This window comes from Mesorhizobium sp. WSM4313 (assembly GCF_002294725.1).
In the GTDB taxonomy this organism is placed as follows: Bacteria; Pseudomonadota; Alphaproteobacteria; order Rhizobiales; family Rhizobiaceae; genus Mesorhizobium.
On record NZ_NSFT01000023.1, the window covers coordinates 1 to 55380 of the forward strand.

Sequence of the window (55380 nt, forward strand, 5' to 3'; positions counted from 1 at the left end):
AGCAGACGCGGCGCGGCGGTTAACCACCTTCGCATATTCGATCGAACTCAATAGGATTGCTGGCCGTTTTGAGGCCATGGAAGATCGCCAACCTAGATTTTGCTGTCATCCCGAGCCGTCTGGCACATGGACCGTCTGGGACGACGTTACCGATGAGCCCGCGACCTTGGGAGGATACAAACTCGTCGGCCGCACATGGGAGCGCGCCAAGACTGCCCGCGACTTGCTAAGGCGGATTTACAGCAATCGACTCGACGCTCGATCAGTTCGACGATACGCACCGATCACTTCAGCGGGTCGCGTCGATGATCTCATTTCGTCAATACGGAAGCGACAAGATTTAGAATAGCGCCGGCGCTTGCGTCAGGCTGCGGAAGGTGGGCAGGAATGGTGGCGGCTACGAGCCCGCCAGCCGCATAAACCGCTATGCAATTGCCAACTGCCGCCGTCGGGATCATGCTGGAGCTTCTGGGACGGGTGCTCCCCGTCCTAGGTGTCCCCCTAGGCCCGGCGGCTTACCACTCCCCCGAAGATACGTTGGCTGCCGGGCCGCCCTTCTACCAGCCACTAGCGCGCATTCCGCGTCGCCGCACCCTACAGCGCCGAAGCGCCGATCGGCCGGTCTGACGGGTGAGAAGCGCCATACCGCCGCCGTCGACCTCGATCTAAACGCGCGGATATTTGCATAAGTCGAGACTTATCAGCAAGGCCGCCCCCGCATCCTTGGTTCTGTGTCGCTCCGGGCAGGCCCGGCTCCGTGCTGGCCTCCGCCAGACCAAGCCGAGCCCCCGGGGACAAGGGCTTCTTACTTCTTCTTCGGAGCATCCGCCGGGTTGGCGAACGTGATGCCGCCAGGGGCACTGACCTGAACGTCAATGATCGCCCCTTCGTCTCCGGTCCACACGTAGTGCATGCCGCCAGGCTGTAGCGCGAAAAAGGCTCCCGGCTTGAGCCACGGGCCGGTCTTGTCGAGCTTATCCCCGAAGCCGAACCCGACCTGACCGCTGATCAGCCACACGGCCTCCGCATTAGGATGGCTGTGCGGCGGGACGACGTAATGGGGCGGGAACTTCACGCGTGCCACACTCCAGTTACCGGATTGCGCCAGGATAGCGACCTTGGCGCCAGGCGGCAGGTCGTCAATGTCCTGCCACTTCAGGTCCGTGCTATCGGTCGTTAGAACGGGGGTGGTCTTTACGCCCTCCTGACCCTCGACAGCGAAGGCCACGCCTCCAGATATAAGGGCTGCCGCAATAGTGAGCCCGAGCACAATGAGCATTGATCGGCCGTTTGATCGCGATGAAATCTCCATGATTGCATCCTCCCAGGTTTGTCACACGAGTGAACGTGCGAGAAGCCTCATATTAGCATAACTGCATCTATCTGGCGCCGGACGTTTTGCTGGCCTCCCCCCGCCATCCGCCGCCTCCATCAGCGGCGCCGCTTGTCCGGCGTCACCGCATGATTGGTGAACTGCAGATTGCGATCATCCCGGCCGGCGCCGCGGCATTCGGTGCAATAGACCACCTTAATCAATCCCCAGTGCATGGAGGGGTGATCCGGGCCGAGGCGCTTCACCATCTCGGCCATGTCGAGCACGGCCATGCGTTTGCACGTTAGGCAGCTCACCGACAGGCCTGTGCCGGCCTTCAGGCTTCTTGCCCAGCGTATCTTCAACCAAGGGGTATTCTTTGCCCACGGCGATCTCCAGAGAGGTCGCCCCATCCGAGTGAGATATGGCGATCGGAGATCATCGGTGGCAAGAGGCCGGAGCAAAGATCATTCCTCCCTTTGAAGGGTGATGTCGGCCGCGCTTCACGCTAGGCGACGGGCTGTTGAGGGAATGGCCAGCCTTGAGGGGCTACGCGCACGTATTAACAGCCTCTAAAATGCAAAGCCCGCTGCCGGGGGTCCAACAGCGGGCTCCAGCAATTGGCTACACCCCTGAAGGATCGACCATTTACCGTATATTAATCATCACTTATTGAAGCCGCCGCCGTCAAGCCTCCCAAGCTTCCGCGATCACACCATGTCGATCGCAGATGCTTTAGCTACTTTGCATATGCGGCGGACCACGGTTCGCCAGGCCGGCGCACGCTTAGGCAATCTCAAAAAAGAGGCGCCGGCCACCCTTAGTCCGCCGCCAGGTGTGGGGGCACACCAGCGGCGGGCTATCGGGTTAGTGGCCAGGGAGTGGTTTCAGCTGCCTGCGAGGAATGGCAAGGCCTTCGACAGCGCCTGCAATGAGGACGGGGGTCCGAGCGCTTCCCGGCCCGAAATACCCGATTTGATGCTAACGTTTGCAACCGAGCGCCCGAATCCGTCGCGGATCGTGCAGGTTAGATCGCGATCACCGGCCGGGAACCTTCGTAGGAGGTCGAGTGCCGTTGCCTTGGCTTGCGCAAAGCCTTTGAAGGTGTCTCCACGTGCATCGTGGTAGACATCACCGCCATGAGATAGGTCGAAGAAGAAGCGAGCCATGGGCCGATTTTAGCAAGGCCCGGTAAAAGGTTCATTATCCGTTTGAGGGACAAGAGTTCATCCGCTGGTTTGGGGGGTGGGACCATCCATAAGGAAGCCCGGCCTGTCGGGGGCGGGGATATGGGCTAACAGGCCGGGACCATATTTCTGGGTGGGCAGGGAGCCGAATGCTACGCTGCTTTGCGTTGACGCGCTTTAACATGTGTTCGTTGCCGGAATAGAAAGCCCGTCGCGGCTAATGAGCGTAAGCGACGGGCTTTGTTCCTGGGGCGGCTGCATCCCTGACGGAGAATCGACCACTCGCATATCCAACGTGTCACGGGACCACGGTTCCGGACGATTTTTACGTATATTAGAAGAAGCTTGACTAAGCAGCCGTCCGCGCCAGAATTATGAAATGGCGAAGGGCAGCATCAAAGTTGGCGACGAGGTCGCCATCACTGCAACCGTGCGCAGGCGGGTAACTGAGGATCTGGTGAGCGTGTCGATCCCCTCCTACGGGCAGCCACATTCGATCGTGGACCGGACGTCAAAGGTGAAACACGGCCAGCCGATCGAATTGATAGGCGATGTCACCCGTGTCGATGAAGGTAAGGTGACGGTCAGTCTCGGTGTTCCGGTGACGGTGGATGCGAATACGGTCAGGCTGGTGACCACTCATGTGCCGCCGAAAAGAAAGACGCCGCTGGTCGACAAAGTTACCTGAAAGAAAGCCCGCCACCGTGAGGCAGCGGGCAACCATGCTCGGCCCGTCAAAGAAGTGGACGAAAGCTACCGGAGCAGCATCGATCGCTTCAAGATCGGCAATGCGGAGGCGAGCGGCCATGGCGGGCACTTCGTCGTCCCGGTTGGCAGGGCTGTTCAACCAGCCGCACTTGCGATGCCTTGGTTCTTCCGTCTGGCCAGCAAAGTCGTGAGCCAGTCCGGATCCATCTCCGGCACGGACGAAAGAAGCAGTTCGGTGTAGGCTGCGTGGGGCGGCGTCAGTATCTCGGTTTTTAAGCCCTGCTCCACTACCTTCCCCTGATGCATGACCACAACCTCGTCAGCGATCGCTCTTACCGTTGCGATATCGTGGGTGATGAAGATGTAGCTGACGCCGAGTTCGCGCTGCAGGCGCATCAGCAGCGTCAACATCTCTTCCTGTACAATCTGATCCAGTGCCGAGGTGACCTCGTCACAGATGATGAGCTCCGGATTTGCAGCCAGCGCGCGGGCTAGGCAGATTCGCTGCTTCTGCCCCCCGGACAATTCTCCGGGCAGCCTGTCGAGGAAACTTTCGTCCATCTCGATCATGTGCATGAGTTCAGCGATCCGCCGGTCGCGCTGCTGGCCTTTTAAACCTAAATAGAATTCGAGCGGACGCGCGATTATCTCCTCGACAGTCTGGCGAGGGTTAAGCGCGCTGTCCGGCGACTGATAGATCATTTGGATGCGCCGCAGCAGGTCTTTCGAGCGTTCCTTCAGGGACAATGGAAGCGGCTTGGCATCAAATGAGATCGACCCGGACATGGCAGGCAGCAAGCCCGTAACAACACGGGCTAGCGTCGATTTCCCGGACCCCGATTCGCCCACCACTGCCACGGTTCGGCCACGCGGAACCTTGATGGACACGTCAACCAGCACCTTAACCCTTCCGGCATAGGCGGCGGTGACATTGTCGATCGACAGAATGTGATCGTGGGTCTGAACCTCCGGCTTGGCGAGCTTGCGCACGGCCCAGAGCGTGCGAGTGTATTCCTGGGCAGGGGCCGTGAGCATCTGCCGCGTGTCGGCTTCTTCGACGGTTTGTCCATGGCGCAGAACCATGATCCGGTCCGCCATCTGCGCCACCACTGCCAGATCGTGCGTCACGTAGATCGCTGCCGTGTTGAAATCTTCAACAATCCTGCGGATCGAGGCCAGGACTTCGACTTGCGTCGTCACATCGAGCGCAGTGGTAGGTTCATCGAACACGATCAGGTCGGGTCGGCAAGCCATAGCCATGGCAGTCATGGCTCGCTGCAACTGGCCACCGGATACCTGATGCGGATACCGGAAGCCTATGCTCTCGGGTTCTGGAAGCTGGAGGCGTCGATAAAGGTCAATAGCATCGGAATTGGCCTTGTCTCGGCTGGCGATCCCGTGCGCAACTGCCGTTTCCACGGTCTGATCGAGGAGCCGGTGAGCCGGGTTGAACCAGGCGGCCGCGCTTTGCGCCACGTAAGCAATGCGGGAGCCCCGCAGCCGCCGCCGGCGGGCTTCGGTCATTGACAAAAGATCGACGCCGTCGAACAGCACCGAGCCTTGGGTAATACGGCATCCCGGCTTGGTATACCCCATTGCCGCAAGGCCGATAGTCGACTTCCCGGCGCCGGATTCACCGATCAGTCCGAGCACTTCTCCGCGTTTAAGCGAGAGATCCACGCCGCGCACGATCGGATGCCAGCGCTCATCGGAAAAGCCTTCAACATGGAGGTCCCTGACCTGGAGAAGATCTGTCCCTTTTTCGCGCGCGATGCCACTGTTATTTTTCATCACGCAGTCCGCTGGTCGAATGCAAAAACCAATCGACGACGAAATTCACCGCTACCGTGAGGAGGGCAATGGCCCCCGCCGGTAGAAGCGGCGTGACATCGCCATAGGTGATTAGCGTTGCGTTTTCCCGCACCATCGACCCCCAATCAGCCGATGGCGGCTGTATGCCGACGCCCAGGAACGACAGTGCTGCAATGGTCAGAAACACAAAACAAAATCGCAGACCAAATTCCGCGATGAGCGGCGGCAGAATATTGGGCAGGATTTCCTTGCGCAATATCCATGCGGGGCCTTCGCCGCGCAATTGCGCGACCTCGACAAACTCCATCACCACTACGTTGAGCCCGACGGCTCGCGCCAAGCGGAACACCCGCGTTGAATCGAGCAGCGCTATGATCAAAACGAGGCTGGTGATCGAGGAGCCGAATATCGAGAGCAGCATCAGTGCGAAAATCAGGCTTGGGATCGACATCAACACGTCCACCGCACGTGACAATAGCTGGTCTGGCCAGCCCCGGTACATTGCAGCCAGAAGGCCGAGCGTCACCCCCGCTGCAAAGGATATGATTGTTGTGGCGAAGGCGATGCCGATCGTGTTGCGAGCCCCGTAGATCAGTCGAGTAAGCATGTCGCGACCGAGCTGGTCAGTCCCGAACATAAACTCGTGGCCCCACGGCGCGAATGCCTCGCTAAATACCTGCGTTTCTCGATACGGAGCAATCAGCGGCGCCAATAGGGCGACCAGGACGTAGCAGAGGGTTACACCCATACCGAACCAGGCACTGAGCGGGGCCTTCTTCAGCGCTATCCTCATGCGAGACCGGCGCGTGCGCCTCACCCTGGGCGCTCCGGTGGTCTGGATGACGGGCTCTGCGCTTGTCATCGTGGGTGCAAAAGCCTCGGGTTGGTTGCAATCGAAATAATGTCGGCGATCAGGTTGAGCAGAATGTAGGTGGCGGCGAAGACAAGGGCGCAGGCCTGCACGACGGGCACGTCTCTCGATTTCACGGCATCGACCATCAGCTGGCCGACGCCGGGGTAAACGAACACCACCTCGACAACCACGACACCGACGATCAGATAGGCAAGATTGAAGGCGACAACCGTCACTATCGGGGCCCAGGCGTTTGGCAAAGCGTGCCGAAGCACAATCACCATTGGCCTCATTCCCTTCAACCGAGCCATGTCGATATAGGGGCTTGAAAGCATGTTGATGATTGCCGCGCGCGTCATTCGCATCATGTGAGCGACGATGACGAGTGTTAGCGTGATGGACGGCATAGCTGCACGCCAGACGTGCTCCCAGAACGGCGTCTGGTCGTTGATATTTGCCAGGGTCGGGAACTTCGGTACGACGTTCAGGGTCCAGTTGATTGAAACCGCGAGCCAGACGGGTAAAGACTCTGCGAACTGCGTGCCGGCAAACGTATCGCGCGAGATGATCAGAAAGGCGAGCATGTAGGCGACGAAGAATTCAGGGAACGAAATCGTCGTAAGCGTCACCGTGTTTACAAGCCGATCGAACCAGCTGTTGCGGTACAGGGCCGCAAGAATGCCCAAACCCAATGCCAGCGGCACCGCGACGAGCGCGGTCATTACCGCCAGGAACATGGTATTGTAGAGACGAGGGGCAATGATTTCCGCGACGGTCCGCCGATAGCCGGTTCGACTGGCGAAGGAGGATCCAAAGTCACCCTGCGCCATCTTACCGATCCAGCTGAAATAGCGTTGGATTGGCGGGCGATCGAGGCCGATCTCGTGTTGAAGGGCCGCGACCGTTTCCGGGGTAGCAGATTGACCGAGCGTCGCCTTGGCGAAGTCGCCGGGCAGCATTGCGATCGCCGAAAAGATGATGATCGAAACGACGAACAACGTGATCAGGCCGAAGCCTAACCGTTGCAGAACCGTTTTTGCGACCGGATTCACACGCATGCGTATTCCCAGGGGCGCGCCGTCCGCGGTGCGAGCGGCGCGCTTGGCAAGCACCCCTATGCCTCGGCCGTCCACCAGCGCTCAGCCATCTTCAGTCCGTCATTTTCCCAATTCGGCGCCACATCGCCATGGGCTAGTTTCTTGGATTTGGCGCTGACGAAATTGTTGAATACCAGCACGATACTGCCGCCATCATCATGGGTCAGCTGCTGCATTTCGCCATACATGTCGGCGCGCTTGGCCTCATCCGTCTCGGCTCGGGCTTTGACGAGCAATTCGTTGAAGCGGGGATTCTTCCAGAACGACTCGTTCCAGCTGGATTCGGCTGCGAAGGCTTGTGTGAACATCCAGTCGGCGGTCGCGCGACCGCTCCAATAGGAAGCGCACCACGGCTTCTTGAGCCAGACATTATCCCAATAGGCGTCCTCAGCCTCGCGCACCACATTGACGTCTATGCCACACTGGGCGGCCGTCTCGCGAATGAGCGCAGCCGCGTCTACCGCACCCGCGAAAGCGGCATCTGCCACGGAGAGGTCGACCTTCAGCTTTTCCATCCCCGCCTTCTTCAGATAGTGGCGCGCCTTTTCGGGGTCGAAACTGTGTTGCGGCTGCGGGTTTTTGTAGAACTTGATCGCCGGCGCGATTGGATCGTCATTGGCAACGGTAGCATGGCCGAGGAAAATCTTGTCGGCGATCTCCTGCCGGTTGATCGCCCATTTCATTGCCATGCGCACATCCGGATTGTCGAAAGGCGCCATGGTGACGTTCATCGGCAAAGTATAGTGGCCGTAGCCGGTGATCTCGATGATCTCGATTTTTGGATTGCGCTTCAACATGCCGAGGGTCTTTAGATCGGCGCGTCCAATATAGTCCACTTCTCCGGTCGAGAGCGCAGCCATGCGTGCGGCCAAATCGGTAATCGCGATGAATTCCACCTCATCCAGGTAAGGCTTGCCGTTCTTGAAATAGTTGGGGTTGCGCTTGAGCTTGGCCGAAACTCCCGGCTGGAAATTCTCAAGCACAAATGCGCCGGTTCGAGCTCCTGATGCCCAATCGGCTTTTCCCTCCACGCTCGGCATGATGACGAAATGGTAGTCGCTCACGATGTAGGGGAAATCGGCATTGCCGCTGTGAAGCGTAAAGACGACCGTTTCGGGACCGTCGGCCTTAATATCGGAAACAGGTTCAAGCAGAGACTTCGCTGCCGACTTGGTGTCGGCACCCATGTGATACCGCATCGAGGTCACGACATCGTCCGCCGTCACGGTCTTGCCGTTGTGGAAGGTGGCGCCCTTGCGCAGCTTGAAAACCCATGTCTTGGCGCCATTGGAAGATTCGAAGCTTTCGGCCAGGTCCGGCTGTATGCCACCCTTGGCGTCGACCTCCGTGAGGCTGTTGGACATGGCCCCCGAGAAAGCTGTTTGCGTGAACGTATCGGGATAGCCGGCCGGATCAATGGAATCCGTGGTCGCTCCGTGCGCCATGCCGAGCTTGGCGAAGCCGCCTTGCTGCGGTTGTGCCCGGGCCGTGGTGACGAAAATCTGATCGGCTGCGGCGACGGTCAGGCCCGCCGCCACCCCTAGATGAATGAAGTCGCGGCGGGAAACCTTGCCACGCCCGACCAGACTTTGCGCGATGCGAAGTTTGTACTCAGATTCTGACATTTTCGTTCTCCCATTGGCGGATTTTCCGCGCTGTTTTTAAACCCTCGTCGTGCAGTCGATCCGTCAGCTCTTCTTCCCTTGCTTTTCACCTCTTCGAACTGCTGATCGTATGGCCTTCATGCGGTCACATAGATGTTGCCGTCCTCGACCATGACGGGGAATGTCCGCGCGCGGACCGTTGGGTCGACAAGCGCCGAACCCGTCTTGATGTCGAACTCCCAGCCATGCCAGGCGCAGCGCACGATCTCGTTTTCTCGATGATAGATGAACCGCGCCTCCTCCACCGGCGCGGTAGTCCCGCATTGCGGCCCCTCGCAGAGCGGCGCACCGCGATGCGGACAGATGTTGAGCAGCGCATGGAAGGTTTCTCCGACGCGGAACACACCCACCGAAAGGCTGCGGACCTTGGCAATGAAGGGTGTCCCGGCTTTAATCTCGTCGACGCGGCAGATGTAGGTTTTCTCGGCCATATTCTGCTCCGTCAGGCAGCATTCGCGGTTAGGATGGCAGGAATGCGCTTGTAGACGTCGAGCGCATTCTGGCCCATCACCTTCGTCCTCCAGGAAGACGGGATGTGCAGCGTGTTGGCGTCGTCATAATCCCAATGCGGATAGTCTGACGCAAACATCAGTGTGTTCTCGCCGTCCATCGCTTCCAGAATGGACCAGAGATGCTGGACGTTGGGGGGCTGCTCCAGCGGCTGCGTGGAGAAGCGTATGTTGCGCCGGCAGTACTCCGAGGGCAGCATCTTCAGCCACGGCGTTTCCTTTCGCAGCGCCTTGTAATCGGCGTCGAGGCGCCACAGCACTGTCGGCACCCAGGCGACACCGCATTCGATCACCACGAAATAAAGTTCCGGCCATTTCTCGAAGACACCGTGAGCAATCATGCTGGCGACGTGGCTAATCGCCGACATGTGCAGGATCGCGTGCGTTTCCCAAAAAAACGTCGTGGGGGCAGGCGCCACGGCGTTCCAGTTAACGCCGCCATGCCCACCGAGGTGAATGGCGAACGGCAATCCCATTTCCGCACACGCTTCGTAGATCGGGTGATAGAAGGGGTCGCCGTACGGCTTCACAGAGCCTTGGGAGGCTAGAACCTGGACCATGCGAGGATGGCTGCCTAGGCGACGGATCTCCGCGGCCGCTAGCTTGGGATCCTGAGGCGCAATGATGATCGAACCGATGAAGCGGTTGTCCTTCGGCAACCACTCCGCGATTTGATAATCATTGTAGGCACTGACCAGCGCACTAGCATAGTAGGGATTTGCCAGCGTTGAGGCCTCAATGGGCTCGTCCCCGGTCAGGATCGCCGCGCCGATATTGTATTTGTCGAGATGTTTTTCCTTCATGATCCGGTAGTTGTCGGCTTCGCTCTCGGGTCGCACATCCTTGCGGGAGAAATCCTGCGGATGAAACCAGGGGCGATGGCCGTGTGGGAAGGATCCTCTGGGGCCGGTCTTCTCGCCCTCAATGAACATGTCCTTCCAGATGCCCGAAAGATAGGGCTCCAATACCGTGGCGCTGGACCAGTAGTTGTGACAATCGCAGTCGACGATAAACACTTTAGCTTTTGCTCCCTCTTCGGACGGCGGCTTTACCTGCCGATTAGTTCCTACAGCTTCCGCCTTGACAATTGTCAGATCAAGCCAATGATCCCTGGGTAATGATCGAGTTTTTCGATTAGGGGGCGACGCGTGCAGCTGGACCACATAGAGACGTTCCTCGACATTATCGAATCGCGGAACTTCAACCGGACCGCCGACCGGCTGAACATTACTCAGTCGACGGTCAGCACTCGGATCAAAAGCCTCGAAAGCGCGGTAGGGTCGGAGCTTTTCCATCGTGGTCGCGCCGGCGCTGAGCCGACTGCGGCGGGGCGACGTTTCGAAGCCTACGCGCGGGCGATGCTTTCGACCTGGTCGCAGGCGCGCCATGATGTGCGCGCATTCAACCGGTTCGAGGGAACCCTGCGCGTGGCCGCACAGGTTGGAATGACGCGCTCAGTGCTGCCTGGGTGGGTGGAGGCGCTCTGTCAGGCGCTTCCCAAAGCCTCGATCCATGTGGAATCCGACTATTCCAATCAGATGGTGACGGATCTCAGCATGGGAAATCTCGACATAGCGGTGCTGTATGCGCCGCGGTATCTTCCCGAAATTTCCTACGAGCACCTCATGGTCGAGGAATATGTGATGGTCTCGACGTTTGCGAGAACGATATCGGAGGTCAATCCTGACAGCTACATTCGGCCGGGCTATACCGTCGTACTCGAAAAATCCCATTCGGAGCTTATTCCCTCCCTCGCAATTTCGCGCCTTTCCATGGGATCCGAGAGCCTGGCGGAAGCGATGCTGCGGCGAACTGGGGGGAGTTGTTACATGCGCAACGACGATGCCCGCAGGTTTACGGCCGAGTGCCCGTCATTCCTGGTCGAGGGCGCACCGACGCTCTACCAGCCCGTCCATACGGCCATGCTTGCCCGGCGCAAGCATGAGCCGATCATCCGCAAAGGGCTTCGTGCGCTGCAGCTGGCGGTGATGTCACTCGAGACGTAGATCGAAATTCCCGATTAAAAAGCAGGGCTCGAACCACTGTTCCGGAAAGCGTCCGGCTGCCATGTTTGCGCGTCATTGAGAGCCAAACATGAACGCACACACTTCGTTTCCGGCTTCCGATTTTTTCGCGACGATGCGGCAGCGGCAATGGGCCGACGCATCGCTACAGGCAATGCTCTGCCGTGGGGTCATCGACGAGACGCACGACGTGAAGACCTTTGTGTTCTCGGCTGCCTCAGACCGCATGTTCTGCTTCAATGCGGGGCAATACGTGGTCCTTCACCCCACGATCGATGGCGCTGCGGTGGCCCGCTCCTATTCCGTTTCGTCGCCACCTACACGACCGCTCGACTTGCACGTCACGGTCAAGCGGACACCGGGCGGGCTCGTTTCTAATTGGCTACACGAGAATCTGCGCTTTGGCGACGAAATCAACATTGAAGGCCCGCGGGGCTCGTTCAAACTCGACGGTTTGCCCGGCGAAAAGCCTCTCTTTCTTGCAGGCGGCAGCGGGATCACGCCTCTAATATCGATGCTGCGAACCTTGACAGACAGAGCATCCGATCTGGACCTGCGTCTCATCTACAGCGCACGGTCGCCGCGCGATATCATCTTCAGGTCGGAACTCGATGCGCTCGCTGCCCGATTCCCCAACCTGGCTGTGACATACGTCTGTTCCAAGGCAGATCCCTCGTGGGCAGGACCGACTGGCCGCATAGACGGCCCCATGCTCCTGCGCCTCGTACCCGATCTTGGTGATCGCACGGTCTACGCCTGCGGCCCCGAACAGTACATGAAGGCGCTGCGGGACGGTCTTGGCCAGGCAGGCGTTGACCCCCGGGGTTATCATGAGGAGAGCTTCGGAGGAGGTCTGGGCGGTGCTGCTCGGGATGTGGCCTCTGCCGTTTCGTCCTCGGTCCATTTCGCCCGTTCCGGATTGGAGCATCGCTGCGCGGCCGGAGAGACCCTGCTGGACGCGGCGCGCAACTGTGGTGTCTATGTCCCCACCGGTTGCCAGCAGGGAGTTTGCGGTACGTGCCGGATAGCCAAGCTCTCTGGAGCAGTCGCGATGCATGATCTCGGCGGACTCACGCCCGAAGAAAAGTCAGCGGGCTTTGTCCTGGCTTGTTGCAGCCGCGCGCAAGGCACCGTTTTGCTCGATCTTTGACCTCGGTTGAGGTTCTGAACGGATGATTTCCTAATTGCGGCAAGCTGGTCACGCCTGCGATTTCACCTGAATTCCACGCCTGAGTTCCTCGAAAGGCAGATTCAAAGCGGTGTGGCCATGTGCCTCCGAGGACGGCCTTTGAGTGCCTGAGGCAGCACAAGATTTAAGCTGGACTACATTGAGGATTCGACGGGGCGAGTCTGCTGCCAGGGAGTGGCGAAGCCGATCTGTACGGTCGCTTTGGGGCGCAAAGCGGCCGATTTGCGTGACCGGTTCTAGCGTGCCGCGAGACGTTTCCTGATCGGTCACGTCGACGATGCCGAGGGGCTTCTAACCTGTGTCCAGATGGGAACGATCGAGTTCCATGGATGGGGAGCGCGCATCGAAGACGTCGAGAAGGCCGACCGCCTTGTATTCGACCTCGACCCCGACGAGGGACTGGATTTCGAGGCGGTCCGCGCTGCCGCATTCCAGTTCCGGGATATGCTGCAATCCATCGGCTTGACCAGCTTCCCGATGCTGAGGGGCGGCAAGGGCGTGCATGTAATCGCGCCGCTCACGCCGCGCGCTGAATGGCCTGAGGTGAAGGCGTTCGCCTCCCGGCTTACTCAGGCGATCGCGCAGAACGACCCGGCCCACTTCACGGCCGTCTTGTCGAAGGCCAAACGTAAGGGACGGATCTTGGTCGACTATCTGCGCAACCAGCGCGGCGCCACCGCAATCATGCCTTATAGCGCCAGGTCGCGGCCGGGCGCCCCGGTCGCAGCACCTGTCACCTGGGCGGAGATGAAGACAATCGATGCGCCCTCTCATTTCCATGTCGGCGATGCGCCCGAGTTGAAGAAGCGCGCCGCATCGAAGGCCCTCGCTGACTGGGGCCGGGCCGATCAGTTCCTGTCGGACCTCATGAAGCCATGAGGATCGGGATCTACCACGTCAACGGCGTCAACGGCCGGCTGTCGGTGCTGCTGCGCTGGCTGGAACGGGCAGCGCCGGACATTGCCTGTCTTCAGGAACTCAAGGCGCCGCAGGACAAGTTACCGGAAGGGCCGATCCGCGACCTCGGCTATAACGTGATCTGGCATGGTCAAAAAAGCTGGAACGGCGTCGCGATCCTGAGCCGCGTCGGCAAAATCCACGAAACGCGGCGCGGCCTTCCCGGCGACCCTGACGACAGCCATAGCCGCTACATCGAAGCAGCCGTCAACGGCATCCTTATCGGATGCCTTTATCCTCCGAATGGAAATCCGAAGCCCAGCGCCGCGTTACGGGTCTATCGGCGGCCCGCCTCCTTTCTGCGCAGCTTGATCGTTGCAGAGCTCAAGCTTGTGCGCTCGGTTTAGAAAAGTGCGCAACATGCTGCTGCGGCTTCCCTGGAAGGCGGTTGTTCCAAGTGACCGAGATACGGAACTCAACTGATCCAGTTCGCCGTCGCGCACGCCCAACGGCAAAGGCGCGTCTCTGGTTGATGTTGGCGACGTACGTGAGCCCTGAGCCCGCGTTGCGATTTGGATGATGCCGCCTCATCGATCTGCGCTGGGGAGCCAACGCAAACCGCGAGAGGAGGGAGCTCTATGCAATGACTGGGAAAATCACGGTGATTGTCGTGCCCGTAGCGGAGCTCTCTTGCTCGACCTTGCCACCTATCTGCCGGGCGAGCGCCTGGATCAATTTCTGTCCCGACCCGCCAGGTCGGGGATTCTGGATGCCTCGACCATTGTCGGCAACAGTCAGGCGTGCCTCGCCGTAGCCTATTCCGGACTCAAGCTTGACAACGATTCGCCCGCCCTCGGCCCCGAACGCATGCTTGACTGAGTTCATTGCGGCTTCATTCAAGATAAGACCGAGCGGCACCGCGCGTTCAATCGAGAGCTCGACCTCGTCCGCCGCGATCTCGATCGTTGCAATTTCCACCTGCGCCTGAAGCGAAGCGCACAGCGCCCTCAGATAGCCGGCGACGTCCACCGTTCGGAGGTCCTGACCCGGTGCCAGTTGGTCATGAGCAAGCGAAATGGCATTAACTCGGTTAGCCACGTGTTCCAAGGCCCGGTGCACTTCCGACCTGTCAAGGCGCCGCTTCTGGATGGCTATTGAGGCCAGGATGAGCTGAAAGTTGTTCTTTACGCGGTGCTGCATCTCCCGCAGCAGCACCTCCTGTTGTTGCGCCTGTACTAGAGGAGCGGTGGCTTCCTTGCTTCGCTCCAAATTGGGCCCCCGCATCGCTGAAGCAATGAGGGCGGCGGCAGCCGTCATGAAGTCGACGGTATCTTCGCTGAAGTCGCGGGTGACCGAGGAATCCACCTCCAGCACGCCCCAAGCCGCGCCCTTGATGAGGATCGGCACGTTTGCCAGCGACTTGATGCCGTGCTCTTTCAGCACATCGGAAAAGACGTATTCGCCATCCTGCTCGGCCGCCGCGCCATCGACAATCACCAAAGGCTCGGCTGTTTGATAAGTTCGGCCAGGCGGCGATCGCAGATCCGCCGGAAAAACAGCGTTCCGCAAAGTACCTTCCTTCCACCCGAAGCCGGCCTCCATGAACAGGTCCGCGGTGCGCGGGCGGTAGCGAAGGACCTTTGTATGGTCTATCTCAACGGCCCGGGCTACCTGCACACAGGCCTGATCGAGGAAGCGGCTGAGCGGAGTTTCCTCGCCCGCTAAGCGGCCAAGGTCCACGAGAATGCGGACATGTCGGCGTAACTTGGCTAGGTCGGTGCTGGAGTCCAATGATGAGGTCCTCTCGCAGGGTTGAATACCAACGTGTGAGCCTGCGAATTGCTCCCATCTCGCAGCCGGGAGAGCGAAGCCGGGGAAGCAGAGAGGCACAATCCGTCCCTTCCGCATTGCCGATAACCTTAGCCGCTCAACCAAACGGCGCATCTACAAGGCGTCTTGAACAGCAAATCCGCTGAACTAAACCGCTTGCCGGCCCGTTGGGAGCTAGGCGTTTAGGGTTAGGCAGGGTCCTGCCGCCGCGCAGCGGGCCAGGAGGTCGCGATGCCTGCCCGTCGCAAGGGCCCTCGCCCTAGATGAAGTCGCGCAACGTGTCGCCATCGTTGGCTTCGCGGGTTAGGAGAGCCTGGACCCGGGCAAGCGCCAGAAAACCGGCCTTCCAGCAATGATCTGTAATCGTTACATCTGCCACCCCATCGCCAGTTCGACCAGGTACGACCCCGAAGTGATCCCCGCTGAATTGCAAGAAGGTTCGCGCCTGCAGAAACCGGTGCCGTTCCGTGCGACCGTCGAGGCAATCAGCAACCTTTGACAGTGGCTTGGCGCTGACCGCACCGTGATCCACGGACCTTTCGATGAAACGAGTTCCCTCGTCGCCGGCCATTGGTTTTGGAACGCCAAGGACATGGCGGACGCCGTTGCCTAGGGTGAGGCGGTGACCCGAACCCAATGCCAGGCTATAGCGAGATCGAGATCCACTCCCATCGACAGGGTCGCCTGAATAACAGATACCTTTCTGCTGCTGTCCCACTGTCAGACGGAGCCAGCAGAACCTAATTCACCCCGCCCTGTTTCGGGTTGAGCAACCGAAGAGGACAAAGCATATGAGATCAAAATCATCGCGGGACATGCCGGGCACGAAACCCGGAAGGACAAAGAGCGGGACACCCGAGAGGCGGAGGCCAAGACGCCCGACAAGACCAATGACCGGGACGCGACCTCGTCCACGGTGATGGTCAAATCTGGGGGATAAGGTCTGAGCATGGCGTGGCCTCAAAATAGTCAAAGACGGCCACGGCAGACTGGCAGCGTGGGAAGGCGTTGTTTGCCCGCTTTGAGGCCTCATAGCTCGCGGGCTAGACTACCTCCATGATTTTGAGACTGACGTTTCTTGGTACTTCGGCCAGCGTACCCTCTGCCGAGCGAAATCACCCTGCCCTGCTTGTCGAGGCCGGAGGCCACCGGATTCTAGTCGACTGCAGGGAAGGCACTCAACGCCAGCTGCTGCGCAGCGGCGCCGGCTTCAGGCGGCTTCATCGCCTACTGCTCACCCATGCCCATTTCGACCATATCCTTGGGATCCCGGGCCTGTTCTCGACACTCCGGTTGCGGCAAAGCGACGATCTCCTGACCGTCCATGGAGGCTCGGACACCCTCGATGTCGTTGTCCGCATGCTCGCTGGTCTGTGGGGTGAAGGACGAGCGCCGATGCCACTAACGCTTGAGCCGCTGACGCCCGGCCGGTTTTTCGACGCGGACGAATTCGTGATCGCCTGCTTTCAGGTTCGTCACCGCGATACAGATGTGCTCGCGGAACATGTCCGCGGCGCCGATCTTCTGGTGATCGAGGCCACCTTCCTGGAACGAGATGCGGCCATGGCGCGCGACTATGGTCATCTCACGGCTGCGCAGGCAGCATCTCTGGCAGCGACGAGCAACGTGAAGCAACTCATTCTTACGCATATCTCCGGCCGCTATGCCGCCGAAGAAATTCTCGCGGAAGCCGCGCGAGCATTTCCGAACAGCCGTATTGCGGCCGATCTCGATGTGCTCACCATATAGCGGCCGTCAATGACATTCAGGATAGGCATCATCTCTGACACGCACGGCCTGCTGAGGCCTGAGGCGGAACGACGCCTGGCCGGGGTAAACCACATCATCCATGGCGGCGACATCGGCAGTCCTGAAATCATCACCGCCCTTCAGCAGATCGCGCCGGTTACCGCCATCAGAGGAAACGTCGACACAGCTGAGTGGGCTGCGACCTACGCCGATACGGCGTTGGTGCGGCTGGCAGGCCGAACATTCTACGTCCACCATGATCTGAAAACACTGCAGCTCTCACCAGCAGCACTCGGTATCGACATGGTCGTGTCGGGCCACTCCCATGTGCCGAAACTCAAAACCGTTGGCGGTGTGCTCTACCTTAATCCGGGCAGTGCCGGTCACCGTCGTTTCAAGTTGCCGATCACGCTTGCGACGGTTGATATCACGCCTGACGGTCTACAGCCGGCCATTCACGATCTAAGTAGCGGCTAAAAAGCCGGCTCGACGCATTCGCATGCTAATTGGGTACTCGAAACCGGTCTCACGCCCTCCCGATTAACCGAAAGCTGGCTGTCCGTTTCCCGACTTCCCGTCCCTTCGGCCAACGGCAGCAACGGCAGCTCAGGAGGGAGTGCAGTCAGCCCAAACGTCCGTGGCCTCCTCACTCGATGCCTCCCAAACTGCCCGAAAACCGAACCCCCTTTCCGGCCTTAAAAGCGCCTGTAACTCAGGCTGAGGCGCGACCCGGAAACTTCGAAAAGCTTCCAAGAACCTCAGTCGGCGGCCAATTATAGAACTGCCTGTCGACCCGTTCATCGGGGACGTTCGTACGCCTGCCGGCGCCCGAAACGCTGCGCGTGCGGGCCGCTGCCTGATGTCGCAGACCGAACCGCTCGGCCCCATTGTGTATATTCCTGAACCCAAAGAGCACATGTGAGACCCTCCTAGAATGCGATCAGCGCGCCCCTAGCGTGGCGGAAGATGAATAGCCCGGCCTTTCCCTCAATCTAGGTGACACAGGATTTCGGCGGCCGGGCTATCCAGAGAGGCTAGTGACTAGCCTCTACCCGCTCAAGCTCTTCCGACAGGCGCTCAGGGTCTTCAATGCCCCGTCTGAAAAGGCACATGACCTTGAGCGCTATCCGGTCCCGCTCGCCCTCATCCTTGCAGGCGATGGGATGCCTTGCGCAGTAGTCGTTCAAAGCTTTTGTGAGAATGCCAAGTTGGGCCGAATCCGCGATTCCGTAAGCTGACATGCTCGTCTGCCTCCACCCCTATGGACGACTTGATGATGATACACCCGAAAAGGGTCAGCTTCGAGACCATTTCATCTCGACTGAGGTCCGATGAAAAAGCCCGCCGCTAGTCCCACAAAAGACCAAACGACGGGCCGGCAAATGGCTAACGCCCCTGAGGGATCGACCACCCACTTAGTCCTCAACTCAGACAGAAGGAGCTGGTCCCCGTTAAGCTGCCTTCTTTATAGAGGCCACGACTGCCTAGCTTCGGCGCAATGGCGTCCATCTTCTCGCAAAGGTCTTCCATCGAGCATAGTGCCTTTGACACGCCGGCGGCCATCGCCGGCGTCATTTTCAGCGTCTTATTCTCGGCCTGACCCGAGCGCAGAAGGCTGAGAGAAGAGAGCGCAGCAAGAAACTTCATCAGTTTCTTTCTGATGTCGGCGTCAAAGCGCTTCGCCAGCATCTAGGTCAGTTGCTTGGCATCGCCTAAGTTTCGAGCAGTCGCGCCGATTATGAGAAACACGTGCGAAGGATTTTCGGTCAGCAAACCGAAATGGATATCTAGGACTATTTCCGCCAGCGGCTTTCCGCCGCCTTCTTGGCGATCTCGGCACGCCGCTCCGGCGTCATGTTGGCGGCGCGCTTCTTCCCGCTCTTGGAGCCAAGCTCTTTGGCGGCGGCGCTCTTGCCATCGTCTGGCGTGTCGTCGGTTCCTCGCCAGTGGCAGTGCGCATGACACGGACGGCTTTGCCGATCACGTCGGCGGGGCGCTTCTGCCTTGGCATCTAGCAACTCATTAAAATCGAACACTCTTGCCTCTATCAGCGTTCCGTCGGCCAATTTGAGAAAGCGGATGGCGCTATTCGGTATTTCCTTAGGTCTGACATCCCTTTGGCTTCTTAGGTGTGTCGCGCTCGGCCGCAAGAACCACCTCTTCGCGGGCAGCGACGGTGGCGGCAATCGGTGGGCGGTGCTGTGCTCGCTGATCGAAACCTGCAAGCTTAATGGAGTCGAGCCCTGCGCCTGGCTGCGCGATGTGCTCACCTGATCGATGGCATCCAATCAACCGGCTCGACGAACTCCTGCCGTGGAACTGAGCACCCAAAGGGTCCGCAGGCACCGCCTGAACAAAGCCAAGCTCTCGCCGACCGACGAAGTTTGACGAAGGGCCAATAGCGATCGCCACATGTTGTGACGAACCCGTTTGATAGACCATAGCTGCGATGCAATGGAGATGAAGAGGTGACGCAGTCTTCCCAAAACGGAGCAGATGCAGAACTGCTTGCCGAGGTCATTGCCGCGCTTCGTGAGCTGACTTCACGCGCGAGCGAGACCCACGCTCGTCGGTCGATGATGGCCATTCCACCGATACATGGCAGAGCGATGAACTCCGTGCCGCGATAGAGCGTGCTGAAGCAGTGATCGCGAAATCGGAGGCTTCTGGAGAGTAGGCTGCCGCTCCGATGTGCTGCTTCCCTGAGTGGGTAAATCCAGGATTCATGTCAAGATCGGCACAGACGTGCAGCGTCCGGACGCTTACGGTCGTTTGTAAGCGGCTGGTCTCTGCACCCAGATCGAGTAGTGCATTCGCCCGACATGTCGGGCTCCTGACCGACTGGACGCGTAGTGGGTCAGGTTGAAAGGCGCCGCTTCACCCGCCTGACCAACGACACGTCACACTTCAGCTTACGTCCTTGGGCCGCCGTCGTCTTTCCGTGCTAGCCGATATAGGAGTCTTTGAACTCGACCTGGAAGCCGCCTTTCAACGCGAAAGATTGGCAAGCCGCGCAAATGTCGCCGGACCGCCTCGTTGGAGAATTGGCCTCTCAGCAACTCGGTAAGCTTTTCGTTCTGATGGAGCCCGAGCGGCATTTCGTGGGACCTGTTTGGTTCTAACCAGCGTCAGGGTATAATTGAGGCCGAGTGAACCGCAGTAACTCGGGACATTCTTTCATGCCATCGAGCAAGGCCGGTCGGGATATCTCTCAGTTTCACGGCCGGACAGCGATCTCCACTGGCAGCGGGGAGCGCTGGTTCTGCATCGAAGCTGATGCCCGATCCGAAGAATGCCGAAACGCACGCCGGTAGCGCCCACCGTGATCCTGGACTGCTGCACACGCCCGGCCTTGGTGTCTCTGACGGCCAGCGAGCGTCGTCAGATTAGGGGTGTGTGGTCGAGCTTTGTGGGCCATCAACTCAACACCAGCCCGGCCATCAAAACGACCATGGCGAGGGAAAATGGGACCGCCAGCAGCCAGCCAACTTCCAGAACGTCGATTTCGGCATGTTTCACGGAAACTCTCCTTTTTAGGAGAAGGATTCAATCGCCCCTTTTTAGGAGAAGGATTCAATCGCCCGATGGTTCCGCTGATACTGAGCCCACGTGAGATAGGTCCTCAGTCCATGAAAGAGTCTCAAGGACAATCAGGCTCCTGCTCGGCCGCAGTGGACAATGCAACACGCCGCATAGGAAATCGGCCATTCGCATCATTCCAGCAGGATACCCTCCACCTCGCCGCAGCCTCGTCCCCCGCGGACCTCATCAGGGCGCAATTTGCCAGCTAGAGCGGCGAGACCTGTCCCCGCGCCGCGTTCCATTTGGAGCCGCGCTAGACCATTCGAGCAGGTCTTCAGCGGCTGCCTACTCGTTGTTCACCTCATAGCGGCCGCGCGGTCAGCTGGTTTTGTCGAGAATGGCGGGAACCAAAAGGACGCCATGGGGTCGCATCTGTTCGTGCATGTCGAAGGCGACGAAACGGCCAAGGAATACCGCCTCGAACGTGATAATTTGGGTGAGTTGGCAATCCGTGTCGGTGAGTTCGGGATCGACTGCTCGAACTGCCGCGATGGTTTCTTTGATCGACACCGTTTCGCCAAACCGCGCGTTTAGGAGCGCTGCATGGACCAGCTCTTTAGAGGTGCTCGCTCGCCTGTGATCGGCTGGAACGTCCACCAGCCCAACTCCACCCTACAACCCGAGCACATCGTTGGGTCAAGGCTCGCGGAAAATCAAATCAAAATCTGCGTGAAATAGGAAGAGGGTCGGACCGTCTACCGGCGAACCGACCCTCACGGCCCGCAGCACCGTTCCAAGGAGGGCACTCCGGGCTGGCGGACTGGTGGTCACGATAGGAATTCCGTCGCTAGCGCGTCAATCCTCGGCGGGCGCCTGTCCTGGGTGACCTCGGCCCTTGCCCCAGCCTGAAGGAGCTTTGCCTCTCGCATTAGCGAGTTCCAATTCAATCCGATCAGGAGGGCAAGTTCGTGGGCTTGCGCCTCAGCAATGCCGGTTTCTTGAACGAGCCTCTGGACGACTGGTATCGTCTGATTTCCATCTGACATCGGCCGGGATTCCCTCTCCCCCAGCGGCCGCAACTTCCAGACTTGGATTCGGTTCCATAGGCATCGGAACAAAATGTCCCATTATGGAACGAATTAATCACTTGGCGATTTAGGAGATGCAGGCGATCCGCCTAGGTGTAGCTGCCTATCGCAGGAAGCCCGACGCTTACGCTCATTAGCTGCAACGGGCTTTTCTTTTTTATCAATCGAAAAGCATGCCTTCCTCGCGCGCCGCAGCCTCGAATGCGACGCGGACGTCCTCGGGAGGTACATCGCCCGCAAGGGCGGCTAGACAAGCTTTCACGGCCTTGTTCCAGTTGCGACCTCGCTTGGGCCACTCGAGCAGGTTCTCAGCGGCAGCTTGCACATTGTTGATCTCATGGCGAATGCCGATCCGAGGGGTCTTCACCGGGATCGGTGGCGAGAACCAAAGTGGTCCATGGGCGCGCATCGTTAAAATTTGATCGATCAGCTAACGCTGCGTCAAGTGGGGGGCGAACGGAATAGGAACTTCCCTTAGCCGAAAAACGCCGCCCGGCCTTACTGAATCTTCAGGATACTTTGACAGGCTATCGCCTTGCCGAGCTCCGAAAGGGCTTCGAAGGGTTGATGGAGAAAGCGCAAGGTCTATCGACTGTGTCAGATCTCATGCACCTCGATGTGCAGGATGACCCTGCTTTAGCTGCCGAGGTCGACCGGCTTCTGGCGCGTCGAACGCGCGATATCCGCCTCAAAGGTGAGATCAAGCGTCTGTTTCGCGCACGAGTCTGGCCGCAATCGGCGAAGATCATCCGCGCCTGGATGATCTGGGTGGCCGTGTTGGATATGCTGACGCTGGCGCTCAACATGCTGATGCTCCCAACCGCAATCGCGCAATCTATGCTGCTGCCTGGCGCTATTATCCCGCCCGTCGTCGTCGCTATGGTTCTCGCATGGCGAAAGCCGCGCCCGTCCTGGCTCGAAGGGGCTTCGCGGATTGTAGGTATGTTCCTGATCCTGTTATCGGTTGCCTTGGTCGGCGTAAGCGCTGGCGGCGAGTTCTATGAACGGCAATTGAACGTCATGCTGTTCGTGGCTATTACCGCCATCATCATCTTCGGTATCCCGCTGGCCTGGACGGTCACGATTGCGGCGCTGGCGCTCGGACTATATCTCCTGTTTCAGGTGCAGAATCCGGCCATCGAGCATGGGAGCGCCGTCGCTGGAACGCTGTTCTTCGCCAGCGGTGTCTTCGCGACCGTCGCAGCACGGCGCATCATAACAATTCTCGCTCAGAAGACTTTCCTGTTTGAGGTACGCGACCGGCGCAGGGTCGCCGAATTGGCTAAAGCGAACGATCGACTGGAATTGCTGGCGAAGACCGATCCGCTCACGGGCATCGCCAACCGGCGCTGGATGACTGAAACACTCGAGCACTTGTGGGGAACTGACAAACGTTGTCTCGACGGTGCGGCGATGCTGATGTGCGACATTGATCACTTCAAGAAGCTGAACGATCATCTCGGCCATTCCGAGGGCGATCGCTGTCTGGTGGAGGTCGCCAATATTATCCAGGAAAACGTCAGGCGCGATCGAGATCATGTGGCCCGCTACGGTGGCGAAGAGTTCCTCGTGCTCCTGCCCGGGGTAACCGAGGAAGAGGCCGTCTCTGTAGCTGAGCGGGTTCGTAAAAGCGTTGAGGCCGCCGCTTTGCCCAACCCCGGATCCCGCGTTTCGCGCAGCGTCACTCTCAGCATTGGCGTGGCAGTTCAGACTGCTGACGAGGCCATTTCACCGGAGCAGTTACAGCGTCAAGCGGACGCCGCACTCTATTTGGCCAAGCAAACCGGCCGGAACCGGGTGCTGCTCCACAGACTCGACCCACCGGGGCGCAAACATATTCGCTCGACGCGGTGATTCCTCAACGGGGTCCTGAGTGCGACCTTCCGGCATATCTTGGCATTTCGGTCTACGTGGTGCACCACAGGCTCGCCGGAGATCAGCCTCTCGGCCTTGCACCGAGCCAGCGATGGCAGATGGGCTTGGACAGCACGACAAAAAAGACATTAAAATCCGAAGCATATTTTTAGCCTGTAAGAAACCACATCCCGCGGCTCGTCTTCCTGTGAGGAAACCCTCCGTTCCTTAGCGCGTACTAATTTGAAACAGGCAAATGGCTTGTTGCAAGTTCGTAAAATACCCACAGGAGAGTGTCATGGGCAGCATCTTCGGAAAACTTGCTAAAGCATTGGCGGGTGGTGCAGTGATCGCGGTTATGTGCGTGTCGGCAAATGCAGCCGGAATTGGCGTCGGCGCATCTGTCGGTGGCAGTGGCGGTGTTAATGCCGGGGCTGGAGCTTCCTTGGGCGGCTCCAATGGGGCGAACGCCGGGCTCGGTGCGTCCATTGGTGGATCCAGCGGCACCAACGCCGGAGTCGGTTCTTCTTTAGGCGACTCCAATGGGGTGAACGCAGGCGCTGGGGCGACAGTGAACGGTGCCAGCGGCGTGACGGCTGGCTTAGGCGCTACGGTAGGCAGCACCGATGGGATCGGAGTCGGAGCCGATGTTGGGGTCGACAACGGCGTTACTGCCGGGTTTGGGGTCGGAGCCAATCCGAGCAGCCTGACAAGCGCGACGAGCCCGACCAATTCGACGAGCCCCAAGTTGGCCAGCACTGTCTCTGGCCTGTCGGGCATTCAGTTGGCTCGGATGAAGAAGCGTTGCGCCGATGTGCTGGGCAGTCAGGACAGCTATGATCGCGATCTGCGCCAATTATGCCTGATGATTTCGCGGCGATAGTCTGGCGTGCAGGACGGAAGTGTGGACAGGCAGGAGGCCCGTTTTGACACTCTTCGGCCTCCAGCCGGTTGGAAAGTCGCTGTGAGAAGGCGGCGGGCTTTCCGCCATGCGCAGTTCGTTCTGTGACAATTGCGTGATAAGAAGGAAGCGGCTTCGGGGACGGTCGGCGCTTTGGCTGCGCCCGGAGGAATCTACGTTGTCGAACAAGGATGACCGTCGCGAACATCGGAACCGTGTTCTCAAGGGCGCGACGATCATCACCAGCATCACGAACTCGGAAACCACGCGCACGATCCGCAATCAACACGCCGCTGGAGCAGAATTGAAAGTCCCGATTGAAGCTAGGGTGCTCCTGCGGCGCTGACGAGAACTGCTGCTGCCTTGGCAGCTGTTCATGGCTGCTTATAGAAGCACTCCGCGGCCTTGCTGATGGCACCGCCAGGTCCATTTAGCTGGTTGCCGTATAGTTCGGATCGCCGGTGGAAATTCTCTTGGATAGCATCCAGGCGCTTTTGACGAGGCTCTTCAGCCTACGGCACGTTGGATCCCCGTTCATAGACACGTTCGCAGTCGCTGCTTCCATCTCGTAAGCAGCTTGAACTGCCCACGACCAAGCTTTGTCTCGGCTCGATTTGACAGCGGCATCCAACCCATTCCAGCGTCTTCGCAGTTCCGGAGAAATTTTACCGATTAGGCGAGGATGAGTTGCCACCTGAGTCACCGGCCCCCGCCGGCAGGCTTACGCATCGACACTCCACGCAGAACACTCGAATTGGATTCAATAGCGAAGGGTCGTTTCAGTTCCGTTAGCCGGGTTAATGGACGCAGAAAGCCAGGAGATACTCGTTAGTTACGGTGCCTTCGGTGCGCTATCGGAGATCATCGTTGGCTTCGCAGATGCGCACAAAGAAAGCGAGCTTGAGCCACGGTGCCTTTCGGTGCGCTGCCGGATATCACGGTTGACGTCGCAGATGCGCATCAAAGATAGCGAGCTTGAGCCTGTATGTAAGACGCGTTTGCGCACTGCAGGCCTCGCAGATGAAGACCTTGGAACTCTTAATCCAAGATCCTTTTCGGACCACTGCGTTCTCACACGCAGGGCAATGGAAGGAGAGATCGGCATCGAACAGTTCACGTGCAAGCGTCATCATTTCGTCTCCGCCTTGACCGGCGAAGCAAAATTGATGCCTGGAATGCGTCCCAGTCTGATACGGGCCGCCTTTGCTAGTGATAAGTCGCCCGACTAACGTGGGACGCTTCGGCCTTTAGATCCGGCGGGCATTCTCCCTCGCACTTCGAATGATCTGATTAATCTGTTTGCGAAGGGCCAGGCCATCCATCTGGTGAATGTCGTAGCCCTCCTTTTTGATCTTTGTGCGAACCTCGCCGAAGCTGGCGTATGCGCCAGACTTGGCGAGTTCGAATGCGCGCTCAAGGGCTCGTTTATGTTGATCCATCGGTCGCTGCATATAGGAGTTCCTGGCCCGATGGGAGCTCCAGCGCCGGAAACATTCATTGCCCGCTGCTGTTCTCTGACCATCAGAAGGAACAGCTATGGCAGACGACAAGAGCAAGCGCGGTGCGCGTGACCGTGACCGGGTATCAGCGGATGAGGACTATGAGGTTCGGCACTTCGCCAACAAGGTGGGCCTGACGGTCCAACAGGTTCGAGATCTGATCAAGCAGCATGGCAACGATCGGAGCACGCTGGAACGCGATGCGGAGAAGCTTCGAGGATGAAGATTTCAGAGCTCGGAGCCCGATTGTCGGACAGCGGCACGACGGCGAGCCGGCCGGGGAGTTGGATCACTTCCTGTTATGCCCCACCTGTGGCCAAGCCGTGGACTTGCGTGATTTGCGCCAGGCGATTTGGCATCAGCGGCCGGTACACGAGCCACTCGAACTGACAGCTAATCAGGTTGGAACAGTGCTGGGGGCTATGTCAGCGATCGAGCGTTACAGGCAGCCGAGCCAACGCCTCGTTTCACCTTTGGCTCAGCAGGGCGGGCGGGAACAACCAATCTCTGCCGTTCGCGTTTATGGATGTCCGGCCCGCAGAACAGATACCTCAGAATAGTTGCTCGCAGCTGGCGAACCGCCTTATGATTGGCACGGGTGGGGTATGAGATGGCGCCAAGGTTCATAGCAAAACAGCTTTCGTGGCCAGCTGGAATTGGCGGCTGGCTGGTCCCCGTTGGTATGAACCGGGGCAACGCCCGGCTGAACAGCTTCGCTCTCGATCAATTGCAGTTGGTGCCTCAGGACCGAGTGCTGGAAGTCGGGTTCGGCGGCGGCGCTGCACTGCCGCGACTTGTCCGTGGCGCGTCATTCGTTTGCGGTGTTGACCGCTCCCGGGATGGGGTCAGCGCCGCCTCTCGCCGGTTCGCCGATGCGGTGCACGCCAAACGAGCCGAGTTTCACGCCGGGACAGTTGAAAAACTGCCCTTGCCGAACGCTACGTTCGACAAAGCCCTCAGCGTCCACACAGTGTACTTCTGGCAAAGCCTCGAAGTCGGAACTGCGGAGTTGGCTCGAGTTCTCATACCTGCGGGCGGATCGTGTTAGGCTTCCTTCCCAAGGCGCAGATGGACGGATGAACATGCCATCAGATATCTTCACCCCACGCGAGCCGGCCGAGATTATCGATGCTTTGCAAGGGGTGGGGTTCGGCGAAACTGAGGTTCGAAAACCGAACTCTGATACGGGGTGGCTGGTTGTGACCGGTTTGCGACGATGACCGTCTACGCTAGTCCACTAGGCTGCCGTCTCGGTGCACCATCGCTTCGAATATCACTTTATAGACGCTGTCGACTTCTCGTTGATCTCGGCGGCCGGGATACCTTCCTGCTCGGCCGATTCCATTAATTCCGTCAGCGGGTCGGTTACTGCGACGGGGCCATCAGTCATCGCGTTCGGCAGGTGCTCTTTGCCATCCATCGGTCGACGAAGGTGATACCAAGAGTCCTAATTGAGCATGAATCCCACAGGCTCCACCATGTTTCCGGCGCAGCGACACGCACCGGCTAAAGAGCGGGAACAAGGCGGCAACGGCGGTGTTTCTCCGCTCAGGTGGAACCGACATGGCAGACGACAAGAGCAAGCGCGACTTCCGCGATCGCGTTAGGGTTTCGGCTGATGCGGACTACGAGGTGGAGTATTGCGCCCAGAAGATCCGGCTGACGCCGCAACAGGTGCGCGAGCTGATCAACAAACACGGCAACGACCGCGCAACGCTTGATTTCGAGGCGAAAGCCATCCGTCGGGGGTGACAAGAATGCCTCGTTACCAGGTCAAAGAGCTTTACGGCGAAAAGGTCATCGCAGGGCAAACGGTGGACGTCGACGGGCCTCGAAAGGCGGCCGAGCGCGTGGCCGGCGGGCCAATCTCATCGAGAGCGTTGCAGGAGCATTGGTTCCGAGTGATCGACGAGGAGGAGAGCGTCGTCTTTGAATTCAGTCTGGCCGAGCCCCACGGCGCGAGACTTCTCGAAATTAGCGACAGTCCAATAGACGATCCCAACTGTCGCGCCGCGCTGCGCCTGAGCCGGGCGACGCTCGAGGAACATTGCCCGCCCCGCGTGCTGATGCGCGAGGAGCAGTGAACGGCCACTATGGCCCGACGCTGCTCGAAGAAGCCGAGGCCCTCTCGGTCGCCAGCGTTGCCACGGTTGAGGGCCTGTCTTTCGACGGCGCGACGAAGGCGCCGGAGCCAAGCATCAAGGCTTGAAGCCGACAGGCAGAGTTTCAGCCCTTTTTGGGCATGCTCCCGACCCCGACGAATAGCTTCGGATATGCAGAGCGAATAGCGCTGCTCGACCAGTTCGCGTTGCTCGGCAGTCAAATCGCCCCGCTGCAAGAGTCCTACAAAATAGGCGATCAGGCGGCGAAGCTCGCTATCGCTCAAACTTTTCGGCATAGATCCGGGTCAACACAGCGCTTGAATGCTTCGCTGCGGCTTGCGCTAGCACCCTTCCGCCCTTAACGAGCGCACCATGCCAACTACAATCGGATCGTAGGGCACCTTTTCATCACGGCTGTAGTTGATCGTAAACAGCGCGGCACGGTCGGCGCATACTTTGATGGCCCGGACATACCTGATCTGGCCCTCTTTAATACCCGAATAGCTGGCCCACTTCGGCGTAAGGCGCCTATACGTCAATCTCCAACCGTCTTTTTCGTCCTGCATCATGCGATGCTCGATCTCGGCTTCAAAACTGGCCTTGCCCAGCCGAGCGCCCCATACGGCTAAGAACGCCCGTCTTTCGCCTTCGAAAGCCGCGCCCTGATCGGAACGCTGCGACAGTGCAAACCCGGGTGGAACATCGAATATGAAGCCGAATTCCTTGACCCCGAAATGCTGCCACGGCTTCGGCTGAACCAACGCGGTGGAGCACAGAATGCAAGCGAAAGCCAAAACTATACGGCGCATAGCGTTGCTTCTCCAAGCCCTCTCTCGGCAGGCGAGGCCCTGGCCGGAGATGGCGAGAACCCCTCCGAAGCGCAGGCGAATCCACGCCAGCCTCGCATTCACCCAACTTGGTGGCAGACCGAACGTTCCATTAGCGGTTGCTTGACGAAGCCACTTGCCGCGCCAGACTCCTCCTATGGCGAGGGTCTCTTTCAACATTGGCGATGAGGTCGCCATCACAGCAACCGTGCGCAGGCGGGTCACTGAAGATCGGGTGAGCGTGTCGATTCCCCTCCTAAGTCAACCGCATTCCATCGTTGACCGTGCATCGAAGGGCACGGGCAGCCGATCGGGCTATTGGCGACGTGACCCGAGCGCTGATGGCAAAGTGACGGTCAACCTTGGCGTGCCCGTCACCGTCGACATCGGAACGGTCACACTCGTGACAGCTTATGTGTCGCCGAAGCGCAAGACGCCGCTGGTCGACAAAGCTACCTAGTGCGGGTGTCTTCTCTGGCGGTCCATGTCATTCAAGAACAATGTCAGTTCGTCCGCCATCTCGAAGTCCAGGCCCTCAAGCACCATGCCGCCCGCTTGATAAGGCTGGAGTCATCGACGAGGCGGAACTGGGTGAGCTTTCGCGGAGGCCTCTCCGTCGCTGATCGTCAATTCCGCGATCGAGCGACAACTCGCGCATAAGGACGCCGACGCGGTTCGCAGAGCATATCACCGAGGGGACCACTGGGAAGAAAGTGTGCAAATGATGCAGTGGTGGGCCGATCAACTGGACGCTATGCGAGCGGCTTAGAAGTGGTTGCCATCCGACCCCCTTAGATGGCGTTGGAGCCGGCCGGGCGAACCAACCTGTTCAGTTGAACTCTACACGAGGGGCCTGCCGCACCTCGATTAGCCGTCATCAGCGATTGAACGGAAAAGAAACCTTTCAGCATCAAACTACTGCTTTTCGACGCACTTTTTCGGGACGTCGGAAAGAGCGTTTGTCGCGCCGACAACGATGTCCCACTGGTGAACCGGTTCCATGAAGAGTCTGACAATACGCCACCGCATCCTGGTCAGTTTCGCTGTCGTTCTTGTGGTCATGTCGGTGATAGCCGTCATCGCGTACGCCTGGTTTCTTCAGACGCAGCAGGAGGCGACTGAGGTCGAGAAGGGCATCCTCCCAGATGTCTATCACAGCACCGAAATCATGATGGGCCAAATGACCGCCCATAGCCTGCTTCAGGAATATGCGCTTCAGGACAGCCCGTCGGATAGACGCGCGCTTGAAAGCATGATCGCGACCAATCGCGACCGAGTGCAGCGGCAGATGGACGACTATGAAGCAACAATCTTCTCCGATATCGACAAGCAGAATTATGCGGTCGTCAAGGAACTCGCCAACCAATTTCGTCTGGCTGAAACGGCTGTGCTGGACACAAGCCGGACTGCCTTGTCGAAAGGCGAAACTCCCAATGAAGGCCCGGCCATCAAGAACACCGTAGAGCCCATCTTTCTGAAATTGCAGTCTGCTCTGCAGGCCATGGTCGAGGATCACAGAGGCGAGGCAACCAGCGCGACGCAACGGATCAGCTCGATCGTTAAAACGGCGGAAGTCGGTTTGAGCGTTGGCCTGTTGATTGCCCTCGGGCTAGCACTTCTTTTGGGTTACCAGCTGTTTCGCGCCATCACAGGTCCGCTCACCCGGCTGGTCGACGCGGTTCAGTTGATGCGGCAAGGCGACTTCAGCGAACGCCTCGAACTGAGGCGCCGTGACGAATTCAGCGTGCTGGCCGACGGCTTCAACGCAATGGCGGACGATCTCACCACCCTCATTGGTCAGGTCCAAAGGTCCAGCATACAAGTCGGCACGTCGATCACGGAGATCGCCGCCACCTCCAAGCAACAGCAGGCAACCGCGACTGAAATCGCAGCGACCACCACAGAAATCCGCGCGACTGCCAAGGAAATCTCCGCTACGTCGAACGAGCTGGCGCGCACAATGAACGATGTCTCGACAGTTGCCGATCAGACGGCCGCCGTCGCGGGCGGAGGGCAAGCTGGGTTGACGCGCATGGAAGAAACCATGCACCAGGTCATGGAAGCGGCCGGCGCAATCAATTCCAAACTCGCAATTCTGAGCGAGAAGGCCGGCAGTATCAACCAGGTGGTGACGACCATCACCAAAGTCGCCGATCAGACGAACCTATTGTCGCTCAATGCTTCTATCGAGGCGGAGAAGGCAGGTCAGTATGGCCGGGGCTTTGCTGTGGTGGCAACCGAAATCCGAAGGCTCGCCGACCAGACGGCCGTCTCCACCTACGATATTGAGCAAATGGTCAAGGACATCCAGTCGGCTGTGGCGGCTGGGGTGATGGGCATGGACAAGTTCTCCGAGCAGGTCCGCCGGGGCATGCAGGAAATTCAGCAGGTCGGCGGGCAGCTCTTCGAAATCATCCAGCAGGTTCAAGGCCTGGTGCCCCGATTCGAAGTCGCCAACGAAGGCATGCAGGCTCAGGCGACCGGCGCGGGGCAAATCAGCGACACGCTGACCCAGCTCAGCGAGGCAGCTCAGCAAACTGTCGAATCTCTCCAGCAGTCAACGCTCGCGATCGACGAGCTCAATCAAGTGTCGAGCGGGCTGCGGAGCAGCATTGCAAGGTTCAAGCTGCGGGCATAGCGACCTGGCGGCCGGAGGTGACAATGCTATTCCTCTCCTTCAGCATGGGTACGGATCGCTACTTGATCGATGTCCATCAGATTGAGGAGGTGTTGCCCCGTATCGGGGTCAAGGTGCTGCCGGGTGCGCCAGCCGGTGTGGTCGGACTGGTCAGCTATGACGGAATACCCGTCCCGTTGATCGATGTTACTCTTCTAGCACTTGGCCGCCCCTCGGAGGCGCGGTTGAGTACCCGCATCATGATAACGCGCTATCCGTCAGAAAATGGTGAGCAACGCTTGCTTGGGCTGATAGCGGAGCGGGTGACGGATACGCTTGAGCGCGACCCAGCCGATTTCACGCCGTTCGGACTGGAGCCGGGATCGCCGCCCTATCTTGGTCCGGTGGCTTCGGATGGCCCGGAGATCATCCAGTGGGTCAAAGTGGAAACACTGCTTTCAGAAGAGATTCGTAGCGCTTTGCTCCGCCAGGCCCATATGGGTGGTTGATGATCGGCGCAGTCGAAAAGCTCCTGACCGAAACCATCGGACTAGACGCTGCCAGCGTTGGCCAGACAGTGATCCGCCAAGCGGTCAAGGACCGGATGGCAGCATGTAGGATAATCGACGCACAGGCTTATTGGGAACATCTGACCGGTTCCGCGCAGGAACTGCAGGAGCTGGTCAATGCGGTGGTGATCCCTGAGACGTGGTTCTTCCGCGACCGGGAAGCGTTCACGATGCTGGCGCGGCATGCGCGCGAGAACAAGCGTACGCTGCCGATAAAGGTCCTGAGCCTGCCATGTTCAACCGGCGAAGAGGCGTATTCGGTAGCCATGGCCATGTTCGATGGCGGCTTTGCGGCGCACGAGTTCAAGATCGATGCTGTGGACGTCAGCACCCGCAATGTCGCGATCGCTGAACGTGCCGTCTATGGGCGCAATTCGTTTCGCGGCAGCAATCTCGAATTCAAGGATCGCTATTTTGAAACGACCGAGGGCGGGTTGCGGCCTAATGCTGCGGTGCTGAAACAGGTTCGGTTCAGGGTCGGAAACCTGTTCGATTCTCGCGCGTCTTTCGGGCAAGAGGCCTATGACATCCTGCTTTGCCGCAATTTGCTGATCTATTTCAATCGCGCGCTGCAGGATCGCGCATTGACCTGCCTGAAGGACCTGTTGGCCAAGGACGGACTTCTTCTGGTCGGCCCGGCGGAGGGCGCTCTACCGAGGCTGCATGGCTTCATTTCCGCTGAATGGCCATTGGCCTTCGCCTTCCTAAGGTCGGAGCACGTGAACACCATGGCGCCGAAACCGGCCGCCATTCCGCTGCGGACACCGGTCCCGAAGGTCAACAGGAGCAGCTCAGCCCTGACCCGACCGAAGATCGGCAAGGAAGGCCGCCCGCAGCCTCCGGCCAAGCCGGTGGATCGGATCTCGGAAAGCCTCATCGAGGTCGAACGGATCGCCAATGCAGGACGGGTAAAGGAGGCGCAGGAAGTTGCCCTGGCACATCTCAAGGCGTTCGGTCCTTCGGCGGATATTTTCTACTTGCTGGGCCTGGTTCAGGATGCCGACGGTGCTGCATCAGAAGCAGCGCGAAGCTATCGCAGAGCGCTCTATCTCGCGCCAAATCATAGGGAAGCTCTCGTTCATCTGGCTTTGCTGCTTCGCAAACAAGGCGACCGTAGCGGCGCCGAGGCATTGGTCGGCCGACTGGATCGGGCTCAGAAAAGGAGCGGCACCTGATGTCGACTTCGACGGGGATCGCCCAGCCCGTGGCGGAAATCGAAATCGACGACTGCTGGCGGCAGATCGGGGTGCGGGGTGACCGGTCATGCGCGCTACTGGATCAGCATCTCCACTGCCGCAATTGCCCGGCCTATAAGAAGATCGCACGGAGCCTCCTCGACCGTGCGACGCCCTCAGCCTATCCTACCGGATGGCCTGACAAACCTAGTCGCGCCGAGCTCGATTCCGCTGACGAGGAGGCGCTTCAGACGGCCGTCCTTTTCCGCCTTGGGGAGGAATGGCTGGCGCTGCCGGTTGCCATTTTTCATGAGGTGGCTGAATCACGCCGCGTTCATTCGCTTCCACACCGCAGGAACGGCGCGGTGCTCGGCATTGCCAATGTACGCGGTGAATTGCTGATCTGCGTGTCGCTCTCTGAATTGCTCGGCATTGACGAGCGCAAGGAGGCAGAACAAGGCAAACGAGCCAAGGCTTTTCGCCGCCTGGTCGTGGTAGGTGAGTTAGACAAGCGGGTTGCTTTCACGGTAGACGAAATCCACGGCCTGCATCGCTACCGGGAACACGACACGCTGGCGGTGCCGGCCACGATCGGCAAGGCGCTGTCAGCCGCCACGGTCGCCGTGCTGCCTTGGCGGGGACGAGCCGTCGGCTGCCTCGACCCGGGACAATTGCTGACGATGCTGGATCGGAGCATCGCATGACAGACGAGGACTTCAGCCAGGTTTCGATGCTGAGCCTCTTCCAGGCCGAGCTGTCGACGCAGTCGCAGGCTCTGACCTCCGGCCTTCTGGCGTTGGAACGCGATCCTGTCGCCGCCGACGCACTGGAAGCATGCATGCGGGCAGCGCATTCTCTGAAAGGAGCTGCCCGCATCATCGACCTGATGCCCGGCGTCAAAGTTGCAAATGCGATGGAAGATTGCCTGGTCGCCGCGCAACGTGGTCAACTCAGGGTGCGCCGAGAGCATATCGATGCGCTCTTGCAAGGCACCGACCTTCTGAAATTGATCGCATCGGAGCCATCGAGCGAAAGCGCCATCCATCAAGTTGAAGCCTTGCTCGCGACGTTCGAGAAACTATCCGTCCCACTCGCCGCCCACTTGCCCCACGGTTCAGAAGCTGATTTCGAAGATCCCGCCCTAGCGGATCGGGTGACGAGCTCGGCGAACCTGCTTACAGGTGTGGACTCGCAAACCCAAGGAAGCAACGGCTCCGACAGAATGGTTCGGGTGACGGCAACCAGTCTGAACCGATTGCTCGGACTGGCCGGCGAGTCGTTGATGGAAGCGCGACGGCTTAGGCCATTCGCCGATGGGCTGCTGCGGCTGAAGCGGCTTCAATCGGACCTCGCAGGTTCGTTCGACGACCTTCGTGCCGTGCTGCCGCCCGGCTCGAAGGACGACGTAGTAGTGGAGGCGCTGGCTGAAGCGCAGCGAAAACTTCGGCTGAGCCAGGCGTTCCTGACGGAACGTCTCGATGAGCTGGATTCAGTCGACCGAAAAGCCACCGATCTTGCCAACAGATTGTACGACGAGACGTTGGCGAGTCGAATGCGGCCGTTCGAGGATGGCGTGCGGCACTATGCGAGAATGGTCCGGGACCTCGGTCGCACCCTCGGCAAGCGGGTGCGGCTGGAGATCGTAGGCGGTTCAACCGGCATAGACCGCGACATCCTGGAGCAACTCGATGCGCCTTTGGGGCACCTCCTGCGCAACGCCGTCGACCATGGGCTTGAACCGCCCGAGGACCGCCTCGCGGCAGGGAAATCGGAAGAGGGTCTCATCAGGCTCGAAGCGAGGCACAATGCCGGCCTGCTGCAGATAGCCGTGGTGGACGATGGCAAGGGGATCGACTTGGCAGAGCTGCGCAACACGATCGTCGCACGGCAGCTTGCAACCAAGGAAAGCGCAGAAACACTCAGCGAAGCGGAATTGCTCGCCTTCTTGTTTCTGCCAGGTTTTTCAATGAAAGCGAACCTTACCGACGTCTCCGGCCGGGGTGTGGGGCTCGACGCAGTGCAGGCAATGACCAAGGAGGTTCGCGGTATCATCAGCGTCTCCTCCGAATTTGGGCACGGAACCCGATTTCAACTGCAATTGCCCCTGACGTTGTCGGTCCTGCGCACGCTACTCGTCGACGTCGATGGAGAGCCGTATGCGTTTCCGCTGGCTGGCATTTCCAAAACGCTGAAATTGCAGCGAACGCAGATAAACCTTCTGCAGGGTCGACCCCATTTTAATTTGAACAACCGACAGATCGGGTTAGTCACGGCTCGCGAGGTGCTGAACCGTGACGAGCCCGCATCGGAGCCGGACGATCTGTCGGTCGTCGTCATTGATGCCGGTCAGGGCGAAGCATATGGACTGATTGTCGATCGTTTCCTAGGTGAACGCGAGTTGGTGATCCGGCCTCTCGACCCACGTTTTGCCAAGATCAAGGACATCAGCGCGGCGGCCCTCATGGAGGACGGATCGCCTGTCCTGATCTTCGACGTCGACGATCTGATCCGTTCGGTCGTGAAGCTGGCCTCATCCGGGTTGCGAACCATTTACCGCGCCGCAGGCGGTCCCGAAACCGGCAGGCGCAAGCGCGTGCTGGTGATTGACGATTCACTTACCGTGCGCGAGCTCCAGCGCAAGATGTTAGGCAATCACGGCTATGAGGTCGAAGTGGCGGTCGACGGCATGGACGGGTGGAATGCGGTTCGCTCCGGCCCTTTCGATCTTGTCGTCACCGACATCGACATGCCTCGCATGGACGGCATCGAGCTGGTGAGGTTGATCCGAAAGGATGCTCATCTCCAGAACACGCCGATCATGATCGTTTCGTACAAGGATCGGGAGGAAGATCGGTCCCGCGGCCTTGACGCCGGTGCGGACTATTATCTGACCAAGGGCAGCTTTCAGGACGAGGCGCTGATCCATGCCGTCGTCGATATGATTGGCGAAGCGACGCGATGAGATCGAAACCGGAAACCAACCGATGAGAATCGGCATCGTCAACGATATGCCGATGGCGATCGAGCTGCTGCGTCGGCTGGTTGGGTCTTCCCGCGAACATCAGGTCGCGTGGACGGCGACCAATGGGCGTGAGGCCGTCGAGGCTTGCAGACGTGACCTGCCGGATCTGATACTCATGGACTTAGCAATGCCAGAGATGGATGGCGTCGAAGCGACCCGCAGAATCATGGCAGAAACCCCGTGCTCGATCCTGCTGGTGACCGCCAGTATCGAAGCCAACGTCGCCGGGGTCTACGAAGCAATGGGTCATGGCGCGCTCGACGCAGTCGATATTCCGTCAGTGGGCATCGAAGGTAACGCGTCGTCGCAATCGGCGCGGCTTCTGACCAACAAGATAGCAACGATCGGCAGGCTGGTCCGTGACGCGCCGTCCAAAGCAAACGGGCGGATGTCGGTTGCGGGCGACCCTTCTCCCAGACGCTTGGTTGCGATCGGTGCCTCCGCGGGCGGGCCGGCTGCCGTTGCCGCGGTGCTCAGCTCATTTCCCGTTGATTTCGGCGGCGCAATCGTACTGGTCCAGCATCTGGATGCTCAGTTCATTCCAGGCCTTGCGGATTGGCTGGGGCAACATACCCCGCTTCCGATCCGTGCAGCGCAGGAAAAGGACAGGCCTCAGGCGGGAACCGTTCTCGTCGCCAGTTCGGAGGATCATCTGGTGTTCAAGTCAGCGAAGCAACTTGGCTACACGACCAGCCCCAAGGACAACGTCTATCGGCCGTCTGTGGATGTATTTTTCGAAAGCGCGGCGCAATGGTGGCCGGGCTCGGCGATTGGCGTCCTGCTTACCGGCATGGGTCGAGATGGTGCGCGCGGGCTGAGACAGCTCCGCCTCAAGGGGCATCTGACAATCGCGCAGGATGAAGCGACGAGTGCCGTCTATGGCATGCCGAAGGCTGCCGCTGCGATCGGTGCGGCCGTCGATATTCTTCCCTTGAGTGCGATCGGCCCACGCATAGTCAAAGCGTGCGAGCGCTCAACGTGAAAGGGCTCGTCTTATGACGCAAGAACCAGAGCTGGTGGCGCCGCTGGCAGATAATTATTCATCGATGGTTCTGCTTATCGATGATCAGGTCATGGTTTGCGAGGCGGTCAGGCGCGCCTTGGCCAACGAGCCCGATATCGCCCTGCACTTCTGCACCGACCCGCTGAAAGCGATGGCCGTCGCAGATGAGGTTAAGCCAACCGTCATCTTGCAGGACCTGGTCATGCCCGGCGTCGATGGGCTGCATCTGGTGAAAGAATATAGAAAGCATTCCTCGACACACGCGGTTCCAGTCATTGTGTTGTCGAGCAAGGAAGATCCCGCCACCAAGGGCGAAGCCTTCGCTGCTGGAGCCAACGACTATCTCGTCAAGCTGCCGGATCGCATTGAGCTGATTGCGCGAATTCGGTATCACACGCGCGCCTATCTGGATCACGTGCAGAGAGACGCAGCCTACCGCGCACTGAGAGAAAGCCAGCGACAACTGATCAGCGCAAACCTCGAGCTTGAGCGCCTGACACGGATCGATGGCCTGACTGGTCTCGGCAACAGGCGTTATTTCGATGAATATCTGGCGGCTGAGTGGAAACGCGCTTTTCGCGTGCAGTCCCCATTGTCGCTATTGATGATCGATGCCGACAACTTCAAGCGATATAACGATTCCTACGGCCATATGGCCGGCGATGAAGTGCTCAAGAAAATCGCCAGGGTGATCGAGAGCAGTTCCGGCCGCTCCACCGATCTCGCTGCACGCTACGGAGGCGAAGAGTTCGTCATCGTACTCGTCGACACTCCGCTGGAGCAATCGAGCAGCATCGCCGAGCGGCTCGTCCAGAGCGTGCGGGACTTGAACATACCGCACGGCGCGGGTCGCGTGACCATCAGCGTTGGCGTAGCGTCAACAGTGCCCAACGAGAACGAGACGCCAAGCGATTTCGTCAATGCCGCCGATTTGGCCCTCTTCCGCTCTAAGTCGGAAGGACGAGATCGTGTGGCGCTTCACGTGCCCCGCAACTAGGCGTTTTGCGCCGTCGGTAGCAAGAGCCGGATAGGCGGTTCAACCCAACGCAACCCCCGCTATACGGGGAAGGCGTCCCACCCTTTCGCTGCCCCGGCGTTAGAGCGTGATTGGTGCACTGGAGGTTCTCATCATCGCGGCCGGCGGTTCGGCATTCGGGCAGTAGATCACCTTGATGAAGCCGCAGTGCATGCAGGAGCGATCCGGGCCGAGCCGCTCCACCAACTCGGCAATGTTCAGGACCGCGGTTCGCTTGCAGGTGAGGCAGTAGACTGACAGGCCGGTGCCGGATACCAGCTCCTTGCCGAGAGTGTCTTCAAAAGCAGGTTGTGCGGCGTCGCCTCGCCGAGAGTGTCGATCTTCTCATGCGCGCACCAACCAATCGTGTAGGTAGTTAGTCCACGAACGGCGCAAGCAGAAGCTGCGCGAACTTACAAAAAGCGGAAGCGCGCGGCTCTTGTCGGTCGTTCCCTTAGGTAACCTGATTGGACAACAACGCTCGCGCCTCTACCCCTAAGACAGGTCGCCTCGCCGCTGGCTGCCCCGTTCCAGGGAATATGCGCGAGTGAACTCGGCCCCGAGAAGAAATATCAATGACGAGTAGTAGATCCAAAGCAGCACAACGATCACGGCACTCGCCGCACCGAAGGAAGACGCCACGGCGCTGCTGCCGATGTAAAGGCCGATCAGGCTCTTGCCGATCGTGAACAGGGCAGAGGTAACAAATGCCCCAAACCAGACGTCGCGCCATTGCAAATCTCTGTCTGGCAGTACCTTGTAAATCGCCGCGAATAGCAGCGCGATCAGGAGGAAGGATATCAGAATATTCAACCCTTCAACGATCGCTGATCCGAACGGGAGCACTTGGTTGATTGTGGCACTGAGAGCGCTAATAGCCGCGCTCGCGGCGAGCGAGACAACCAGCAAGAAACCGAGTGCCACGACCAGTCCCAAGCTGGCCGTCCTTGCCCGGATCAGGCGGGTGATCGAGCTTCCTTCGGGTTTCGCCTTCCAAATCACATTCAATGCCGATTGCATTTCGCCAAAAACCCCGGACGCCGTAAGAAGCAACGCCAACAGGCCGACCACAGTCGCTATTATTCCCGACTTCTGATTTGAGGCGCTTTTCAGCGCGCTTTGTAACACCTCCGCACTTTGGGAACCCATGAGGCCGGAAAGCTGGCCGGCTATTGCATCGCGTGCCGCATCATGTCCGAACACCAGGCCCGCCACGGCGACAACTAGCAGCAATACGGGTCCAAGCGACGTGACCGCAAAAAAAGCCATGGCCGCGCCGTGACTGAGAGCGCTGTCAGCGATAAACCCTGCCACACTCGCCTTCGCAATCCGCCACAGCTCAGGCACGGGCTTCCTCGCGATCGGCCCCCAGTTCCCGGAGCAAGTCAACCTTCCACAAGACAAAGGTCATGCTTGCTCCTCCAGAATCAGGACCGCTTGGGCTTTGGCTCGCCCCCACCGCCGGGCTTCTGTGGAGAGTCAGAGTTTGCTTCTTCAGACTGCGTAGAGTTCGCCAGTTGTTCGCGCACTGCATCCTCCGTCCTTTCGGCGGCGGACTTGACGACTTCGCCTACTCTGTCTGCCAACGTGCCTTCCTTCGAGGCCTGTCTCCCGGCCTCCCCGGTGGCTGCCTGGTAAGCTTCGGCTGCGACTTGGGTCGCGGCATCAACACCCTTGTCGAGCGTGGTTTTGGCTTCCCTCCGAAGCTTCTCTCGATATTCGCCCAGTTGGTCGTCCTCGACTTGTGTGTGAGGCAGCATGGCGCCAATTGCAGCCCCGAGGGCGAGACCAACGGCCGCAACGGCCAACGGCTGATCCTGCAAAAGCTCCTGCGCAGAGCGACTGGCCCTCGTAGCCATATCGGCTGTGGCTCCTGTCGCGTTGGTGATGGTCTCCGACGCGCTGTTTGCCAGTCCCGAGACAGTTTCGGCTGCCCCGCTGGCCATCTCGGATAAACTATCCCTTGCCCCGCTTACCATTCCTGACACAGTTCCAATTGCATCGCCGGCAGTATCGTCTGCATAGCTGGCGCCACCGGAAGCCATAGCCTCCAACCCGGACGTGCCGAGATGTTGGCCAGTTCCCCGGCGAGAGTAGCTGGGAGTTGTTTGGGAAGCGCCGCTGCCGAGCATCAGCCAGGCTAAACCGGCGCCTATCACCGTCAGTGGCAGAGGATTGTCCCGCACCTGGGCCTTCAGGTTCTGGAGCATGTCGGAGCCAACACCAGCCCTGAAAATCCCCGTGATCTCATCGAAGAGCTGGCCAGGCGTCATCCTGTCGCGAATAGAGTCTGCGGTCGCCGCCACCCGTGCGCGCGTGGCCTCGGCCTCCCGTTCGAGCTCGGCTGCGGATTTCTCGGTCATCTCGCTTGATCCTTGATCAGGTTGGCGTCGCGCTTCAATTGCTCCTGCGTACGGTCGGGCGCCAGTGCGGAGGGCGACATGCTTACCATGCCGGTGCGCAACAGAATGACACCCAAGACGGCAACGACCATGCCCACGAGCAAGGCCGACCAACCTGCCCCCAGCCCGAACCGGGTCAGGGCGATGACGAGGGCCTGCAGAAGCACTATTAATGCAGCGAGCAGACAAATCGCGCCGCCCAAAACCTCAAGGGCACCAGCTCCGGCTTTTGCCGCATTCTCTGATAACTCTGCGCGCAATAGTCGCGCCTCCGTCTGCACCAGCGTGGTAACCTGCTGCGCAAGATCAGCTACCAGAGTGCCGAGGCTTTGGTTGTCTTGAGTGCTCATTTCTTTAACTCCGCTGCCGTCCCGGAGCGTCAACGCCTACTCCGACATCGCGTTTCCCTGGCTCGCTCACTTCGTACCAGTCGTCCCGCTCATCTGGCTCCCCGGCTTCCCGCGCGCGCTGCCCCAGCTTGCGTTTGAGGCGGCGAAGCCTTCATGAACCTTCCGAGCGCCAATCCCGCCAGCACCGAACCTGCGATCAGAATGCCGGGATTTTGGCGGCCGAAGTTCTGGACGTCCTCAAGCACCTCGCCAAAGGGCTTCTCCTTCAAGGAGGAGGACAGCCTTTCCAGTCCGTCTGCCGCATCCCGCATAAAATTCGAAGCGGACTTCTGGTCGCCGTTGGCCAGATGGTCGCTTGCCGCACGCAGAGCACCGCCCAATGCCACCAAGCTGGAGCCTAAGTCCCGCTGCGTTTCCTGGGCCCTTTCGGACAGAGCCTCCTTTACTTCCGACGTATAGTCGGCTGCCCTGCGAGCGACCTCTTCGCGGGCATCGTTGAGCGCCTCGCCCGCGCTTTGCGTCTCTTTCTTCATTCGATCGGATACTTCGTTCTTCGCCTTAGCGAAGTCGGTCGGCTTGCGACCCTGATCCTGCATGACGTCCTCCTAATGAAAGCCGAGGAAGGAGAGCACCGCAAGCACGACGACCATGAGACCTATGAGATAGATGACACTGTTCATGGCAGTGGTTCCTTGCTTTCCGTTCAACGGCTTCCGCAATGGTATGTTCCTACTGACAGGGAATTTGGCATGGAATCTCTTGCGGCGATGAGAACGCCGTTGCGTGAGCTGCCTTACAGGCAACCGGGCGGCGAACAATTGACACGTGAGGCCACCTACGGACAAAACGATTCTCCCGTGGAGGAGAACAGCTCATAGTCATCACCACCGCATTTGGCAGGAACGAGGACGGCGACCTCCGGCCTGTCCCTGGGCCGGCCGAGCAGCAATCGGCGCCCCGGCCCTCGTGGCAATAGATGACCTAGGTCAGCCCTCAGTGATCCCGGGCCGAGTCGCTTCACCAACTCGCGACGTCGAGAGCGGCGCTTGTGGGGTCATGGGCGGCGGCCCACGGCAATCCACAGATGACCGTCCCAGCGAAGGCGATGGGACGGTCTTTTTAAAGCAGAGCGGGCTTAGTAGGCGCTCTTGGGGCCGGTAGCCTTCGCAGTACGCTTGCTGTGCTTCCTGTGCTTCCTGTGCTTGACGGGGCACTTATGATGCTTGGTCGGCTTGCAAGCCATCACGTCTTTCTGGTGCGGCTTCTCCATCGTAGTTGCCGCCGGGTCCGGTGTCGTGGCGGTCGAGGCAGCCGGAGCGGTCGTCTTGGTGGCGGCTGCGTTGCCCAGGACTGGCATGGAAAAGGCAAGAGCAACTGCAAGGCCAAGGGCGGAGAGGAGGGATTTTTTCATGGCTTTTTCTCCTTGCTATGCAGGTCGGTTTTAGGCACCGTATCGGGATCGATCGGTGTCACGCCAAGCAGCTTCAAAGCATTTGCGAGCATCCGGACTCCCTGTGCCTCCTTCTTACTGGCACAGAACCGTGTTCCCTTTCTCTGAAGCGCTTTTGCCGCAGTGACCTGTGTTGCCGCGGCATGGGTTTCGAGGGCTTCGTCAACTTGGCGGCTGAGAGCGGCGCAGCGCTCGGTTCGGGTTGTCTCTTTTTTTGCATTGCCGCCTTCAACGGCCTCAGTGACGAGCGAAATCCCGAGCAACGCGCCCATCAAACTGATCGAGAACCTAAGCATCGCTTGTCGCCAATCCGAACAAGTGCTGCAGTGCTGCAGCCGATGACTGACCCTCTCAAAGGCACTCTACTCCCGAATGATTTCTGGGGTTTTTCTGGCGTGTTTCTGAATTGTGTCTGGGGCCTATGCGGGCTCCCCCCCGCAAGGGCTCGCCCGGCGGGCTTGTCGCGATACCGCGGTATCTCAGTGGCCGAAAGAGATTGCCAGGTCGATCCTTTCATCACGGGCCTCGGCATCGAGCTAGGCCAGGGAGCAGACCGAGCGGCAGATCACGGATGTGAGGCGGATCGGCGATATCTTTCTGAGAAGGATACCGAAAGAAGCCGATCAGCCTTGCAGTGGCGACGGTGCCATCAGGACGAGTGAGGTGAATGTCGACAGGGTGAACATCGCCGACCACCAGCTCCATCGGCTGCATGCAGGCGACGGTGCGCCGGATGCGCGGCCGGCGATCACCATATTGCCTTATGGTCGCGCTTAAACCGGCGGTGAAATTCGCGGAGCAGCGATTTCCAGTCGATTCCGAACCGCTCGATACGATTTTGGGCTTGTGCACCCCTCACAAGAGGTCTGCGTTGCTGATCTTTGGCCCAGTCATCCACGCCGGTGCTGTGGGCACGTCCTCGACCACGCCAATCTTGCGGGCCCAAGTCACAAAAGCCTTGTGTGCGGCCTCGACTGGTTTGCGACCGTCATGATATCGGCGGGGCGAGCGCTACTCGGCTTGGCTCAAAGCGACCTTGCGGCGGCGGCCTCAATTTCGGTGGCCACCCTACGCAGGATGGAAGCGAGCCAAATGGAACCTGCCGCCGGCCTGACAAACAATGTCGGAGCGGTGTGCCGGGCACTGGAGATCGCCGGCGTCGAGTTCATCCCCGAGAACGGCGGCGGCGCCGGGGTGAGGTTGAAGCAGACGCGGCGCGGCGGTTAACCACCTTCGCATATTCGATCGAACTCAATAGGATTGCTGGCCGTTTTGAGGCCATGGAAGATCGCCAACCTAGATTTTGCTGTCATCCCGAGCCGTCTGGCACATGGACCGTCTGGGACGACGTTACCGATGAGCCCGCGACCTTGGGAGGATGCAAACTCGTCGGCCGCACATGGGAGCGCGCCAAGACTGCCCGCGACTTGCTAAGGCGGATTTACAGCAATCGACTCGACGCTCGATCAGTTCGACGATACGCACCGATCACTTCAGCGGGTCGCGTCGATGATCTCATTTCGTCAATACGGAAGCGACAAGATTTAGAATAGCGCCGGCGCTTGCGTCAGGCTGCGGAAAGGTGGGCAGGAATGGTGGCGGCTAGGTGCTCCATTCTACCTGTAGCTGGTCAAATCCGGCGCGAGGTCCTGCTATAATTCTGTATGGCAGCCCGAATGGTGGTTGTTCTGGCGCTTCTCTTCGCCTTCGCCTACGGATTCGCGAAACTTGTGGAACGTTATGGCGGCGTGGGCGACAGACCCCCTCCGTGTGAATCGTCCAACCCTGCTTGTTCAGACGCGAACGCCCCGCCTCCAAAGGGTGGCAAGATTCCGATCGAGGAGATCACGCCGAAGCCGAAGAAGCGCTGATCGATTCCGGCCAGCCCCGCCGGCGCGCGTTCCCGCCGTCACCGCCGTCCTACACCGCCGATGCTTCTGGAACTCTCTGGCGCCTCCCTGTGGCCTGAATTTGGGCAAGCATCCGCTGCCGGGAGGAAACACGGCGCCGATCGAGGAATTCCTGGGCCTCACGCCTCCGCTCAAGCCCGTAAACGTCGGGCAAAGGTTGCCAGCTGCTGGCTTGTTCTTCATGCACCACTTCTCGCCGCGGAATCCCCAGTGCTCGATCGCGACGAGCTCGCTGCCATCGACGGATAAACCTGCTCAAAGGTGAGCGCTGGTTCTGCAGCGAGGCCCAAGCTCGAGCTGCTGGATGGCGACGAGCGCTCCGGCGGGTCGGCCAGGCAAGCCATGTTGGAAGGCGACATCAGGGCGAGGTAGGCCCGGTGGATCTCACGCTGCCTATCGGCCGCCAGCTTGTTGAACTGCCTCACCGTCACCCGCAGCCGAGCGCCAGGACTGCGGTGTGCCGTTCATCACCACGAAGGCGACCGATGCGCTGCTGCTGCCACTGGTTCGGCAACCGATAGAAGCCGACGTCCTCGATCTCGACTTCGGTGACGGGTGTCCGTGCCAGCATCGCGCGCCTCGACTTGCGAGAACGCGCCGATGTTGCATACGTCCGCGCTTATGCGCGCTTAAGCCCCGCGCCAGCCTGTGTCCCATTTCGGACCGGCAATGCTGGCATCCAGCTTGCACGGAAGACGTTGCCGGTACTCTCCTGGGGCCGGCAGCTCGTCGGGCTTGAGGCTGTAGTTGGGGGCCTCGCCCGGCGGGTTTTACCGAAAACCAGTGGAAAGGCATAGAAATCTATATCAATGCAGAGATGCTAATTTAGCCGGCTTTAGCCGACTGTACCCACCCTGCCGAGTCGGCTAGGCTCGGCGGTTCAACCCAACGCAAACTCCAACGCGGGAACTGTCGGGTCGCTCGATCGGGAAGGCGTCCAGGCCTTGCGCTGCTCCGGCGCGAAAGGGGTCACATCGCGCTGAGCGTCTTGGGCACGGTCGCTCAGATGGCGCGTCGGTTTATCAAAGAACGACAACGAGATGGCATCGAGCAGGCCAAACGTGACGACGTCTACAAGGGTGGGACGCCGCGGCTCGAGAGAGAAAAGGTCTTCGCTTTGCGTCGCGAAGGCCGGAGCCCCACGGAAATCGCGAAGGTGATGAACTGCTCACGAATCCAGGTATATCGAATCCTGAATGCGGACGCGGCCGCAGCCTGACAGCCTTGCCTCACTGGAATTTATCCGAAAACACGCTAGACACGCGTGGTCAATAAGAAGGAGCTATTGAGTGACTGAAGCAGAATCGAATTCGCAGGCCGAATTGATCTCGCTGACGGCCGATATCGTATCGGCTTATGTCGGCAACAACCCTGTACCCGTCGCGTCGCTGCCCGATTTGATTCACAGCGTGAATTCGTCGCTGTCGAACATCGGGCAGGCTGTCGAGCCCGAGAAACCTCTCCAAAACCCGGCAGTGAACCCGAAACGGTCAGTTTTTCCCGACTACATCATCTGCCTTGAGGACGGAAAGAAGTTCAAGTCCTTGAAGCGGCATCTTGGCGTCCACTATGGTCTCACGCCGGATGCCTATCGTGAGAAGTGGGGTTTGGCGCGCGACTATCCTATGGTAGCGCCGAAATACGCGGCTCAGCGGTCCACTCTGGCGAAGTCAGCCGGGCTGGGTCGGAAGCCATCAAAGCCGACAGAGAAGGTGCGGACCAAGCGTGGGACCAAATGAAGGCTCTCTGCATTGCTGGCCTTCGACTGGTCGGCGGCGTTCTCATAGTCGCCGCCGTCCTTCAATGGGCCACGTTTGACTATCCGGACATCAACCCGTTCGCGCCCGGCGCGATCCTTGCAGCGGGGATGCTGTCGCAGCTGTTTAATTGGATCCTCGTTTGCCTTCTTGGCACGACCGGGGTCGTTCTGATCGGCTTTGGTCGCAGTTGGCGGCAACAGAAGCGAGGTCGGTAGAGGGTTGCCGTTCGTCCCACCAACACGCGCCGTTCCCATCGAATTTCAGCTGCCGGTAGCAGATCGTAACCACCTCCTGCCGGTACGCGTGGAAAAGCTCGGGTGGAAAACGAATTGGAATTGCGTCCCGCCGAGCGTAAAATGGCTGGGGGTGGCCGGATGGAGGTCACGATGGTTGAAGAGGCCGAAAATCGCCGAGAAAGGCGTCAGCGAGTGCTGAAAGGTGCGGCGATCATCAACGCATCAACAACTCCGAAATCAGCTGCACGATTCGAAACCAGAATAGCGGCGGAGCTGAACTCAAGGTGCCGGGTATGTGCCCACCGACGGCGTCGCCTATCAATCTATCCTGCGGAGGCGACGCAACGACCGCGTGGGTTTCAATTCACGGGCACCTTGCCAAAGCCCCGTCTCCATTATGGCTGAATAACAATACCTGCCTAAGCCTTGGCCTTTTGGCGGGACGTCTCAGTGTGTTCTTGGGGAAGGCGATTACGTTGAAGGTCCGATGACAGTCTACGCTCTTGCTGCGCTTGGAGATCGCGGGCCATAGGTCCTCTTCTTCATCAATGCCGTCGTCGAAAACTTGGAAGATTTCCAGCCAGATGTTCCCGCTGCTCCCGGTCCTTTTTGGCTAGGCGGCGCTCAGCACACAAGCGCGCTGGAGCTTGTCTAAATCAGCGGGCCAATAAACGCCACTGCAACGCGACAACGACATGTCCGTCGCCCCTTTACGCGGCTATGAGATTATCTCACGGAAGGGCTCGAAGAACAAAACCATTTCATCTCTCAGATCGCTCACGGCGGCCGGGTGTTCGGGCTCCGCTGCGACGACAGGGCTTCTCAGGCCTCCTCCAGTCAAGACCGAGCCGATATTCGACCGAGACACGTCACGCTTCAGCTTACGTCCTTGGCCCGCCGTCGTCTTTCCGTGCTAGATGATCTAGCGGTCTTTGGATTCGACCAGGAAGCCACCTTTCAACGCGAAAGATTGGCATGCCACGCAAATGTCGCCGGAACGCCTCGTTCGAGAATTGGCTTCTCAGCACCTCGGCAAGCTTTTCAATCTGATGGAGCCCGAGTGGCATTTCTGGACCTGTTTGGTTTCTAACCAGCGTCGGTGTGTCCCTGTTGAGGCCGCGTGAACCGCGGTAGCTCGGGACATTCTTTCATGTCATCGAGCACAGCCGGGCGGGACATCTTTCAGTTTCACGACCGGACGGCGATCTCCACTGGCAGCGGGGAGCGCTGGTTCTGGTCACCGGCGGCAAGGACATCCGTCTCGCTGCCCCGCTACCGGCGAGCCGTAAGCGTGGCGAGCAGAAGGACTAACCAAATGAAAATGGCAGGCCATACCCGCCGTTGCATTGCTGATGGTGATGCGCTCTACATCCTGTAAACGGCGGCTGACCGCGGCTAGGGTCGAACGCGACAGAAGAGCCGGCCCGCGCCTGGCTCGTCGCGATTGGGGCGGCGCGAATCTCGACGCACCTCGCCCTTAAAGACGACCTAGCGCCGCCTCCTGAGCAAGAGGCATTCCTGCAGTGGCCTAAATCGTCGTTGGACCGGAACAAAGGGGTCTGGCCCTTGTTGAGTGACATCCATTCAACAAGGAAACTATTGATGAAACACCGCCTTATGATGGCAGCGCTGTCCACCTGCGCGGTCCTGACATTTGCCCTGCCCTCCTACGCCGCCGACAAAGCTCAGGACTTTGTTGACAAGGCCGCCGCCGGAGGCATGTTCGAGGTCGAGTCGAGCAAGATTGCACAAGGCAAGGCTCAGGATCAGGCAGTCAAGGCCTTCGCGCAGAAGATGATCGACGATCATGGCGCGGCCAACGCCAAGCTCGAGACAATCGCCGGCGAGCAGAAGCTGAAGGTACCTGCCCAGACGGACGCCGCGCACAAGAGCGAACTCGACACCCTGGACACGGGTAAGGACTCCTTCGACAAGTCCTACGTACAGATGCAGCGCGACGCACATGCCGACGCTGTGAAGCTGTTCGAAGGCTACGCCAAGGACGGCGACAACGCTCAGCTCAAGACATTCGCGCAGGAGACGTTGCCGACGCTCAACATGCATCAGGAAATGATCGAAAAGATCGCATCAGGCACAAACGACAAGACTTCCACAACGAGTTCGACGACGCCTGCGGTGTCCACGAGCGACACCAATAATCCGGCCGCGCCCGTGCCTGGCGCCAACAGCTTCACCGAAGCGCAGGCGAAATCACGGATTCAGGATGCCGGATTTTCGAATGTCAGCGCACTGACGAAGGACGACAAAGGCATCTGGCGCGGCACCGCTCAGAAAGACGGAAAGCAGGTGACCGTAGCGCTCGATTTCCAAGGCAACGTGGTTGCCGGCGCTCAGTAACCCAACTCAGAAATGGAGTGAAACAATGACGACTGTCACCGGACTTTTCGATGATTATCAAGACGCATCCGACGCCGTAAGCGAATTAGAAGCGATCGGCGTGCCGCGAGACGACATCAGCATCGTGGCGAACAATTCCGACAATTGGTATCGGCAGGACGAGACTTCAGAAACCAGCGAAGATGCCGCCGCTGGTGCCGGCCTGGGCGCGCTCGTCGGCGGCGCGGGCGGCCTGCTCACGGGGCTCGGGATCATGGCGATCCCCGGTGTCGGGCCGGTCGTGGCTGCAGGCTGGCTCGCTGCTACGGCCGTCGGCGCGGTTGGCGGGGCTGTGGTTGGTGGAGCCGCAGGCGGCATCGTCGGGGCGCTGACGGAATCCGGTGTTTCGGAACGTGATGCCCATGTCTATGCCGAAGGCGTGCGCCGCGGAGGCAGTCTGGTGACTGCCAGAGTGGACGATCGGCTGACCGGCGAGGCCGAGCGCATCCTGCGAGGAGAGCGTTCCGTCAATCTTGACGAACGGCGCAGCGCTTACGAATCCGCCGGATGGACAGGATTCGACCCTAACGCAGCGCCCTTTGATGACATCCAAGCGGAACGCGATCGCGTTCGCCGAACGACACCGCTGTAATCGATGAGGCCCCGTGGAACTCTCCACGGGGCTTTTTCTTCGCGGGCAGGATCGGGTCGTCACCGCTCGCGCAAGTCTCGAAGAGAACGTTCGGCTTCTTCCTTGAACTCGCTCCCAGAGAGAAGTTTTTCGACCTGCCAATTCGGGGAACCGACGAACGAGATTGCCGTTCTCTCATCCCAATCAGGAGCGCTCAATGTTCAATCTATGGGTCGATCTCTCACTTTCGATACTGGAGGCGCAGCAAGTGATCTGGCTTAGAGGTATGCGAATTGCTAGTGGCGGCAGAGCGGCTGAACGCGAAGCTAAGTTGATGGTCAGTGAAAAAATCGAGGCTGCCGGCCGCTCAATTACGATGCTCGCTACGGGTGCACCAGCAGACAAGCTTGTAAGTTACTATGGCGGGAAGATTAGGTCCAATAGAAAGCGACTATTGCGGTCGCCTGCTTGACCTAGCAGCTTGCGATCCGCCACAATGCAGTCGGCCAGTTTGCTATCGGACGAGCCGCTTATTCAGCCAACGCGGCGTAGGTTCTTGCGCGACTAGGCCCCCCAAGGTACCAATAAGGTCAAACTCGTTCACCATCGCTCTCTGGAACAGATAGACCAAAGTTCACGGCGACGTTCTGCGAATCGTCCGAGTCGAGTTGATGCCCGTCCTGCTTGCAGCGTGGTGCAGAACGCGAGTGAGCATGTCGAGGTGGGAGGATTCTAGGACTTGGCTGTGCATCTCAGCGCCTCGTGTTTGGGCGAGGGAGATGTCCGCGGCCAGCATCCGTGCGCCATGACAAAACCGGACGGCGTACGAACCTTAAATTAGGCCCTTCGGGTGCGGTCGGCACATTTGAGGTTGCGCACAAGCGACGGCCTTTTAGAGCGAGTGCCGGAACATCTATCCGCTGAAAAGTTGGCCTGCGATTTTTTGCTCGATGTCACGTGAACTCCGTAAACGCAAGCCATATGTAGGCCAGCGTAAGCTGAAGCAGCGTCCGAACCTAAAAAACCATAACCTATCCACCCCATCTTCGGCGAGCCGCCGTCACTCGGTGAGGGTAGGCCCGGCCGCACCTCGCCTCCCGGCGGCAGACCCGGGCCGACTCATTCCATTGGCGTATACAAGGTCAGCGAGGCGAGAAAGGAAACTAAGTAGTCCCGTCTCAGGATCTGGATCGTCGCCCGTCACCGCCGTAATGCCCCAACGCGCCAGCACAGCTTCCTCGACAGGATCACGATGTGCCATGAAGATAAACGAGGGGGGCCGATCCGCCTCATAGCCCGACCGGCTCCAAGTCTGCCAGAGCCGATGCAGAAGCAGCCGGATGTTCAGGTCGGAAAGGCTGTAGCCAATAAACAGAACCGTACTGCCCAATGCGTCCGAACGGAACCTCACGTCGAGCGGCGAGTCGAACGACAGTCGATCAAGATAATCGGTTTCCGTGAGGACTAAGGAGGAATCGTCATCGAAGTCGCCATGGAACTTCACGATGCAGGGGACGTCCCTGCGAGCCTTCGAGACATCCCTCGCATTGGCCACCTTCACGTATTCGACGCCATGTATTTCAAAGGCGACTTCAAGGTTTCGATCATAGTTCGTCGTATAGATCACCGGGAAGTTCAGCGCGACGATGAGACGGTGCAACTCGGACTGTTCGATCTTATCGCGGCTGACGGTCCAGTGCCGGTCCATCCAACTGCGCAGCGGTCCGATGCTGCCATGCTCGATGCGGTAATACTCGGCCAGAGTCTGGAAGCGGCCGCGTTGCCTGCCAAGGTCCACTTCCAAGCCGAGTTCATCCGCCATTCGCTCGATCAGCTTCTCCCAGGACGGCAGGCCGACGCTCATCGAGACGCAGGCCGCTGGCAAGTCGGGAACTCAGCTTCAGTTCCGCGAACGGGAACGGCAAAAGGCGCGCGCAATTTACGCTGTGATGGAGATATCGGAAGGGCAGCCGGCAGCGTCAAGACATTGTCCGAACGGGTGCCGAAATGACGCAAGACACCCTCGCTCTTTTTGTCGATGATGCGCGCGCCGTGCCGATCGAGGATGCAGCCCAGAGACTCGGGCTGAAGTTCAGCGGCAACCGACACGAGCATCCGCAGCCATGCCCGCATTGCGGCGGCACCGACACCTTCGCTTTCAACACCGCCAAGAACAAATGGAATTGCCGCGCCGGCGGCGTCTGCGGCAATGACGGCATCGGCATGGTGGCGCATTGCGAGGGTCTGAATCTGCATCGCCGCGCGCATTTCCTGGAAGCCTGCTCGATCGTTCTCGGCCGGCCGATACCCGACGATGCGGAGCAAGAGAGCGCGGAAGAACCTGGCCGAAGGCTGCAGCGGATCAAGCAGCGCCGGCGGCAAAATGAAACGCTGCCTATGATGGCCGCACGCCTGTCGGGAACGCGCGGGCTGCCTTTGAAAGCTGGGCGAGGATGGCGCATATCGCGGTAACGCGACAACTCAAGGCCGAGCGGAAAGGCGAGATCTTCGAGATCTGCTGAGACGCGGCTCACAGCTGGATCTCCCGCGGAGAACCATCAGACGCGAACATGTCAGCCTGAGAATAGGCTTTGCGAATCCGTTCGCAGGCCAGTGCAAAGTAGTCGTCGTTGATCTCTATTCCAATGAACTTTGCCCACAATGTCTGATCGCTCATAAGCCCGACCCACCGCATATTAAGGCTGAGCACGCCACTTTGATCGACTCATTCTCGCCGGTCGCCCTCACAGCCTTTCTTCCTAATGGACGGTACAGGCTCCGCCTTCTTGAGCTCGAATTCAATTGTCGGTCGGCAGGATTTCCGCCAAGCTTCTTAAGTGTTCCACAGCCGTTATGCTCCGTACCCTGCTTTCTTCAGCCTCTGCCTGCCTTTTCCATATTGTGACAATCCACGCCAGCGGCGTGTAATTCTTGCCCGGGAACATGGTGGCGTCTTGTAGGGCCATAGGAATTCCAGTTATTCAACGATGTCGGAAACGACGAAACGCGGCAAGTATTTATGCTAAAGGGAAAGCATAGGCGCCAGAACACAACTATCCGGGGGGACGATGACTACAAATGTTGTCAATCTCGACGCTCTCATTCCGCGCGAGGACTTCTTCATCGAAGGCGGCGGAGATAGACCTGGGTCGATCGGCCAGGAACGTATCGACATCCACCACCTCGACAACCACTTTTTCGCCAGACGGCTGCGGAAGCCAGATTTCAGCGGGAAAGCTAGCGCTTCGACCGTCGCCATCCCGCCGCGACAGCTTCGGCCTCTGAGCAGAACCACCTCTCGCCCTTGGCTTGGTTGATGATTGTTACGCTGTAATATTTCTGCCCGGGCAGGTGATAGATCCGCTCGCCACCAGCCGAAATGTTGCCCTTGATGTTGCGGCCGGCGTTGCCGCTGCCGAGTGCAAAGGTCGCCGTCGCATGCACATCATCGCTGTGCTGCGCCCGCCAGTCCCAAGGCGCCTGGAAGGTTCCCGCCCATAGGCCGACCTTGGCCGCCTGCGCCTTCACCTGTTGCCCGGCATAGGCGCCGTTGCTGTATTTCGGCCAGTCCAGCGCCTGCCCGTGCTCGACCATCCAGGCGGCGACGTCCGCGCCGTCAGCGCGCGTGCAACTGCCGACAAAGCGCCCATAGCGGTCCCATGTCACAAATGCGCATTGCACCGGCCTGGAGGCCGCCAGGAATTTGTCCAACGCCTCGGCGGAGCGGCGGCCGCAGGGATATTCGAAGCCTTTGGCATCGTCGCAATATTGCCGGCTCTCCGGCGCGTCGATGCCGTTGAAGCGCACGCGCTGGCCGTGGATCTCAATCGTGTCGCCGTCGATCACCGAGGCGACGCCGACGATCGACACCGGCCGCGGCCTGATGATGTTATGCAGGTTGATCTCCGGCAGCGGGCCGCTGTTGTGCATGACGAATTGTGTGACCAGGGCGGAGACCGCGGCGACCGTGACGAACACAAGGCGAAGCGGCACGCCTGCCCATCGCGTGGCGCGTGAGCGTGTCGCGCCAGTGCGGCTCCGCCACTGGTAGGAGCGATTGTCGTAACGGGATCTGTCCAAGCCCTCTAACCCACTCCCCTTATCTGAAGAGCTTCTTGAGGATGCTCCAGAAGCTGACCGTGGTCCGGTCATAAGCTCGGTTGTAAGCAGCTCGCTTCGGATCTGTAATCCAGCCCATGCCCCGCGGCGCCTTCAAGCCGAGCTGCTGCTCCACCATTCGCTTGACCGACGTTGGCGCGGCCAGGCTGCGTTTGATGCTTGTTTTGCGGATGCCGAACTTCAAGGCGTCCTACCTTTCACAGCCAATGCCGTCGTGGTCGCCATCCAGATGGTTGGGGTCAGAACCGACAGCGACCGGACCTGCCACGACCGGGTTGTTCCCGGTACCGTTCTTGCAATCGAGGTCGCGTGTGCCGCCACCGCCTTGCTGCGCGGCGCCGATAAGTGGCGTGCCCCGGTAGCGTTGAACGACTGCTGCCGACCGCTGCCCATCTCCTTCGATGTGTGCGTTGTTGCTGTTCGGGTTGAACGGATCGACGGTTTGCAGAAGCGAATTGGTGTTGTTTGCGTCGCCGGACGCAAGCGTTATTGTATCGAAATTGTTCAAATAGTCGGCAGCACAGCCCGACAACAGCACCACAATCGCTGCGGCAAAATACGATCGTAAATCCACTGAGGCATCCCCCGACACCGGCTGGCATAATGCTCCATTTGCATTTTGTTGTCGAATCCTCGTTGGACGGCTTGCTATTCGCGCCACGCTAAGCAACGTTGGCGGCGGGTTTGAGATTTTGGGAGGACCATGAAGCGGTTTGCTTTAACCGTCACTGCTTTCGTTTGCATTGCAGGCTGCGCCACACCACCGGACAAAATAGCGGGCGTGCCTAATGCTGGCCCCTGCACGCAAGCCGACAAAGAGCGCCTGGCGACTCTGTCCGGCGGCGATCACTAGACTGAGATCGCCATGCTGAAAGGACGCTGCGGCCCGCCGAAGACCTGACAGTCCGGATCGTGGCAGCCTAGCTTCGATGTCACTCATGGCTTGGACACGATCGCAGCCGCCGCTTTAACAAGCGCGCAGAACGCCGGTGTTTGTGATCTTTTCGCAACAGCAATCCCGCGCGCTCTGTGGCAAATTGCGATTCAATGTAAGATTGTCTGCGGGGGAAACATGAAATCTCTTTTGCTTGCTTCTGCATTTGCCGTTGCCCTCTGCTGCCCCGCAATGGCGGCTGACATCCTGGAACCGGCTGCCACAACCGAATGGACCTGGCAGGGATTTTATGCTGGCGCCTTCGGTGCTGGCACCCTTGAGCATTATAAGATCCGTGAGCCGAATATCGGCGCTGATGTGACCCACAATGTGGGTTCGCCGACGATCGGCGGTTTCGCCGGCTACAATTTCCAGTCGGGCAACATCGTTTACGGCGTCGAAGGCGAACTGGGCTACCGGTTCAAGAAAGGCCACTTCCACGACGTGCCCGGCCCCGGTGATGTCGATCAGTCTCTCGGCCTGTTCGGCTCGGTCAAAGGTCGAGTCGGCATGGAGATGGGCGGGGTCCTCCCCTACCTGACGGCAGGTGTCACCGCGTCCCAGCTGAAGACCCATCCGATCGGCTTTGCGGAACGGAACGGTACGGCAGTCGGGGGCATTGTCGGCGCCGGCGTGGACGTGCCTCTGACCCATAACGTGTTTCTCCGTGGCGAGTACGATTTCTCGTTCTTCGGAAAGAAGACCTTCGAATATTGCGGCGGCGGTTGCGTGCTCCAGCACACCGCCCAGACACATGACTTCCGCGTCGGCATCGGCCTCAAGTTTTAGGCCGTTAGAACTGATGCAACTGACAACGCCGGGCAAAAGCCCGGCGTTTTTCGTTGGCAAGGCTCCAAACGGCAATCGATGATCGGACTGTGGTCGTGGACCTCGCAACCCGATTAGCAAAGTTCTCGACTGACGATTCTCTGCTCGCGGGAGCGCCGCTCCGGCACCCCGTCAGCGCAAAAGCCCATCCAAATCGAAATCTTCCCAGCCTCTGAGGCCCGCCTCGTCACGGGTATGACTTGCGGCTCCGCTGCTCTTTTTCTGCGCGCGCTTCAGAGCCGCCTTTGCGGCAGCGCGTCGCCGGTTCTCGGCGGCGGCTGCCGCGTCTTCCTCGCGCCAGACAGTGACCAGGTCCCGGTCGAGCACATCCTCGATGTGGCGCGGGTCGAAGACGTGGAAGGTGATCTTCCTGGCGCGGGCGCGAAGCTTGACTGTTC

The 55380-nt window shown here is 59.4% G+C and carries 59 protein-coding genes and 3 pseudogenes (1 of these 62 only partly in view); 32 read left to right on the forward strand and 30 right to left on the reverse strand.

Annotated features, from left to right (window positions below; all coding sequences use genetic code 11):
* Positions 1-349: pseudogene (locus CK219_RS32005) on the forward strand (hypothetical protein); the annotation flags it as partial.
* A 456-nt stretch (positions 350-805) separates the two neighbouring features.
* Here the strand turns inward: CK219_RS32005 and CK219_RS28420 are convergent.
* The 3 genes from CK219_RS28420 to CK219_RS28425 all read right to left on the reverse strand — a co-directional run bounded on the left by CK219_RS28420 (position 806) and on the right by CK219_RS28425 (position 2481).
* Complete coding sequence (locus CK219_RS28420; protein ID WP_141245422.1) at positions 806-1312, reverse strand: cupin domain-containing protein; 507 nt, start codon at positions 1310-1312, stop codon at positions 806-808.
* Positions 1313-1431: 119 nt separating this feature from the next.
* Positions 1432-1605: a hypothetical protein gene (locus CK219_RS31870; RefSeq protein WP_176477178.1), complete on the reverse strand. Its 174-nt coding sequence runs from the start codon at positions 1603-1605 to the stop codon at positions 1432-1434.
* A gap of 594 nt (positions 1606-2199) precedes the next feature.
* The gene (locus CK219_RS28425; RefSeq protein WP_095769883.1) at positions 2200-2481 is read right to left on the reverse strand and encodes a hypothetical protein; all 282 of its coding nucleotides are present in this window, start codon (positions 2479-2481) and stop codon (positions 2200-2202) included.
* 397 nt (positions 2482-2878) lie between these two features.
* Here CK219_RS28425 and CK219_RS28430 point away from each other — a divergent pair, with 397 nt between their 5' ends.
* The gene (locus CK219_RS28430; protein WP_095769884.1) at positions 2879-3187 is read left to right on the forward strand and encodes a hypothetical protein; all 309 of its coding nucleotides are present in this window, start codon (positions 2879-2881) and stop codon (positions 3185-3187) included.
* A gap of 155 nt (positions 3188-3342) precedes the next feature.
* On the opposite strand, the gene CK219_RS28435 is transcribed toward CK219_RS28430, so the two are convergent.
* From CK219_RS28435 to CK219_RS28460, 6 genes are all read right to left on the reverse strand, one after another.
* Positions 3343-4998 carry an ABC transporter ATP-binding protein gene (locus tag CK219_RS28435; protein ID WP_095769885.1) on the reverse strand — a complete coding sequence of 552 codons (1656 nt, stop codon included), beginning with the start codon at positions 4996-4998 and terminating at the stop codon, positions 3343-3345.
* On the reverse strand, positions 4988-5812 hold the full coding sequence (locus CK219_RS28440; RefSeq protein ID WP_245340640.1) for an ABC transporter permease: 825 nt from the start codon (positions 5810-5812) through the stop codon (positions 4988-4990). The genes CK219_RS28435 and CK219_RS28440 overlap by 11 nt, the downstream gene beginning before the upstream one ends.
* 65 nt (positions 5813-5877) lie before the next feature.
* The gene (locus CK219_RS28445) at positions 5878-6924 is read right to left on the reverse strand and encodes an ABC transporter permease (RefSeq protein ID WP_095769931.1); all 1047 of its coding nucleotides are present in this window, start codon (positions 6922-6924) and stop codon (positions 5878-5880) included.
* A gap of 62 nt (positions 6925-6986) precedes the next feature.
* Positions 6987-8594: an ABC transporter substrate-binding protein gene (locus CK219_RS28450; RefSeq protein WP_095769887.1), complete on the reverse strand. Its 1608-nt coding sequence runs from the start codon at positions 8592-8594 to the stop codon at positions 6987-6989.
* A gap of 116 nt (positions 8595-8710) precedes the next feature.
* Positions 8711-9064 (reverse strand): Rieske (2Fe-2S) protein, encoded by a 354-nt coding sequence (locus CK219_RS28455; RefSeq protein ID WP_095769888.1) that lies wholly within the window; start codon positions 9062-9064, stop codon positions 8711-8713.
* An 11-nt stretch (positions 9065-9075) separates the two neighbouring features.
* Positions 9076-10158: an amidohydrolase family protein gene (locus CK219_RS28460; protein WP_095769889.1), complete on the reverse strand. Its 1083-nt coding sequence runs from the start codon at positions 10156-10158 to the stop codon at positions 9076-9078.
* Between the two features lie 132 nt (positions 10159-10290).
* Here CK219_RS28460 and CK219_RS28465 point away from each other — a divergent pair, with 132 nt between their 5' ends.
* From CK219_RS28465 to CK219_RS28480, 4 genes and pseudogenes are all read left to right on the forward strand, one after another.
* Entirely contained in the window at positions 10291-11148 is an 858-nt protein-coding gene (locus CK219_RS28465; protein WP_095769890.1) for a LysR family transcriptional regulator, read from the forward strand.
* 88 nt (positions 11149-11236) lie between these two features.
* Positions 11237-12316 carry a hybrid-cluster NAD(P)-dependent oxidoreductase gene (locus CK219_RS28470; protein ID WP_095769891.1) on the forward strand — a complete coding sequence of 360 codons (1080 nt, stop codon included), beginning with the start codon at positions 11237-11239 and terminating at the stop codon, positions 12314-12316.
* Between the two features lie 300 nt (positions 12317-12616).
* Positions 12617-13234: a DNA primase small subunit domain-containing protein gene (locus CK219_RS28475; protein WP_348628356.1), complete on the forward strand. Its 618-nt coding sequence runs from the start codon at positions 12617-12619 to the stop codon at positions 13232-13234.
* Positions 13231-13572, forward strand: a pseudogene (locus tag CK219_RS28480) (endonuclease/exonuclease/phosphatase family protein); the annotation flags it as partial. The gene CK219_RS28475 and the pseudogene CK219_RS28480, both read left to right, overlap by 4 nt.
* Before the next feature lie 316 nt (positions 13573-13888).
* Here the strand turns inward: CK219_RS28480 and CK219_RS28485 are convergent.
* Positions 13889-15043, reverse strand: a complete 1155-nt coding sequence (locus CK219_RS28485; protein WP_245340641.1) for a histidine kinase dimerization/phosphoacceptor domain -containing protein — start codon at positions 15041-15043, stop codon at positions 13889-13891.
* Between the two features lie 298 nt (positions 15044-15341).
* Positions 15342-15653, reverse strand: coding sequence for a hypothetical protein (locus CK219_RS32760; RefSeq protein WP_095769892.1), 312 nt, complete (start codon positions 15651-15653; stop codon positions 15342-15344).
* Between the two features lie 488 nt (positions 15654-16141).
* Between CK219_RS32760 and CK219_RS28495 the strand changes: the two genes are divergently transcribed.
* A complete protein-coding gene (locus tag CK219_RS28495) occupies positions 16142-16831 on the forward strand; it encodes an MBL fold metallo-hydrolase (protein WP_095769933.1) in 690 nt (229 codons plus the stop codon).
* A gap of 9 nt (positions 16832-16840) precedes the next feature.
* Positions 16841-17308: a metallophosphoesterase family protein gene (locus CK219_RS28500; protein WP_095769893.1), complete on the forward strand. Its 468-nt coding sequence runs from the start codon at positions 16841-16843 to the stop codon at positions 17306-17308.
* 945 nt (positions 17309-18253) lie between these two features.
* Here the strand turns inward: CK219_RS28500 and CK219_RS28510 are convergent.
* A complete protein-coding gene (locus CK219_RS28510; protein ID WP_095769895.1) occupies positions 18254-18520 on the reverse strand; it encodes a hypothetical protein in 267 nt (88 codons plus the stop codon).
* A gap of 104 nt (positions 18521-18624) precedes the next feature.
* Positions 18625-18867: a hypothetical protein gene (locus CK219_RS28515; protein WP_245340642.1), complete on the reverse strand. Its 243-nt coding sequence runs from the start codon at positions 18865-18867 to the stop codon at positions 18625-18627.
* Positions 18868-18955: 88 nt separating this feature from the next.
* Here CK219_RS28515 and CK219_RS28520 point away from each other — a divergent pair.
* Positions 18956-19154: pseudogene (locus tag CK219_RS28520) on the forward strand (transposase domain-containing protein); the annotation flags it as partial.
* A gap of 1577 nt (positions 19155-20731) precedes the next feature.
* Here CK219_RS28520 and CK219_RS28530 read toward each other — a convergent pair.
* Together CK219_RS28530 and CK219_RS28540 are read right to left on the reverse strand one after the other, a co-directional pair.
* Positions 20732-21010, reverse strand: a complete 279-nt coding sequence (locus CK219_RS28530) for a hypothetical protein (protein ID WP_245340643.1) — start codon at positions 21008-21010, stop codon at positions 20732-20734.
* A 591-nt stretch (positions 21011-21601) separates the two neighbouring features.
* On the reverse strand, positions 21602-21850 hold the full coding sequence (locus CK219_RS28540; protein ID WP_095769898.1) for a DUF982 domain-containing protein: 249 nt from the start codon (positions 21848-21850) through the stop codon (positions 21602-21604).
* 197 nt (positions 21851-22047) lie between these two features.
* Here CK219_RS28540 and CK219_RS28545 point away from each other — a divergent pair, with 197 nt between their 5' ends.
* The 3 genes from CK219_RS28545 (at position 22048) to CK219_RS28555 (ending at position 24542) form a co-directional block, all read left to right on the forward strand.
* The gene (locus tag CK219_RS28545; protein WP_095769934.1) at positions 22048-23295 is read left to right on the forward strand and encodes a diguanylate cyclase; all 1248 of its coding nucleotides are present in this window, start codon (positions 22048-22050) and stop codon (positions 23293-23295) included.
* Positions 23296-23593: 298 nt separating this feature from the next.
* The gene (locus CK219_RS28550; RefSeq protein ID WP_095769935.1) at positions 23594-24178 is read left to right on the forward strand and encodes a hypothetical protein; all 585 of its coding nucleotides are present in this window, start codon (positions 23594-23596) and stop codon (positions 24176-24178) included.
* A 196-nt stretch (positions 24179-24374) separates the two neighbouring features.
* On the forward strand, positions 24375-24542 hold the full coding sequence (locus CK219_RS28555; RefSeq protein ID WP_348628355.1) for a hypothetical protein: 168 nt from the start codon (positions 24375-24377) through the stop codon (positions 24540-24542).
* A gap of 901 nt (positions 24543-25443) precedes the next feature.
* On the opposite strand, the gene CK219_RS28565 is transcribed toward CK219_RS28555, so the two are convergent.
* Complete coding sequence (locus CK219_RS28565) at positions 25444-25647, reverse strand: hypothetical protein (RefSeq protein WP_095769900.1); 204 nt, start codon at positions 25645-25647, stop codon at positions 25444-25446.
* Positions 25648-25732: 85 nt separating this feature from the next.
* Between CK219_RS28565 and CK219_RS28570 the strand changes: the two genes are divergently transcribed.
* Entirely contained in the window at positions 25733-25918 is a 186-nt protein-coding gene (locus CK219_RS28570) for a DUF3606 domain-containing protein (RefSeq protein WP_095769901.1), read from the forward strand.
* Between the two features lie 1050 nt (positions 25919-26968).
* Here the strand turns inward: CK219_RS28570 and CK219_RS31875 are convergent.
* Positions 26969-27115, reverse strand: a complete 147-nt coding sequence (locus CK219_RS31875) for a hypothetical protein (protein WP_176477181.1) — start codon at positions 27113-27115, stop codon at positions 26969-26971.
* A 143-nt stretch (positions 27116-27258) separates the two neighbouring features.
* On the opposite strand from CK219_RS31875, the gene CK219_RS28585 reads away from it, so the two are divergent.
* From CK219_RS28585 to CK219_RS32670, 3 genes are read left to right on the forward strand one after another with little or no spacing between them, the layout of a single operon-like run.
* Positions 27259-27447, forward strand: a complete 189-nt coding sequence (locus CK219_RS28585) for a DUF3606 domain-containing protein (protein ID WP_095769903.1) — start codon at positions 27259-27261, stop codon at positions 27445-27447.
* 5 nt (positions 27448-27452) lie between these two features.
* Complete coding sequence (locus CK219_RS32435; protein WP_245340644.1) at positions 27453-27779, forward strand: hypothetical protein; 327 nt, start codon at positions 27453-27455, stop codon at positions 27777-27779.
* Entirely contained in the window at positions 27776-27904 is a 129-nt protein-coding gene (locus CK219_RS32670; protein WP_280950929.1) for a hypothetical protein, read from the forward strand. Before CK219_RS32435 ends, CK219_RS32670 begins: the two co-directional genes overlap by 4 nt.
* A gap of 234 nt (positions 27905-28138) precedes the next feature.
* On the opposite strand, the gene CK219_RS28595 is transcribed toward CK219_RS32670, so the two are convergent.
* A complete protein-coding gene (locus CK219_RS28595; RefSeq protein ID WP_095769936.1) occupies positions 28139-28606 on the reverse strand; it encodes a hypothetical protein in 468 nt (155 codons plus the stop codon).
* Between the two features lie 175 nt (positions 28607-28781).
* Here CK219_RS28595 and CK219_RS28600 point away from each other — a divergent pair, with 175 nt between their 5' ends.
* The 8 genes from CK219_RS28600 to CK219_RS28640 all read left to right on the forward strand — a co-directional run bounded on the left by CK219_RS28600 (position 28782) and on the right by CK219_RS28640 (position 38007).
* Positions 28782-29084: a hypothetical protein gene (locus CK219_RS28600; RefSeq protein ID WP_095769904.1), complete on the forward strand. Its 303-nt coding sequence runs from the start codon at positions 28782-28784 to the stop codon at positions 29082-29084.
* A 540-nt stretch (positions 29085-29624) separates the two neighbouring features.
* The gene (locus tag CK219_RS28610; protein WP_095769905.1) at positions 29625-31262 is read left to right on the forward strand and encodes a methyl-accepting chemotaxis protein; all 1638 of its coding nucleotides are present in this window, start codon (positions 29625-29627) and stop codon (positions 31260-31262) included.
* Between the two features lie 23 nt (positions 31263-31285).
* Positions 31286-31750 carry a chemotaxis protein CheW gene (locus CK219_RS28615; RefSeq protein ID WP_095769906.1) on the forward strand — a complete coding sequence of 155 codons (465 nt, stop codon included), beginning with the start codon at positions 31286-31288 and terminating at the stop codon, positions 31748-31750.
* Complete coding sequence (locus CK219_RS28620) at positions 31750-32985, forward strand: protein-glutamate O-methyltransferase CheR (RefSeq protein ID WP_095769907.1); 1236 nt, start codon at positions 31750-31752, stop codon at positions 32983-32985. The genes CK219_RS28615 and CK219_RS28620 overlap by 1 nt, the downstream gene beginning before the upstream one ends.
* A complete protein-coding gene (locus CK219_RS28625) occupies positions 32985-33689 on the forward strand; it encodes a chemotaxis protein CheW (protein ID WP_095769908.1) in 705 nt (234 codons plus the stop codon). Before CK219_RS28620 ends, CK219_RS28625 begins: the two co-directional genes overlap by 1 nt.
* Positions 33686-35947 carry a hybrid sensor histidine kinase/response regulator gene (locus CK219_RS28630; protein WP_095769909.1) on the forward strand — a complete coding sequence of 754 codons (2262 nt, stop codon included), beginning with the start codon at positions 33686-33688 and terminating at the stop codon, positions 35945-35947. The genes CK219_RS28625 and CK219_RS28630 overlap by 4 nt, the downstream gene beginning before the upstream one ends.
* A 22-nt stretch (positions 35948-35969) precedes the next feature.
* Positions 35970-36989, forward strand: coding sequence for a chemotaxis response regulator protein-glutamate methylesterase (locus tag CK219_RS28635; RefSeq protein ID WP_095769910.1), 1020 nt, complete (start codon positions 35970-35972; stop codon positions 36987-36989).
* Between the two features lie 13 nt (positions 36990-37002).
* Positions 37003-38007, forward strand: a complete 1005-nt coding sequence (locus CK219_RS28640) for a PleD family two-component system response regulator (protein ID WP_095769911.1) — start codon at positions 37003-37005, stop codon at positions 38005-38007.
* A gap of 513 nt (positions 38008-38520) precedes the next feature.
* Here CK219_RS28640 and CK219_RS28645 read toward each other — a convergent pair.
* The 4 genes from CK219_RS28645 to CK219_RS28660 form a co-directional block, all read right to left on the reverse strand.
* Positions 38521-39372 (reverse strand): YihY/virulence factor BrkB family protein, encoded by an 852-nt coding sequence (locus CK219_RS28645; RefSeq protein ID WP_095769912.1) that lies wholly within the window; start codon positions 39370-39372, stop codon positions 38521-38523.
* Positions 39373-39452: 80 nt separating this feature from the next.
* Positions 39453-40388 carry a DUF3618 domain-containing protein gene (locus CK219_RS28650; RefSeq protein WP_095769913.1) on the reverse strand — a complete coding sequence of 312 codons (936 nt, stop codon included), beginning with the start codon at positions 40386-40388 and terminating at the stop codon, positions 39453-39455.
* Positions 40385-40777 carry a phage holin family protein gene (locus CK219_RS28655; RefSeq protein WP_095769937.1) on the reverse strand — a complete coding sequence of 131 codons (393 nt, stop codon included), beginning with the start codon at positions 40775-40777 and terminating at the stop codon, positions 40385-40387. The genes CK219_RS28650 and CK219_RS28655 overlap by 4 nt, the downstream gene beginning before the upstream one ends.
* 89 nt (positions 40778-40866) lie before the next feature.
* Positions 40867-41373: a hypothetical protein gene (locus CK219_RS28660; protein WP_176477182.1), complete on the reverse strand. Its 507-nt coding sequence runs from the start codon at positions 41371-41373 to the stop codon at positions 40867-40869.
* A gap of 12 nt (positions 41374-41385) precedes the next feature.
* Here CK219_RS28660 and CK219_RS31880 point away from each other — a divergent pair, with 12 nt between their 5' ends.
* Complete coding sequence (locus tag CK219_RS31880) at positions 41386-41655, forward strand: hypothetical protein (protein ID WP_095769914.1); 270 nt, start codon at positions 41386-41388, stop codon at positions 41653-41655.
* A 257-nt stretch (positions 41656-41912) separates the two neighbouring features.
* Here CK219_RS31880 and CK219_RS28670 read toward each other — a convergent pair whose 3' ends face one another.
* Positions 41913-42188, reverse strand: a complete 276-nt coding sequence (locus CK219_RS28670; RefSeq protein WP_095769915.1) for a hypothetical protein — start codon at positions 42186-42188, stop codon at positions 41913-41915.
* Positions 42185-42523, reverse strand: a complete 339-nt coding sequence (locus tag CK219_RS28675; protein ID WP_095769916.1) for a hypothetical protein — start codon at positions 42521-42523, stop codon at positions 42185-42187. The genes CK219_RS28670 and CK219_RS28675 overlap by 4 nt, the downstream gene beginning before the upstream one ends.
* Before the next feature lie 694 nt (positions 42524-43217).
* Here CK219_RS28675 and CK219_RS28685 point away from each other — a divergent pair.
* Positions 43218-43454, forward strand: coding sequence for a transcriptional regulator (locus CK219_RS28685; protein WP_095769938.1), 237 nt, complete (start codon positions 43218-43220; stop codon positions 43452-43454).
* Between the two features lie 1110 nt (positions 43455-44564).
* Here the strand turns inward: CK219_RS28685 and CK219_RS31885 are convergent.
* Positions 44565-44708 carry a hypothetical protein gene (locus tag CK219_RS31885; protein WP_176477183.1) on the reverse strand — a complete coding sequence of 48 codons (144 nt, stop codon included), beginning with the start codon at positions 44706-44708 and terminating at the stop codon, positions 44565-44567.
* A 718-nt stretch (positions 44709-45426) separates the two neighbouring features.
* Between CK219_RS31885 and CK219_RS28695 the strand changes: the two genes are divergently transcribed.
* From CK219_RS28695 to CK219_RS28710, 4 genes are all read left to right on the forward strand, one after another.
* Positions 45427-45876, forward strand: a complete 450-nt coding sequence (locus CK219_RS28695) for a MucR family transcriptional regulator (protein ID WP_095769918.1) — start codon at positions 45427-45429, stop codon at positions 45874-45876.
* Positions 45873-46112, forward strand: a complete 240-nt coding sequence (locus CK219_RS28700; protein ID WP_095769919.1) for a hypothetical protein — start codon at positions 45873-45875, stop codon at positions 46110-46112. The genes CK219_RS28695 and CK219_RS28700 overlap by 4 nt, the downstream gene beginning before the upstream one ends.
* A 1623-nt stretch (positions 46113-47735) precedes the next feature.
* Positions 47736-48491, forward strand: a complete 756-nt coding sequence (locus tag CK219_RS28705; protein WP_095769920.1) for a DUF4142 domain-containing protein — start codon at positions 47736-47738, stop codon at positions 48489-48491.
* 25 nt (positions 48492-48516) lie between these two features.
* Entirely contained in the window at positions 48517-49122 is a 606-nt protein-coding gene (locus tag CK219_RS28710; protein WP_095769921.1) for a general stress protein, read from the forward strand.
* Positions 49123-50161: 1039 nt separating this feature from the next.
* Here CK219_RS28710 and CK219_RS28720 read toward each other — a convergent pair.
* Positions 50162-50986, reverse strand: coding sequence for an SIR2 family protein (locus CK219_RS28720; protein WP_245340645.1), 825 nt, complete (start codon positions 50984-50986; stop codon positions 50162-50164).
* Between the two features lie 122 nt (positions 50987-51108).
* On the opposite strand from CK219_RS28720, the gene CK219_RS32010 reads away from it, so the two are divergent.
* Entirely contained in the window at positions 51109-51573 is a 465-nt protein-coding gene (locus CK219_RS32010; protein ID WP_095769924.1) for a hypothetical protein, read from the forward strand.
* Between the two features lie 765 nt (positions 51574-52338).
* Here the strand turns inward: CK219_RS32010 and CK219_RS28730 are convergent.
* From CK219_RS28730 to CK219_RS28740, 3 genes are read right to left on the reverse strand one after another with little or no spacing between them, the layout of a single operon-like run.
* The gene (locus CK219_RS28730) at positions 52339-53181 is read right to left on the reverse strand and encodes a thermonuclease family protein (protein WP_245340646.1); all 843 of its coding nucleotides are present in this window, start codon (positions 53179-53181) and stop codon (positions 52339-52341) included.
* A 19-nt stretch (positions 53182-53200) separates the two neighbouring features.
* Positions 53201-53404, reverse strand: a complete 204-nt coding sequence (locus tag CK219_RS28735) for a hypothetical protein (RefSeq protein WP_095769926.1) — start codon at positions 53402-53404, stop codon at positions 53201-53203.
* A 6-nt stretch (positions 53405-53410) separates the two neighbouring features.
* Positions 53411-53794 (reverse strand): excalibur calcium-binding domain-containing protein, encoded by a 384-nt coding sequence (locus CK219_RS28740; protein ID WP_095769927.1) that lies wholly within the window; start codon positions 53792-53794, stop codon positions 53411-53413.
* A 498-nt stretch (positions 53795-54292) separates the two neighbouring features.
* On the opposite strand from CK219_RS28740, the gene CK219_RS28745 reads away from it, so the two are divergent.
* On the forward strand, positions 54293-54943 hold the full coding sequence (locus CK219_RS28745) for an outer membrane protein (protein ID WP_095769928.1): 651 nt from the start codon (positions 54293-54295) through the stop codon (positions 54941-54943).
* Positions 54944-55114: 171 nt separating this feature from the next.
* Here the strand turns inward: CK219_RS28745 and CK219_RS28750 are convergent, their stop codons facing one another.
* On the reverse strand, positions 55115-55380 hold the 3' end of the coding sequence (locus tag CK219_RS28750) for a hypothetical protein (RefSeq protein WP_095769929.1). 355 nt of this gene lie beyond the right edge of the window; only the last 266 of its 621 coding nucleotides appear in the window; the start codon falls outside the window, past its right edge — the gene reads right to left on this strand; its stop codon occupies positions 55115-55117.

What these genes read in the sequence shown, in the direction of transcription:
- CK219_RS28420 (WP_141245422.1), bottom strand. Translation starts at nt 1,312, where the DNA reads ATGGAGATTTCATCGCGATCAAACGGCCGATCAATGCTCATTGTGCTC.
- CK219_RS31870 (WP_176477178.1), bottom strand. Translation starts at nt 1,605, where the DNA reads ATGGCCGTGCTCGACATGGCCGAGATGGTGAAGCGCCTCGGCCCGGAT.
- CK219_RS28425 (WP_095769883.1), bottom strand. Translation starts at nt 2,481, where the DNA reads ATGGCTCGCTTCTTCTTCGACCTATCTCATGGCGGTGATGTCTACCAC.
- CK219_RS28430 (WP_095769884.1), top strand. Translation starts at nt 2,879, where the DNA reads ATGGCGAAGGGCAGCATCAAAGTTGGCGACGAGGTCGCCATCACTGCA.
- CK219_RS28435 (WP_095769885.1), bottom strand. Translation starts at nt 4,998, where the DNA reads ATGAAAAATAACAGTGGCATCGCGCGCGAAAAAGGGACAGATCTTCTC.
- CK219_RS28440 (WP_245340640.1), bottom strand. Translation starts at nt 5,812, where the DNA reads ATGAGGATAGCGCTGAAGAAGGCCCCGCTCAGTGCCTGGTTCGGTATG.
- CK219_RS28450 (WP_095769887.1), bottom strand. Translation starts at nt 8,594, where the DNA reads ATGTCAGAATCTGAGTACAAACTTCGCATCGCGCAAAGTCTGGTCGGG.
- CK219_RS28455 (WP_095769888.1), bottom strand. Translation starts at nt 9,064, where the DNA reads ATGGCCGAGAAAACCTACATCTGCCGCGTCGACGAGATTAAAGCCGGG.
- CK219_RS28470 (WP_095769891.1), top strand. Translation starts at nt 11,237, where the DNA reads ATGAACGCACACACTTCGTTTCCGGCTTCCGATTTTTTCGCGACGATG.
- CK219_RS32760 (WP_095769892.1), bottom strand. Translation starts at nt 15,653, where the DNA reads ATGGCCGGCGACGAGGGAACTCGTTTCATCGAAAGGTCCGTGGATCAC.
- CK219_RS28500 (WP_095769893.1), top strand. Translation starts at nt 16,841, where the DNA reads ATGACATTCAGGATAGGCATCATCTCTGACACGCACGGCCTGCTGAGG.
- CK219_RS28510 (WP_095769895.1), bottom strand. Translation starts at nt 18,520, where the DNA reads ATGCTGGCGAAGCGCTTTGACGCCGACATCAGAAAGAAACTGATGAAG.
- CK219_RS28540 (WP_095769898.1), bottom strand. Translation starts at nt 21,850, where the DNA reads ATGCGCGCCCATGGACCACTTTGGTTCTCGCCACCGATCCCGGTGAAG.
- CK219_RS28545 (WP_095769934.1), top strand. Translation starts at nt 22,048, where the DNA reads ATGCACCTCGATGTGCAGGATGACCCTGCTTTAGCTGCCGAGGTCGAC.
- CK219_RS28550 (WP_095769935.1), top strand. Translation starts at nt 23,594, where the DNA reads ATGGGCAGCATCTTCGGAAAACTTGCTAAAGCATTGGCGGGTGGTGCA.
- CK219_RS28565 (WP_095769900.1), bottom strand. Translation starts at nt 25,647, where the DNA reads ATGCAGCGACCGATGGATCAACATAAACGAGCCCTTGAGCGCGCATTC.
- CK219_RS28570 (WP_095769901.1), top strand. Translation starts at nt 25,733, where the DNA reads ATGGCAGACGACAAGAGCAAGCGCGGTGCGCGTGACCGTGACCGGGTA.
- CK219_RS31875 (WP_176477181.1), bottom strand. Translation starts at nt 27,115, where the DNA reads ATGGATGGCAAAGAGCACCTGCCGAACGCGATGACTGATGGCCCCGTC.
- CK219_RS28585 (WP_095769903.1), top strand. Translation starts at nt 27,259, where the DNA reads ATGGCAGACGACAAGAGCAAGCGCGACTTCCGCGATCGCGTTAGGGTT.
- CK219_RS32435 (WP_245340644.1), top strand. Translation starts at nt 27,453, where the DNA reads ATGCCTCGTTACCAGGTCAAAGAGCTTTACGGCGAAAAGGTCATCGCA.
- CK219_RS28595 (WP_095769936.1), bottom strand. Translation starts at nt 28,606, where the DNA reads ATGCGCCGTATAGTTTTGGCTTTCGCTTGCATTCTGTGCTCCACCGCG.
- CK219_RS28600 (WP_095769904.1), top strand. Translation starts at nt 28,782, where the DNA reads ATGGCGAGGGTCTCTTTCAACATTGGCGATGAGGTCGCCATCACAGCA.
- CK219_RS28610 (WP_095769905.1), top strand. Translation starts at nt 29,625, where the DNA reads ATGAAGAGTCTGACAATACGCCACCGCATCCTGGTCAGTTTCGCTGTC.
- CK219_RS28615 (WP_095769906.1), top strand. Translation starts at nt 31,286, where the DNA reads ATGCTATTCCTCTCCTTCAGCATGGGTACGGATCGCTACTTGATCGAT.
- CK219_RS28620 (WP_095769907.1), top strand. Translation starts at nt 31,750, where the DNA reads ATGATCGGCGCAGTCGAAAAGCTCCTGACCGAAACCATCGGACTAGAC.
- CK219_RS28625 (WP_095769908.1), top strand. Translation starts at nt 32,985, where the DNA reads ATGTCGACTTCGACGGGGATCGCCCAGCCCGTGGCGGAAATCGAAATC.
- CK219_RS28630 (WP_095769909.1), top strand. Translation starts at nt 33,686, where the DNA reads ATGACAGACGAGGACTTCAGCCAGGTTTCGATGCTGAGCCTCTTCCAG.
- CK219_RS28635 (WP_095769910.1), top strand. Translation starts at nt 35,970, where the DNA reads ATGAGAATCGGCATCGTCAACGATATGCCGATGGCGATCGAGCTGCTG.
- CK219_RS28640 (WP_095769911.1), top strand. Translation starts at nt 37,003, where the DNA reads ATGACGCAAGAACCAGAGCTGGTGGCGCCGCTGGCAGATAATTATTCA.
- CK219_RS28650 (WP_095769913.1), bottom strand. Translation starts at nt 40,388, where the DNA reads ATGACCGAGAAATCCGCAGCCGAGCTCGAACGGGAGGCCGAGGCCACG.
- CK219_RS28655 (WP_095769937.1), bottom strand. Translation starts at nt 40,777, where the DNA reads ATGAGCACTCAAGACAACCAAAGCCTCGGCACTCTGGTAGCTGATCTT.
- CK219_RS28660 (WP_176477182.1), bottom strand. Translation starts at nt 41,373, where the DNA reads ATGCAGGATCAGGGTCGCAAGCCGACCGACTTCGCTAAGGCGAAGAAC.
- CK219_RS31880 (WP_095769914.1), top strand. Translation starts at nt 41,386, where the DNA reads ATGAAAGCCGAGGAAGGAGAGCACCGCAAGCACGACGACCATGAGACC.
- CK219_RS28670 (WP_095769915.1), bottom strand. Translation starts at nt 42,188, where the DNA reads ATGAAAAAATCCCTCCTCTCCGCCCTTGGCCTTGCAGTTGCTCTTGCC.
- CK219_RS28675 (WP_095769916.1), bottom strand. Translation starts at nt 42,523, where the DNA reads ATGCTTAGGTTCTCGATCAGTTTGATGGGCGCGTTGCTCGGGATTTCG.
- CK219_RS28685 (WP_095769938.1), top strand. Translation starts at nt 43,218, where the DNA reads ATGATATCGGCGGGGCGAGCGCTACTCGGCTTGGCTCAAAGCGACCTT.
- CK219_RS31885 (WP_176477183.1), bottom strand. Translation starts at nt 44,708, where the DNA reads ATGCTGGCACGGACACCCGTCACCGAAGTCGAGATCGAGGACGTCGGC.
- CK219_RS28700 (WP_095769919.1), top strand. Translation starts at nt 45,873, where the DNA reads ATGAAGGCTCTCTGCATTGCTGGCCTTCGACTGGTCGGCGGCGTTCTC.
- CK219_RS28705 (WP_095769920.1), top strand. Translation starts at nt 47,736, where the DNA reads ATGAAACACCGCCTTATGATGGCAGCGCTGTCCACCTGCGCGGTCCTG.
- CK219_RS28710 (WP_095769921.1), top strand. Translation starts at nt 48,517, where the DNA reads ATGACGACTGTCACCGGACTTTTCGATGATTATCAAGACGCATCCGAC.
- CK219_RS32010 (WP_095769924.1), top strand. Translation starts at nt 51,109, where the DNA reads ATGACGCAAGACACCCTCGCTCTTTTTGTCGATGATGCGCGCGCCGTG.
- CK219_RS28745 (WP_095769928.1), top strand. Translation starts at nt 54,293, where the DNA reads ATGAAATCTCTTTTGCTTGCTTCTGCATTTGCCGTTGCCCTCTGCTGC.